This is a genomic window from Sphingobacterium sp. UBA6317 (assembly GCF_002440385.1).
In the GTDB taxonomy this organism is placed as follows: Bacteria; Bacteroidota; Bacteroidia; order Sphingobacteriales; family Sphingobacteriaceae; genus Sphingobacterium; species Sphingobacterium multivorum.
On record NZ_DJTD01000067.1, the window covers coordinates 57,672 to 115,342 of the forward strand.

A 57,671-nucleotide genomic window follows, 5' to 3' on the forward strand; every position below is an offset into this window, starting at 1 on the left:
CGATCTTGTTTCTGGGGCTGCAGTATCCTGCGTGATAATATCGTCGATTTCAGAAACGGTATAATCATAAACGTTAGGCTGCATATCGCCTGCCCCGGCCTGTTTCCTTAACGGTAGTGAAATGGTAAATGAAATTTTATCGGTCTTATTGACCATCCATATTTTACCCTCCAGCACATCTACCAGTTCTTTCACAATGGCAAGTCCAAGTCCTGAACTTTCTTCAAAAGTTGGCCGATGAGAAGATAAGCGGTTGAAAGAAGTGTAAAGCGTCGCAATCTGTTCTTCAGAAAAACAATCACCGGTATTTATAACTTCAATGGAGATGTATTCGACTTCCTTCGGATCTAACGAAGGAAACCGTTCTTTTTCTTCTGCTGTTGCACTATAGATACGTACGCCCACATACCCATTATCTGGAGTATATTTTAGGGCATTGGAGAACAGATTAGTCAATATTTTTTCGATAACATCGTAATCAAAGGCAACATATAAATTGTCCTTGTACGCGGAAATATTGGTTTCAACACCTTTTTTATTGGCATAGAGCTCAAATAAGCTAAATAGATCCCTTACAAAATTGATAAAATCACCAACCTGCGGATTGAGCGTAATTTTTTGGCTTTCTATTTCGCGAAAGCGCAGTAATTGGCTAATCATCCGCTGTATTCTGGATACATTTTTCTCTATTAAATCCATGTAGACCAAAGCGGTATCATTGGCCACAATAGTGTCTTTGAGTTGTTTAAGCGGCTGTAAAACCAAGGTTAGCGGTGTTTTTAAATCGTGTGAGATATTGGTAAAGAAGTCGGTACGCGCCTGGTTCAGCTCTTGCATATTCTGTTCTTTTAAACGCTCGAGTGCTAATCGCTCTTTAAACACTCTTTTATTGCTGTAATATCTCATAATGAAAAAGAGCAGAGCAGAAACAAGTGCTGCATAGAAGCAATAAGCCCACCACGACAAGAAAAATGGTGGATCGACATGAATATATAATCGTGAAATTTGATCGCCCCATAGCCCATCATTGTTGGAAGCCTTGATTTCAAAGGTATAATCTCCGCCTGGAAGATTGAGAAACTGTACAGATTTCTGATTGGCATGACTGATTTGCCAGTCTTCACCAAGCCCCAACATCCGGTAAGCGAACTGGTTTTTCTCTGCGGATAGATAACTATTTGCCGAAAACTTAATTTCTACATTAGACTGGCTACTGGAGAGTCTTATCTTGTCTTCTTTTCGATTGGAAAGACTACCAATGTCTTTCGTTAAAACTGATGAGCCATCCGCTGGTTTCACGAGTTTATTGTTAACCAGAAATCCTGTAAAAAACACTTTCGGTTTTTGAAGATTTTTATTGAGGTACGCCGGATCGAAAAATAGAAATCCATTGGTACCACCAAACAGCATTTCACCCCTGGAAGTTTTGTAAGCGGCATGAATATAAAATGAACCAATGTTATTTTCCTGATAAAATCTCGCTTTCTCAAATTTACTGGACTTCCAGTTGAAACAAAAAAGACCATCACTGGTACTTAACCAGATATTTTTCGTGGCAACATCTTCTAATATGCCAAATACCATTTTCGCCGGAAATCCGTTATTTACACTATAGTTGACATATGTCCCATCTCTTCTGAGTACATTTACGCCTTTACCCAATGTTCCCAACCACACTTCGCCATTTGAAGTCGCTGTATAACTACACAGGTAATTTGCTGAATAGGAAGCATCTTTGAGCACGTAGTGCTTCAATACCTTTAAGGTATGGGGATTTACAACAAAAAATCCTTGATGGCTAATTAAACAGAGCTGATCTTGGTTATTCACATATAATGCTTCGACTTCGAGTTCCATTTTTTTGCCCTGCGCATTAAGGACGCTCACCATCTCTATAGAACCCAGAGGCTTCCTTCGATATAAAAATGATTTATCGGGATCTGTCATCCACCAGGTGCCTTCCTTATCGTTTACAAAATCATAAACGGTGAGTGGTTGCTGGCTTTCCGGAGAGCGGAAATTGAAACTGCTGAAATGCTGATTGTCTACATCATAACTGCCAATACCGCCGTTATAGGCTGAAATCAACAGTTTTTTGCTCATTCGGTCAAATTTCAGGCGTTTAATCATATGGGGACTTGACGAACTACCCTGCGATTTTTCTAGGGGGGTAAACTGATCCTTTTTTCTATTCCAGTAATTCAGGCTTCCCCCCTCGGTACCGATCCATATATTTCCCAGATGATCTTCCTGAAAACTACTGACTATGGGGTGATTGAGTCCCCCTGGGCTGGGCTTGAAGTAACGCACTCGGGAATCGTAAAGCGAGCAATAAGCTATTTTACCACCGTAAGTACCTATCCAGGCCCCTTGGTCCGGGTCTGGATAAATCGTCCATATCGAGTTATTAGGTAATGAATAGGCATCGTTCAGGTTCATCCGTAAGGCACTGCTACTTTCAGTCGCGGGATCATAAAAAAATAATCCGGCCTGTGTAGCCACCCAGATTATGCCGGTTTGGTCCAGATAAAGTTTTTTGGTTAAAACAGATGAATTTCCCGCTACGCTTACCGGGATCTTCTGTTTTAAGGTACCTGTCAAATCCGTTACATGGATTCCCCCTCGTTGTGTTAAAAAGTAATATAAGCCCCCATACGCAACCGCATCGTTCACATGATTTGTCGTACTACCAAAATCCGCAAACTGGATTAAGCGTTTTTTCGTCATTTCAACTTGATACACAACAGCGCCTTGGCTTAGAAACACGTGATCTTTAGCACTCAATATATTTTGGAAAGACTTGTTTTTGGGCAATAAAAAGCTTTCTGTCAGTTTATTTTGCGGATTATAGCGTAGTATGCTATTGTCTGACAGCATGTAAACCTGACCATCGCTATGTACACAAAGCGAACGGATCATTCCGGGAACCACGACATGAAAAGAAAACCGTTCGTAATCGAATTTTAATAAGCCTTGCCCAGAAGCTAGAAACAGATTTCCCTTTTTATCCCGAATTAAAGAACCATAACCCCATTTTTGTGCTGGTTTGATCGCAGAGACGATATCATTTAACTGATAAAAACTGTTGCCATCGTACATGAAGAGCGCATCGGGTCCCGTGTACCAAATACGTCCTAAACTATCTTTTGCGATGCTCTGTATACCGCCATAATAGGAAGTTTCGGGCATCAAATGAAATCTATACCTCGAAAGATCGATACCGAGAGCACATTGCCCCCAAAAAATGACGAAACAAATTATCAGACTGTATTTATTCATTTACCGATGCTATTAAAGCTGTTTAAATTTCAATCCAAGATTTACGCGTGCCAGTTCCAATCAAAATACCTGAAGCTAATTGTTGATCAGTGGTTCTATAAACTTCGATTATCATACTATTAGGCAAAGAGCTTCGTCGAAATTCTGGCCTTAGCTCTTTTTCAGCTGTTCAGCTCCATGCGAAGCCAACAGTACCAATTTACTTAAAAACAGGCGTTGGGGACAAACTTATCTTCTTTTGCTGATTATTTTTGAGTTCGAAGATTACAAGTTCATTTTTTCCGGGTATTAAATCCGCCGAAGGAATTAATATCGACTGCTGTTTTTCTTCCTCCCAGTAAGATCCCAAATATTTTTGATTTAACCAGACCTCGCCCATTCCCCATCCTGTCATATTAAGATACTTGTTTCCGGACAGATTGTGTTCGAACTGACCTTTGTAAAAACCGGGGCTGTCATTAGCTGGTCTTTGTTCAAAAACCAAATCCCTCAGTGGATAATTACGAACCGTCAAGGGGATCATTTTCCAGTCTTGAAGGTCGTTTTCATCTAAAGTAATGGTGCCAAATAGCCCTTTTGAATTATCTGTAATTTCTGGACCGTAAGTGATCCGACCAATATTCTCGACATAAAGTTGAAGCAAGTGTTTGCCTGGATTTGCTTTGATGGCTAGTTTTTTACTCTTATTTGTCAGGCTACCCTGTATCTTACCGTCGACATAGACCACGGCATAATCGCGTACGTTTTCCAATTCCAGCTCTTCGCTTTCGGCATCAGTGTTTATCTCGATCTGATAAAGTACATAGCCCGATTCGATGTCCAAATCGTTAAAAGATAATGCCCTTTCTGCCTCGACAGTCTTATTATAGACCTGGTTTACGGATGCTTTCTCTTCTAACATAATTTCCTGTGCTATGAGGATCTGACCCCAAAGAAAAGTCATCATAGACAATATCATTGTTCTTATCATCGTTTAATCCTTTTTATTTCTCTAAAAATGACTGAATAAAGGTCTCTTCTAAGGCCACTTGCGGCGAGAATTTCTCACTTTTTACATAATTATCGATACTGTACAACAATTGTTGGGTAGCGGGACGGTTATCCATATCATTTTTGGTATCCAATGCCAATACTAGCAGTTTCCCGCCGTTCATTTTGGCTTCGAAACCAATGCCCAATTTCTGGTTGTTGTCGTAACTGTCGATGACCTGTATAAAGGGACGCAGTTGTTGTGGTGCATGTTGCATTTCGATTACTTTTGCATGGTTTAGGATATCCCACCATTGCCAATCGGTATGGTATGAAGTAAGAAAATCCTTAAACATGGCCTGTTTATGATGGACCAGGTTGCCGATGGTCATCGGTGCCCATGCAAACATAATGGGATTCCAAAAATGATTGTGAAACAGTGATTTTCGACCTTTTACCTGGTCTGGCGAAGGATAAAGAACCACGGTTTTGCCCTGGGCCAACTGCCTTTTTGCAACATCATCGTAGACATCGGTGTACAACACATTTGCTGTAGATTGCATCAGATGTTGATGTTTTGGATATACCCAAATGTCCCAGCTATTCTTAATGCTATCGTTCACGGCAAGATGAACCGTAACTTTTTGGGTGCCGATGTTTTTCAGGGAAATCTCAAATTCACCTACCGGCGATACATTTTCGTTGGCAATGGTTTGCTTTTTCAGTGTTCCCTTTTTCAATACGTTACCAGCGGTATCAGTTAACCACCATTTAATTTTCGCATTTTCAAGTGCAGAATTGCTAAAGTTATATACCTCGGCTTTACCCTTAAATGTTTCTGTGTTGAAAAAACTGCTTTTGTTATAGCGTAGTAGAGCGACTGTTGGCGCGCAAAACTCCCTGAATTTTTCTGCCGTAACCAATCCTTTCGAATCCCAAAAAGGATCGAATATCCCCACGGGTGCGTAACCTTGTCCCGGAAAGTCGTTCATCGACAAAAGCTGAAATCCGGCAGATTTACCCGATCGTAACAGGGCTTCAATCACGGCTTTGTACTCCAGCACGGTCAGCGCACCAGATGCTCTGAAGAAATCCTTTGCCTGGTCCAGCATGCCATTTTTTTGCAATAAATCGCTAAATACTTCAAAATTACGGGCCTCTACGGGGCTGTTGGCATATTTCTTTATTTCATCAAAATTTGGATAGATACAACGTTGTCCCGACTCATGTGAAATGACGGGCACATCTACATCAGACTCCGCATTCTTGTCCCAATCAGTACCCGGTTGACCTTCGTAAACCTTTACAGCCCCTTTGTTGGTTTGCTGGGACACGTAATATTGATCTGATTTAACTCTTGTCCGTGCAGTAGAACCGCTATAAAGATGACGAGGATCAGCTTTTCTGCCTTCGGCGGTAAGTTCCTCAATAAAGTCGAAGTTCCCTGTAATTTCATTGCCGTTGCAGTACAGAACAAACGAAGGATGGTTGCCATATTCTTTCAAAATAGCTTTAATTTCACGGCGGAAGAAGTTATATCTGGCCTCATCGGGTTCGGCGTCTTTGCCCCACATAGGCATTTCCACCTCAAAATATATCCCATGTTTGTCTGCCATGCGAAAGGCCGCCGCCGGGGGGCACCAAGAATGGAAACGTAAATGGTTCATGCCGTAGTCCTTCATCAGTATCATAATGCGTTCCCAAGAGGCATCATCGAGCGGAGCATGCCCTGTTTTTGGGAACACTGCATTTTCAACATTGCCTCTTAAATGGATCGGATGATTATTGAGCAGGACATGGTTTTTTCCTTGTTTTACTTCACGCATACCAAAGGTGGTCGCTTTTTCATGCTGGTAGCTATTTTTACCGTCGGAAGTATTCAGCTGGCAGTTAATCCGATAAATATTTGGGTTAAACTCATCCCACAGTTTAATCTGTTTACCTAAGGGAATTTTTGTCTCTATATACGTGACCGAATCGGTACTTAACAAAGCAATTTCATTTTTAAGACTGTAGTTTGTTCCGTCGATAGCAAAGGAAACCTTTCCCTTTACCTTTTTTTTTGTTACATTATTGATCCGTAATTTTACTTTTATGGACTGATCGGTGATATTTGGGTATACCTGAAGGTCTTCCACATAAACCGGATCTATGGCCAGCAGTTTCATTTCTCCCAAGATACCGTTCCAGTTAATCTGCGTAAATTCAGTATGTGCATGGTTCCATTTATGTGTATTGTACTGAAATCGGTTATCGATACAAATGGTAATACGATGCTTTTTTCCGGGTTTTAAGGAAGTACTCAGATCGTGATTGTGAGGCACACTCACATAATCTATGCTGCTAACTTCCTTGGTATCTACGAAAATTGAACTTAACCAGTGGGTGCGCTCAAAATATAGGAATATTTTTTTTCCCTTCCAGTCAGCAGGAATATCGATATCGCGTTGGTACCATGCCGGCCCCATGTATTCGTATTTTCGGGTCAGACGGTCAATATATTTATAAGGATTTTGATATCCTATCTGATAATCGTCGGTAATACCCGGAAGTTTAATTGTTCCTTGTAAACCGTGATTATAGCGGGGAGACAGGGAGCCCATTCGAAAATCCATCACGTCAGTTTGGAAGCCCCAAGTACCCGATAAATCGATGACATCTTGCGCCTTTAAAAAGGTTGCTTGCACTAGAAGCCCCAGTAGGCATATTATTTTAACGTATTTGTATATACTTATCTTGTATTCGTCCATTTTGTATTTCGATTATTTATGTACTTTCATTCTCTTCACAAACCTATTCTTTGCGCGCCAGGCCGAATAGCCTTTGTCAGTGTGAAATTGTCTTTAAGGGCTGTTTTCGAAGCGCTAAGATTGAAGTTCTATTTATTCTCATAATAATTCTTCATTAGAAACCAGGCTTTCTTTCGGTAGCCTTGGTCTGAGATCAATCCTTTGCGGTTCCAGCCATCTTGGTTGGTCGGATGAAAACGGAACGGCGAAAGGAAATCAAATAGCAGCCAAGGTGAAGTTCCGCGCAGGTTTGGAATATGCTTAAACATTTCGAGGTTGTTTTTGTACAAAGTCGCTTGGTAATCTTCACTCCAAGAACTGACGACATCCTTTTCGCCCGTTTTGCCATACAGCGCCTCGCCTCCAAATTCAGAAATAATTAAAGGCTGGCCTTTTGCCACATCCCATACTGCTTTATCAGGAGAAACTGGCCAGGAGTGGTACCAACCTAAATATTTGTTAACAGCTACGACGTCCAATTCTTTCGTAAAAGGATCATCCATAACAAAGGTTTCCTTCTCCTTATTGAAACGAACAAGATCAAAAGCAGCGGTTATAAGCCTGGTCGTGTCAATGGCTCTGCATGTAGCAATCAAATGCCTGATAAAAGCATTTCTAGGCTCGGATGGTTGGGTTTCATTGGCTACTCCCCAAAAAGCTAGTGCGCAACGATTTTTGTCTCGAGCAACCATTTCCCGCATCATTTTACCGGCTTTCTCTTTGGTCGATTCATTTTCAAAATCGATGCCTTGCCAAATGGGAATTTCTTCCCACAACAAGAAACCCATTTTTTCGGCCATTCTCACGATATATTCATTTTGTGGATAATGCGCCAAACGAATCATATTACAGCCCAAAGCTTTCGCTTCTGAAAGCAGCATCACTGCATCTGCCTGTGAAAAAGCACGACCTTTGCGCTGAGGTATTTCCTCATGAAATGAAATGGACTTGAGAAAAATAGCTTCGCCATTCAGGAAGATATCTTCCCCTTTTACCCAAATATTGCGAAAACCTATTTCCTCTTCTATTTGATCGTCGCGCGTTGAAATCTTCACGTTATACAGTTTGGGTGCAGTAGGCGACCAACGTTTGATTTTTCTCGATAGGAATGAAGTTTTTACTTCCCCCTGAGCATCTGTTTTAAGCGTTTGTTTTAGTTGTAGTTCCGGTATTTCGATAGTTACCGAGGAATTGGCCATCGTTTCCGAAAGTTTGACCTTCGCATTGATTTTATCGGCTTTGGTTTTGTCCAATTGCACAAAATAATCATCGATAAAAACTTTTGGCGTGCTTACCAAAAAGACATCTCGGGTAATACCGCCATAGTTCCACCAATCAAAGGCCATTGCCGGAATGGCATCAACCTGCCGGCTATTATTTACCTCAACTGCCAAAAAATTATCGTTTTCTTTAGCTGCATCTGTTATTTCAATCTGAAAGGGGGTAAAACCACCTTCATGTTGTGCAATCTCTTGTCCATTGAGATATATGCGACAACGGTAACTTACCGCAGCGAAATACAAGAACAAACTTTCGTTATTTTCTTTCACTACATCGAACTTACGGCCATACCAGATGGTACCTTCGTAATATTTAAGTTCAGGCATTTGACTGTTCCAATCTGAAGGTACATTTAAACGGAGACCATTCTCGAAAGCGTATTCATAAAAATCAGTCTTGCTTTCGGCTTTTTTATTCAGATAGATTTGGTTTTTTCTTCCCTGGTCGTATAAGTCTACAATAGCGTCCCACTTTCCATTTAAGGATTGAGCTCGCCTACCATACACATTGGCCATATTTTGCTGTGCAACAAGGTTGGAGGTTATCAGGCTAAAAAAAAGGGACAATATCAAAGATAGATTGATCAGCTTTATCATAATAGGTGTTAGTTGTTAATAAAATTTTCTATTTTACCTGCAATGCCGAAAGCTTTATCCAACCCTGAGCCGTCAAATCTCCATCAAGGGCAAGTTGAATAGCCGGCTTATTTTCCTTGGTCGTATCAACAATGGCGACTGCCCAGCTATAAATTCCTGCAGGTACATCTACTTTTGCATTTATTTTATAACTCGCAGCAGCACCTTTCAACCAAGCATACGGTTCACTCTGACGATCTACAAAAATCTTTTTAACATTCCCTTTGGCATCTAACAGTGCAAAAGCAACTTTATATTTGTAATTCCATTGTGGAATATTATTAGGTAAATAGCCCCAGCCCATATTCTGCCAACGATGGGAGATTTGCGCTATCTTTCCCGACTTGATATCTTGAGGGAGGTTGATTTGGTCTGGATATACACGGTACCCCCCTTCTGTAATAAACCGTTGAACCAAATCAAAGGATTTAAACCAGGATTCAGTTTCTCCCCCCGCTCTAAAGTCCATCATATTGACATGGGCTTCGGCCGACAGGTCGAACTCACCTTTCCTCACATCCTCGTCATGACCTTCTCTATATTTTCCACTGGGGTCTGTCCAATAACGGTGCTTACCTGGGGCAATAATCCAGCCTCCTTCCATAATGATAGGACGCTTAAAATTCCATTTCTTGGCAAAATCCTTTTCCCAATTCTGGTAATAGCCAGTCATGCCAAAAGCATCTTGGCGAAGGCTATACCCCTTATCAATAGCTTTATCCAATAAGCGTTCACTATTCGGGTTGACTGCGCCCCAACTTTCGGGATGACCGACCAGACGATGGTAGTTGATAACCAAAGGAACTTTTGTAAATGTGTTAGCATATAAGCTGGTCACCCAGTCCAGGGTTTCTTCCTTTATTTTTTCAGTACTTTCGGGCGTTGCCATTTTGGGGTCTTCATAGACAACATAATGTGCTTCGCCCCATTTCCCCAAGCCATAGGCATCAATAAAAGAGGTCTTTTCAGGATCATTAAATTCCTTGGCCAAAGCTGTGATAAATTTGGTATAGTATTTTCTAAATACCGCATCCTGAGGATAAGGTGTTTGCCTATCGGGATGATTTTCATTTTCCAAATAATATTTGGCTCCGAGGTCGAACACAAATTTGGGTGTATTTTGACCTTGGTCGCGACCATCTACCACAATACGGAGCGCTATGGGCAACCCTCTCGTTTGTGCGCCTTTAAGGAGCTTTCCTATTTTAGAGTTTGGATCATCCCAGGCATAAACACCGTCACTGGGATTCAGCGAAGACCAGCTCGTGCGTACATAACATGCCGAAGCATAATCAATGACCTTTACCTTTTTACCCAATGCTGGCACAAAATATTCGATATCCCAATACGTATCATCGGCATTACGGGGAGCATACATTACCCAACCATTTAAAGGATTGCGCAAGACTGAATGACCATCGTATTTTGGCTTTAATAAAATATACCCGGTGTTGCCCGAACCGCTTTTCCCTTTATTTTTTTGAGAAAAACCAAGCAATCCAGAAGTGCACAATAAAAGCGTTAAAAAAAAATTTATTATCCAATTTGAGAATAGCTGTTTGTTTATCATTTCGTTTTTGAACATATTTTCAAGTCTATTGGTTATTTTATTCCTGTTGTGCCAGCGACTTCTATAGTTTATCATTTAGTGTGCTGATTCAACAAAACTGATTTATTGGGATACGGTACAAAATTAGCCACGACAGGCTACCGCTATGGTATTGATTTGTTCAGAAATGGTTCGTTTTTGTACAAAAATTAGGATTTAATCCGCTATGAAGGACGATGTGAATAAAATCATTCACTTATGGAGACTAAGTGATAAAGAAATAGCTCTTCTTCTTGGATTTTATACCGTTTATAACTATTAGGGAGGTTTCTTATCAGATTTATAGCAGTCTATTTAATGTAAAAAGCCCGATTGTTCTCGGGCTTTTTAGGTTCATGTTCCATACGATTCTCTTCATTCGAAAGAAATGAAAAATTCTATCACATCTGGCGTATGCCAAATTTTCAGAAGTATTACTTCAACTTCTGTAAGCGTTCTTTCGCTGCAGGCACGATATCATCGTTTTTGTCATAATTGTCAATCACACTTTTCAAGGTACTCTTCGCCTGGAAAGCATTGCCTTTGCGCGCATAGGCATCAGCAAGTACCAGGAAGCTCTTGGCAACCCAGTATTCTTGCGCTTCCCTATTGTTAATCACATCAAAGGCTGTTTCCAGCGCCTTATCATATTCCTTGTTATCGTACTGCAAAAGCGCTACGCGATACCGTGCTTCTGCGCCGATAGCCGATTGACTCTTCAGCGCAGCCAGGTTGAATTCTTTCATGGCAGACGCTACATTTTTCTCTTTCAACAAAGCTTTTCCACTGTACAAATGCGCTTTCGCTATTTCCTCCTCGGTTGCCCCGTTGTAATTTTTGACCAGACTCACATACTTAGCCATTTGCTCCATATCGCCGAGTTCGAAGTAACACACCATCAGGTTCGTTACCGCATAGCCATAGTTCTTTTTATATTCTTCGTTGAGCTCCAATTTTTTGAGGTGCACAATGGCTTCATTGTATTCTTTAAGATCCAAATATAGCGCAGCAACCGTCAGCAAGGTATTCTCTGAATATTTACTCGTCCAGTCGTTCAGGATGATATTCAGATCATGCAGTGCTTCCTGTGGATGCCCGGTGCGGTACGAACTCACTCCACGGATATAACGGGCGAATTTTTCTTGTCTGGGTTTTGGAAATTTATCAAAATAGGCGTTGATCGCTTCTACAGCCGCCCCATATTCTCCCCTGGCGAATAGCGACTGCGCCGCCTGGAAAGCCATGTTATCTAGCTCTGCGGGACTCAGATTACTGACATTGGTACCGACAGCGTAACGAATATAGCTCGAAGCATCCCCTTGATCGAGGTAGATGTTTTCAATGAAACGCATCGCCTGCTCCGCCTCGGCAGTTCGGGTGTATTTCTCCACCACCTTCTGGAAAGTCGCTTTCGCCGCTTCGGGCTCATCATTGTTGTACTGCACGAGTCCTATGGTCATTAAGGCGCGGGGAATATAACTACTGCGAGGGTACTTTTCGACCATTGCCTGTAACCCTTCGATCGCACGGCTATAATCACCCATCGTGAAATAAGTATAGGGAATTTCAAAGGCCGCATCATCTGCATAGTTCGAAGATGGAAATTGTTTCAACACCGACCGCAGCGTACTGAGCTTGGTTTCATTGTCGCCTTGCAGACCAAATAAAACACCGCGCTGGAATAAGGCATAATCCTGATTGGGCGCTTTGCTGTTGATCAGCTGATCGTAGTATTTGTTGGCCCGGCTGTAGTCGCGCAGACACAGGTAGGAATCGCCCAGACGTGCAATGACATCATAGCGTATATTTTGATCCACCGCATTTCCTCCAGCAGTCAGAAAGCGTTCAAAATAATTGGCTGCCAACTCAAAACGGTTGTTTCGGTAGGCCGCATAGGCCAGCCCATAATTTGCATAATTAAACAGGTCGCTATTCCGAGCGACGGGCAGGCTTAGAAATTGGGAGAAGTTTTCTACGGCTTCACCAAATTTGCGCACTTCATACATGGCCTCTGCTTTCCAATAGGTCGCAAGAGCGGCCATTTCAGCATTGACCGGAAACTTTTCAGATCGCATAAACATGGATATGCTATTTTCGAAAGCACGCTCGTTATAAAACTCCAATCCGCGGTAGTAGGTGACCTTTTGATAGATCGCATTGACTTCCCGACCGCGCTCTTTTAACGATTCCAGCATACTAACACCGGCATGGAAGTTGGTCGTCCCACGTAGGATTTCAGCGGATAGTGTTTCGGCACTTTCCTTTCTTTTTGAACCCGGATCGACAGGTTTCACTTCCTGCTCGATATATTTCTCGAGGACTTTTTGCGCAGCCTGGGTGGAGTCCATTGCAAACAAGATTTTAGCATAGTTAAATAGCGCATCGGCCTTCACTTGCCGGTCCAAATCCAGCTTTGTAGCTTTGACAAAAGCATTTCGTGCAGCTTGCTTGTCGCCCGTCTCCAATGCGATATGACCTAAGGTCATGATCGCCCCCTGATAAAAGGCATCCGAAGGTTTTATGGCCTCCAACATACCGCTCGCCCTTTTGTATTCGCCGGCACCGTAAGCTAGGTAGCTGATGCGATAATTATCGACATTGCTTTGTGAAGCGTCTGGATGCCGTTGCATCAATTCGTGGTAATAGGCCTGTTTATATTTTTGCTGTGCTAAATAAGTGGCAGTGGCAATCTGGCGCAGTTCGGTCTCAATAGCATCACGGTTGATAAGCGTCATATCCGGGCTGCGGCGCACCTTAACGGCATCAGCCAGCATGGGCCGGTAATCACGTACGACATCAATGGAATCCATGGTTTGAACCTCACCGGCGCCACTTCGCACACTTTGCTGTTGTGGTTTCTCTTTCTTATCTTTCTGCTGTTTCCCCACTTCCTGCGCATAGCCTGTAAGCAGTAAAGCCGAAAGCGTTCCTGTAAAAAGGTATTTAAGATAGTTGTAGCTCATTCTTTCTTTCAATATCATTGTTCGTCCGTATTTCTGAGTTTTTCCAAACGTTCTTACGCCAAGGAGGCTGTAGTGCAATATTTATCTAAACAAATAGCCAAAACTAAAGAATTCTAGCCACATTCAGTAAATTATCAGCCTGAAAACAGCCGCATTAGCTAATTTTTACCTTACCGTTGTTTGATTTTTACGATTTAGAATAACATAAGCTATTCCCAATGCGTCCTCGGCAACCGAGTTGATTACAATAATGAAGCCACTTTCTATAAATCCAAGAGATAATCGCATGGGCGACCTCAACGGCCAATAATGCCCGCATCTTGGCCTAGATGTACATTTTTTCTACTTCTAAAAAATAGTTCTTTGATCGGAATAAAGTTCTGAGGCAGGGAAAAAATCAGTAAAAAAGCGAGTGTTTAATAGGGCCATTTCAATAGGTGCTTATTTTTCCAATAGGATAAATAAAAAAACATATTCTTATTATTAATGACAATATAATATATTTAGGTATATAAATATAAACATATGTTTAAGCCATTTCTTATTCTCTTCCTAATTTTCATTTCCTGCCACGTGAAAGCTCAAAAAAGCAGTTCTTATTTTTATTTAAAGAATACCGCAGATAGTTTAATTTTTGAAAAGAAGACACCTGAAGCTTATTTGTTATATCGAAAAATGGTCAAGATTAGTGATATAGATCCGTTTATTGATATAGAATTGGTAAAATTAGCACTAAAAGTAAAAGACAGTAAAACAGCGGAAAAATATTTAAAGCAATCTATTTTAAACGGTGCTTCTTTAGGGATGTTAGAGGTTGACAGTAATGTAAATAGTTTTTTAAAACATCATACCAATTGGAGAAAAACCTACGATTCACTTCGTCAAAAACATCTAAGCAAAATAGCTCATTTGGAGGACCGCACAACTTTACTTAATATGTTGGAAAAGGATCAGGCATTGCGTTCCTTATTGGGAGTTATTGAATACAAAAAAGCTGATTCTCTTATTTTCGCTAGTGACACGGCTAATATGGCCGTGATAAAGGAGATTATAGCGAGAACAGAGTTTCCGAATCTTGAAACTGTTGGCATGGATGGCGTAAACGCTATCTTTATATTATTGTTACATACTTTAAATAATGGGATTGAGGATGCCAAAAATATTGAAATTTTGACACCATTGATGAAAAAAGCGGTTATAGATCTCAAGTATCCACCTTTCAACATGGCTTTAGTTATCGATAGACACCGGGCCATAATCCGTCAAAAACAGATTTATGGATCATACTGGGAAATGGGTAAACAAAACAAAAGAATTGTTACACCGATTGAGAACATTGATGAGGTAGATGTACGAAGAAAAGAAATTGGGCTACCACCGCTAAGTCTTTTAAGGAACCAAAGAGGGTATGAATTACCTGTGGATTATAAAAACTAAGTGATAATTTCAATTCAGCCAAAAAAAACATCACCTTGATTTAATCTGCCTTTTCATAAAAAAAATCGCAGGTATCATCTACAACAATGACAATACTATTTCCCCGTTTTTTTATGACTAATTCACACGAAGCAGTACCTCCAGAATAACGCAAAACCAATCGCGTATCAAATACGCCGTATGCTACATGGTATTCTCCATTGCCAAAAAAAGAACTTCGATATTTATTGTTATCCAACAAGGTTAGCTCATCATCTCTATCCGGCAGCTCTGCACCTGCAAAGCATTCGTGATATTTGAAGTCATATTTCCCTAATACCATCGAATGCGTAATCAATCTTGAATAAATAATAGCTGTAGCGATTAAAAACAAGATAAGTAAGAATGGCCAACTTCTAGTTTTCTTCATTCCTTTAAATAAAGATATTATTGTTCTTTGGATTTACGATTAAATTTAGAGTTAAAACTTAAAAGAACAAATTTACAATCATAAAAATCTGTGATCATACAAAAAGCCACATCGCAGGATGTGGCTTCTAAACTAAATTTATAAACATGTGATTCACTAGAGCTCGGCTTTTGCTATGACTGAGCTGGCCTCAAATTATGAGCTACTATTTATACGAATTGATCGATTTGGACACTTTCCAGTCATTTCCTTCACGGACAAAGGTTACTAGATCGGTCTTGGTGAAATTTTCAAATTTCAAGGTCATCCTGGCCACCATATAATCGGCTGATGTTTCAAGTATCTCCGTACTTACCCTACAGTTTAGTTTCTCACCTTTTTGTTTTTTCAATGATTTTACCACTTCACTACGGCTATTTGACTTCAACTTTGCTGTTTGAACCTTTTGATTAAAATCTTCAGCAAACAATTGTTCTACACCAGCCGATTCTCCTTCAGCCATGACAGCAACATAGTGCTCTAAAGCAAAGTCTGCGGTTGACAAGTTAACAGTTGTTTTTGCTGTTTTTGATCCTGGGCCCTCAGCTGCCATTGCACATGTTGAAATTGCGATTAAGGCTGCTGCTGCGATTGTTTTTACTAGCGTTTTCATAATATCTTTATTTTGTCTTGTAAGTTTTTCTGTTCTTATTTCTTAATTCAAAACTACGGTTCACTAGAGCTCTAACCGACAGATTTTAGACTAGTTCCCCACAAAACTCGGTGAATGACTGAGATCAAAAGGTGAACGTCAAAATACATTAAGAACATAAGATCCATTTTATTAACTCCGTGCCAAATACTATACCAGCTGTCCCTGTGCGTTCAATAACGCCCCCATGACCTATTAAAGCACATTTCGTATCTTTTTTCAAAAAAAGTAGATGTACGGATGCGAACAGTTTAAAACAATATCGTTCACATGCGTACACTATATTAAATGCTGGCAAAAAGATGAACTGAAGCCATAAGAGATAGATAAAAGCTACGAGCATCGATACAATAAAGCAAGGTCAAATGCTCTTAATTTTTGCCTTGTTGTCTATCGTTATTGCCTGTTTAGGGCTATTCGGTGTAATCACATTCGCTATTCAATTGCGGATAAAGGAAATTGGTATACGTAAAACATTAGGCGCAACATTAAGCAACCTCGTTTATCTACTATGCTCTGATATGGTTAAACTGGTCGGTATAGCACTGTTGATTGCACTGCCGCTCGGATGGTTATTGATGAATCAGTGGCTGCAAGAGTTCGCTTATCGCATTTCGGTCAGCTGGTGGATACTTGCTCTCGCAGGGATTATTGCACTGGTAATTGCTATTCTAACCCTATGTACCAGAGCAATAGCCGCTGCAAAAGCTAATCCGGTCGACAGCTTAAAAGCGGAGTAAAAATTTGAAAACAACCTCATTCTCAATCACGCCATTCTACTACCCGTACGGCTGTCGCGGGAGCATCAGCTAGACCCTCAGCATCCTTTTGCACTGTAGGCTGCACAAATAAAGCAATTTTACGTTTCTTTTGCCACAACTGGGTATCATATGTAGGTTCCCAGGCTCCTACAGACTGATCACAAAGATCAATAATATTATTAGCCTCTTGCTGCATCCCATTCAACCTCAGTATCGAAGGTCGGTAACCGCGCTCTTGATCCCGAAAGACCAGCGTCAACATTGTTTTATGACCTTTTCCGCGAACCAATAGCTGCGGCCTGGCAATTGGAATATCCTTTGTTCCACCACCACTCAGCGTAAAGGGTGTTTTTCTAAAATCAAAAGACCGGATCTTCCATTCACCCTCTTGTAAATAGATGACCTTGTATTGTGGGATCTCTGATCCTGCGTCACGCCAGTAACTGGCGATAAAAGGATTCCCTTTTTCATCCGCAGCGATAGAGGTTTGATTAATCAATTCGTGCTGTTGTGGGATACGGGCTGCGTATTCAACGGTAGATTCTTTCATAGGCAAATCGTACCGCATTCCATTACTCTTTTGCCAGGTTAATCCGCCATCGTTTGAACATGCATAAGCCATATCATGATTGCTTTCCACATTGGTACTTTCCCGCCACACCCAAGAAAGATGTATCGTCCCCCGACGATCCACATAACTTTGCCAATAGGCATTTCTCCGCCCCTCGCCATCAATCAGATTGCTATGCATCCGCTCCCACTTCTGTTGTTTACTGTCGTACCTATTAACCACAAGATTACCATGACCGGATCCGCCATCACGATATAAAAACAGCAACTCACCACTGGGCAACTTTAAGAATTCAGGATAGGTCACCTTTGATTCATTTTGTCCCAGCATGGCTTGCTCATAACCTAGCACAAGACTATTGGGGTGAAGGGTACGTGCATATCTCAACTTGCTGTCATGCTGATCCCAGCAAACGTGGAGATATCCTGCCTTATCCACCATAATACTGATCACATTATGGGCATCCTTCACATGCCCAGTATAACCCGAACGTCGCAACTTCCAGACCTTGCCAGAAAGTAACCGCTGACCTAGAACTACATATCCAGCTTCGTCATAATAAGCGATATATTGGTATTTACCATTGCTGGTTAATGAATTTTTACGAAATACGGTTGTGTTGACCGTGTTCTTTGCCCAACCATTTCCGACAAGCGTATTCTTAATTTTCTGCCCTTGTGCATTGTAAATAAACAAGAGGCACGCGCAAGCGAGCATCCCTACTCTTATTAGTTGATTTAGATATTGCTTCATTGAATTTTTTATACATTTGCTGATTCCGCCAAGTCCTTTTGAAAGGAGTCTTATCACCGGAATTTGGGGTTATTGAATGGCTTTGCTCTGATCTTTATGCCAGTCCTGTCCTGACCAGATACGCCGTGCACTCCAGTCGCTTGCTTCACTTGTCCAAAAAGAATCTCCGTCGGGTAATCCTAAAGGCAAAAAAATTACTGAACATAAATAGGGGCTCCCCTGATTATTGTACGGATCGCCCAAGCCCGGCTGATTACCATACATACCCAGTGTCAACCAGCCATTTTCATACGTATTAGGATTTTCAGTCGATTTTCTCAGTACCGCAGACAGTGCTGCCTTCACCTGTCCTTCGCTAAGCTCCACAGGGAGCCGTTTCTTGAAAGCCATATCGGCGAGATGATGGAAAGCTGCCGCACGATAGATTACAGACCTTCCCGTCGGTGGGAAGCTGCCATCGGCATTGATCATCCGCTCCTGAATTAGGGCATAGCGCGCATTGCGGAGCTTGATTTTTGCAAACATCCCATCATAGTTTTTAGTTTTCAGCTGTATGAAATCCATAATTCCGGCCAGGAAGGGATGGATAACATAACTATTATAGTAATCAAACGCATAATGCGGACCATCCATGTACATTCCATCGCCAACATACCACTGTTCCAATTGCTGCAGCGCATAATCAACGCGCATCACGTCCCAATCATCCGAATACTTCGCTAAAAAAACTTCATTCATCGCTGAAAAGAGCAACCAGTTTGAATAAGCCGGCCGAAATTGGCGGGTAATTTTTATGGATGCTACCAAATTCTTTTTTGTCTGTTTGTCGATATGATCCCACAGCCAAGGACTTCGCATAAATCCCAAAGCGATAAATGAGGCATCAACAAGTTGTTGACCACCGAGATCAAAACGCATAAAATCCCGCGCATTGCTGTCCAAAGCATTTTTAAGTGCTTGAACAGTCCATGCTCTATACTGATCGCGTAACTTTATCTCTTCAGCCGAACCGCCATCCAAAGAAAGCCAGGGCGCTATGCCTGACAATACCCTTCCCAAGACTTCAACATATTGTACTTTGATGCGCTGTTCCTTATTATCCACGTGTATAGAAGTCATTTGTGGCATAGTTAACCGTAGGCTATCATGGGCCAGACTGCGGAGGACAGGACGCAACATCTGATCCATTTCTTTAAGCCAAAAAGCTCTATCCGTCTCCTTTGCTGATACAGGTTTCTCCTTCAAGCCCTGTCCAAGGGCAGTATGGCCTGTCAGAAAAATGACCAAGAACAATAAAATCTTATTTTTCATTTTCAAATCCAATCTATTTTTGAGCTAAATAACGATACATTTCCGAGCCGGCTAATAAAAACGCACCTACACCAAAAGGAGCTGTAGAGTTGGTACCCACCACCTGTCCGGGGATAGCTTTTTCACCGATCGGTTGTACATACCCAACTCTGCCATCGGGTTGTAAAGCGATCTCACTAAGATATTTCCAGCCTTTAACCGCAGCATCTTTAAATTTAAAATCGCTTAGCAATCCATTATTTATTCCCCAGAGCAGTCCATAAGTAAAAAAAGCGGTTCCGCTTGTTTCCCTGCCGGGTGCATGTTCGGAATCTAACATGCTTCGAGTCCAGAATCCCTCCTGCTGTTGACAACTCATGATAGCGGCTGCCATTTCCTTAAAACGCTCCTGATAGTAGGTATAATGTTTATCCTCCTCAGGTAGATCTTGAAGAACCTTCGCAAATGCCGCGAAAACCCAGCCATCGCCCCGGGCCCAAAAATCCTTTTTGCCGTGTAAGCTCTGGTGTTTGGGGAAAACATATTTTGCATCACGGTAATACAATTTCGCTTCCTGATCAAACATGATACTATCGGCATATTGCAAATAAGTATACATCTTATCCAGATAAAGTGAATTCCCTGTCAATTTGTACATTTTAGTCATCACCGGCATCACCATATACAAACCATCGGCCCACCACCAATAGTCCTGTTTATTGGAGTGGATCTGATATTCCATGACTTCTTGAGCACGTGCAATCTTTTCAGGGCTTGGCGATAAATGATAGAGATCGATATAGGTTTGGAAACAGATTTGCCAATCACCAAAAAGAACGTGTTCGTCTGTTTCCCCATAGTTGTATTTCCACAGTTGCGTATCGGTAGACTTGGCTCCTTTCCAATCATTGTATATCGCCCAATCCGTAGAATATTTTAAGTCTCCTGCTGATTTTGAAATCTTATAGAATTCCATATTTCCGGTATGATAAGCTGCCTGATCCCAAAACGCCCAAACTTCGGGCTTATGATGAGACTGCCAGTATTGGTTTGCCTTACTTAGCTGAGCTAGTACGGTCTTTTTGTTCAATTGCTGTCCAAATGAAAAATGTCCTACAAACAATAGACATAAGATTAAATTGATCCGCATATATTTAGATGTATCGTATTTTTTGATAAACTAGCGCATAAGCTGCTTAAATTGGTTTGTACACTATTTTAATAGAGACACTTATTACTTTCATCCCGTCCTCTTTTTGCTTTATGAAGCAAAATCTTACTCGTAAAAACTGTTCGTCTTAAATAAACGTACAATATACACTTATTTTAAAAAACAATCGTATCTTTAACCATATAATCTTCAAATTGACTTTTTCTGATCACAAAAGTTGTTTTCAAGATAATAACCTATGATAAGGAAGAATCGATAAATTATCTGATATCGGAAATACCATACTAACATCGCTGCTAACATGCCTAGTTTGAACAGACTCCTACATTCACGTCAGGCCTTGATCCTGATATTCGTTCTCATCCTTGTTCACACAAGCACGCTGACCCACGCGCAATTCCCCAAGGAGATGAATAAAGATTTATCCAATAGTTCGGTGAAATCTATATTTCAGGATAGCCATGGCTTCATGTGGTTTGGTACCTACGACGGGCTAAACAGATTCGACGGTTATGATATAAAAACCTACAGAAATCAGCTAAATAACGAAAATAGCATTCCGCATAATTATATCTATTGTATAGCAGAAGACCATAATAAAAAATTATGGATAGGAACTGGTCAAGGAATTGGAGTCTACGACCGAAATTTTGATACTTTCACGCGTTTAAATTATATAGACCAAAAATCAAAACGGTCATATCATCTCAATGCCGATACGAAATCCATTCAAATCGATAGTGATAATAATATTTATATCGGCACAAACGGCTGGGGGCTATTTTACAAAAGTCATCAAGAAGCATATGCCATACAAATTGCTTTTAAAGATTATAAATCGAACCTATCCACCTTATACTACCACGTATCGGCCACGCATATTGACGCGACCGGCATGGTATGGGTTTTTATAGAGGGACGCGGTTTATACGCTTTCGACAAAAAAACTCAGCAGTTGAATCTTGTATCGAAGGCTATTACGAGTGCAACCTGTATGGCTAGCACAAACAGCGGTGAACTCTTTATTGGTAATTACGAGGGGCTATTTGTTTGGAAAATCAAAGACCATATGCTTTCGTCCTTGTATCCACAGGAGCTTAAATCGAGCCAGATCAACATGCTGACGCTGGAGGGGCAAAACAAACTTTGGTTAGCCACCCAAAACAATGGCATTTTTATACTTAACCTATCTCATGGAAAAGCAGCAAATAAAAATGTTCTACAGCCCGTACAATTTTCACTGAATAGCAAAACCATTTATACGGTTTACATAGACTCCCAGCGTAAAATATGGATTGGCACCGGAAAGGGCGGCATTGAGACCATTGATAACAATGGCTATAAATTTAATTATTTACAGCAGAAACATTATGCGGGATTTAACTTAGCGCACAAATTTGTACGTTCTTTCGTTGAGTATGATAACAAGATCTGGATTGGTACCGAAGGTGATGGCCTTTATGTATGGGATAACAAGACCAATCAGGTTCAATCTTTTCAAAAAGGGCCACAGCAATTGCCAGACAATACGATAAACCATCTTTTGACCGGAACTAACGGAGATCTATGGATCGCAACCGAAAGGGGCATTGCGCGTTATGCAAAAGGTTCGGGTTTAAAATATTATGTTTGCAGGACGCCAAATGGGGTCGTAAATAACAGTGTACAATTACTTTTTAAGGATCAGGATGAGAAGATCTGGGCAGCGACATTTTCTGAGGGAAGAGTGTATACATATAATCCGACAAGCGACCAATTTGAAGTCTTCAGCGAAGACATCTATGATATCAATTGCATGATTGACGATAAACAAGGTAATATCTGGATGGGGAATTACAATGAGATCATACAGCTAAACAAGAAGACACGAAAAAGCGCCAGGTATTTAATCGGAAAACCTGTTCGTGCCATTCGGCTCGGAAAAAATAACAGACTTTGGTTAGGAACAGAAGGTAAAGGGCTCTTGGCATTTGATAGCAAATCAAAAAAGATTGTCGAAAATTATTCCACAAATGAAGGTTTGAGTAACAATGCCGTACTTAATATTTTGGAAGATAAAACCGGGAAACTATGGTTAAGTACCTTTAATGGCCTCTCGAAGTTCGATCCTTCCACTAAAAAAATTGTACGATACGAAGAAACGGATGGGCTTCAAAGCAACGAGTTTTCTTATGGAGCAGCATTTAAGCTCAAAGATGGCCATCTTCTTTTCGGAGGAAACAACGGTTTTAACATCTTTGATGCAGATAGTATCAAACTGAAAATTTATGAACCTGCCTTAGCAATCACAAGTCTTAAAATTAACAATAAAAAGATTGCCGAACTGAGCGACCGGGTCGATATTGGAAAAGATAATACTATTCACAAATTGACCCTTCCCTACAATCAATCTACTTTTTCGCTGGAGTTTGCCGCCTTGGAGTTTGATTCGCCACAAAAGATAAAATATAGATACCGCTTGGAAGGTTTAGACAAGCAATGGAACGATGCCGGGTCTACCCGATCTATCAATTACAACGGCCTGCATGAAGGAAATTATACCCTGCTTATTCAATCGACCGACTCGGAAGGCAATTGGACAAATAAGCAGATTAAGCTCGAGATTCAAATTCTCCCGCCTTGGTATAGAAGCTGGTGGGCTTACCTGCTTTACACGCTGGCTATGATCTATACGGGGCTATGGTATCTGCGCTATCGGAGGAGGCAAATCGCTTTAAATTATGAAATACAGCTTTCAAAATTCACCATCCAAAAGGAAAGAGAACTCAATGAAAAGAGGCACGCATTTTTTACCAATATATCGCATGAATTTAGAACACCGCTGACCCTAATTATTAATCCGATTAAAGATCTGCTGAAGACCAATAAAGAGTCTGAAGACAGGGCTTCCCTTCAGGTAGTACATAGGAACGCCAAAAGGCTTTTGAGCTTGGTGGACCAACTGCTTGTATTTAGAAAAACAGAGGACGGTGCCGAACAGCTCAAAACCAGCATTTTCGACTGTCAAAGCTTTATGAAAGAAATATTTCTATATTTCGCTGCCCAGGCAAAATTACAAAAGATAAATTATCAGTTCCAGGAAAATTCCGATCCGGTGTTTGTCAATGCCGACAAAGAAAAAATTGAGATCATCTTATGCAATCTCATATCAAATGCCTTTAAATTTACGCCTTCCGATGGCGCTATTCATATTGCTCTATCGCAACAGGGTAGGGAATTAACCATTCAGATCAAGGATTCGGGAAAAGGTATCCCCGAACATCTTGGCGATAGAATATTCGACAAATATTTTTCGGATCCACTGACTGGCCCCAAAAAACAAACGGGATTCGGGATCGGCATGTATCTGGTCAAAACTTTTGTTGAAATGCACGCCGGAAAAATAAGTTATACGAGTTCAGCAACAGCGGGAACAACATTCGACCTCGTTTTGCCGATCGTGGCACAACAAATGCCGGCCGAAGAACCATTGGCAGATGTAGCGCACCGCAACGAGTCGGGGATTCAAATGCTATACGATGCACAAGTGGTGACAGAAACAGCTCCCACATTTCCAACGGCCATATCAAGCAAAAAATTCAGTATCTTATTGGTTGACGACGACGATGCGATCCGCAGCTACCTTACCGACATTTTTAAGGTAGAATACTCGGTCTATAATGCCCATAATGGTGTTCAGGCACTCGATATGATCAAGCAAAAACAACCTGATCTGGTCATAAGTGATATTATCATGGAAGAGATGGATGGATTGTCACTCTGCAAAGCCGTAAAATCTAATGCTACGCTCAACCATATTCAAATCATCCTGCTTACTTCAAGTACTTCCGACGGCACGAAGTTAGCCGGAATTCAATATGGTGCCGATGATTATATCCACAAGCCATTTGATTCGGAAATATTGTTGCTTCGGGTCAAGACATTACTGCAGAACAAAAAGAACCTTCAGGACTTTTTCCTTAACGCTATCACATTACAGTCGAATGAGCTAAAGATATCGATCACAGACAAGCTATTCATAGAACGGTGCATTGAGATTATTGAAGAGAACCTACTGGAAGAATTGACTGTAATAAGCCTTGCCGAAAAAACGGGGATGAGTCATTCGTCACTTTATAAAAAAATTAAAACAATTTCAGGCAAATCGATCAATGAATTTATCAGGTCGGTACGACTCAAAAAAGCAGCAGAAATGCTTATTTTGACAGATTCGAAAATTAATGAAGTAGCTAACTTAACAGGTTTTTACGATCAGCGCTACTTTAGACAACAATTCAACAAATTGTTTGGCGATACACCATCCGACTATGTCAAAAAGTACCGAAAAGCATTTCAGAATGAATTCCATGTAGACCGGCCTTAGTCTGAATTGTTAAAAAGTAAAATAAGTCCTGTACAACAATCACGAGCTCTTTCTGCTGTACAGGACGCTATAATTATTCGACTGGTTTTATAACGAAGGAGAATGAATAATCTTTGTACGGCAATGTATATTCGTGAAGCGGCCATGCTCCCCAGCTATTGATTCCGCCTACGCCCATTTGTCTGAGGTCAATATTAACTTGCGTTTGTTTCCTTTTGACAAGGTCAGCGGCATGGCGTTGTTGTCGCTTGGGACCGTCGTCCAAATCCTTATCAAAATAATGCAAGGCACTCATACTGAAAGTAGAATCTGCCGTAAAAAACAATCCCTCACCTTGCTTATTTCTTATTTCCATCCACCTGACATCGGTCTTATTACCTGTCTCCTGTGGCATTACATAAGGAAAATACTGTTGATCGACGGTCTGTTTATAAATTCCGACATGCGATGCAAAATTACGGTCGATGTAGTTCTCCTGTGGTCCCCTACCGTAGTAATTAATGGCCTCAAATCCAGCAGGCATGATCCATTGCATGCCGAAACGTGGCAGAACAGCAACCTTTTTTGTGGTGTCAGCTGTGAATGATTGAGAAACGCGCATTTCACCCCGTTGATTAATGCAGTATTTCATTGCTAACTGTCCATATACCTGAGGCATTTTGTAGGCCGCATAGACATAGACCAGGCTATCGATTAATTCGGATCTAATTTCAAGTAATTCAATAGAATCCGTAACCTGTTTCCAAGATTTCAGTTTTTCAGGTGTATTTGCACCGAAATCGTTATCATTCGGTGCACGCCAATAATTAGTCTTAAATAAAGCATGCTCATCCATTAAATCCCGTCCTTTGTAATGATATCTGGTCAGCCATCCTGATTTAAGGTCAAACTCCATCTGCAGCTGTTTTGCCGAGATAATCATATTTCCATCTTTTCGCTCAGTCTTAATTTTCCCCTGTGCCACAATGGTTGTCTTAGGTTGAAAAACACCACCTAAAGACAACTGTTCGGTTGCAATAATATGCCCCATAGGAAGTAAGGGTTCGGCTTTTTTCAATCGATAAGTCAGATTCAGAAATTTCTCCCCACGTGCATCTGTTTGATAAGGGATAAACAGCACACCAGATTGTTGCGGCAACACATTCAAGTGACTGATTAAACCAGATTGGGCTTTCTTTCCATCAACAATAAGCTCCCATTGAAGTTCAACATTGTCAAGTCCGGTAAAAAAACGTTCATTGTAAACCTGTATCTTTTTCTCCTTCATTAGGCTGCTATGGATATCTTGATATACTTTCTTCATTTCCCAGGCATGCGGATAGGGTGTCCTATTAGCATAAAAAATGCCTTTGGAAGCATAATTCCAGTCCGTTATGGCTTCCTTAGGCTCATAGTCTCCACCATAGGTATAAACCGTATCGCCTTTAGCGTTGATTTTAATAAAACATTGGTCCACAAAATCCCAAATATATCCGCCTTGGAATATTCCTTTATTTGCCCGAATGATGTCCCAATAATCCTTAAAGTTTCCTAATGAATTTCCCATGGCATGGGCATACTCACATTGAATAAAGGGCCTTTGGGGCTTAGGGTTGCGCGCTGCATAATTTTTCATCGCCGATGGGCTTGCATACATGGGAACAATCAGATCGGTATTCCAATCAAATCTTAATTCCCCATAATTATTCACAGCCCTTTCGTATTGTACAGGGCGACTTTTATCGAGCTCTTTCATCCGGAGGTAGGCCCGATAGAAATTGTAGCCATTTCCAGCTTCGTTGCCCATGCTCCAAATAATTACGCTGGGATGATTCCGGTCGCGCTGAATAAGACGTTCAACACGGGCAACATGTGCCTTTTCCCAGGTCGGCCTATTGGCCATCGTATAAGACAGATCATAGCCCATGCCATGAGATTCGATATTAGCCTCATCAATCACATACAATCCATATTGATCACAGAGTTGCAACCAATATTCGGCATTGGGATAGTGGCTGGTACGGACAGCATTGATATTGAACTTTTTCATGAGCTGTACATCACGCAACATATTTTCTTTGGAGATCACATGCCCTGTTACAGGATCTGTTTCGTGCCTGTTTATTCCCTTGATAAGTATAGGCTGTCCATTCACGTGCAACTGACCTTCTTTGATCTCAACCCGACGGAAGCCCACTTGCTGGGGAACGACCTCGCTGAGTTTACCCTCGTGGTCTATTAGCTTAACAGTCACCTGGTATAAATTTGGCATTTCGGCCGACCATAGTGCAGGACGCTCTATGGTCTGTGCAATATCCATCTCTTGTCCCGAGACTTTAACAGTTTTAACTGACACAAGACGACCATTTCTATGTAATGAAACCTCTGCTCTTAACTCATCTTGACTGCTCTGGTTAAAAATCAGCTTAGTATTTAGCTGTCCTTCATCAAAAGAATCGTTGAGGGTCGGTGCCAACTGAATATCACGTAGATATATCGGTTGCCGTGCCAGCAGATAACAGTCTCGTGTGATTCCACTGAGGCGCCACATGTCCTGATCCTCCAAATAATTTGCAACTCCCCAACGCATGACGCGCATTGTGATTAGATTTTTTCCTTTTCTCAAATATCTTGTTACATCAAACTCGGAAGGTAATTTGCTATCCTCCCCATACCCCACATATTGACCATTTACCCAAACAGATAGATTTGATTTGGCAGCCCCAATATGGAGGATAATAGGTTTGCCCTGCCAATCCTCAGGAATGACTACCTCTCGGCGGTACACAGCCGTGGGGTTGAAATCCATCGGCACAATTGGTGGATTTGGTTTTCCGATCAAATAAGTGAATTCAAAACCGGAGGTCGTATACATCGGGAAACCGTATCCATTGAGTTCCCAGTTTGCAGGCACCTGAAAATTAGCCCAAAGATGATCATCATAAGTCAACGATTCAAAATTGGCCGGTAATTTTGACGGACTATCTGCCCATTTAAATTTCCAGGGACCATTCAAACTTAAATAAGCGGAAGATTCACGCCAATCGCTATTGACGATCTGAGACGTATTCGGAAAGGTCACAAAATCGGTATGCATGGGCAGCCGGTTTTCTTCGGTTATCGTTTCATCCAACCAAGGGATTCCTTTTCGGACAAGAGTATCTAGCTGTTGCATTTTACGCGATCCATGTGTCAAGGTAACACTGGACTGCGCATGTCCAAAATTGAATATCAAACTATAGAGTAGAATAAGCACCAATTTATTCACAAACTGCATGTTTTATTATTTAGCGATTAAGAAATCAATTCAAAAAAGAGTGGTTTGTTTCACAGAATGTAGGTTAAATACGGCCATACGGCAGGCCTAGTGAAATACACTTAAATCCCATTGATCCTTCCAATTTATCTGTACTTTTTCATTCTGGAGATCTACCGGTAGCCAGATATATCTGCTATCCATAAGATCTTTGGGGTTCCAGCGGTCGGCCATAAAGATAAAGGCATCTGTTTTTCCTGCGACAGGAAGAATAAATGTGGATTGACCGCCATAAGTCAAAGCCGAATTTGGCCCTTGCATTGGATCCCCTAGGGATTTCCAGGGGCCAAAAAGACTCTTAGCGACATGGAGCTCTGCACGATTTGGAGCCCAGCCGGTGCATCCGCTGGTGATCAGATAATACTGATCTTTATGCTTGAATAAAGCTGGGGCTTCCCGATGATTCCGGAAGAGTAAGGAATCTTTTGCTGTCACATGCAGGTAATCATCGGTTAATTGAACCAGGCGTAAGGCATAGTTTTCGTCCGATGAATAGATTTGGTAAGCCCTGCCATCGATGTCTACAAATAAACCCATATCACGTGACATATTGTTATTTGGCCGGAAGCTGTGGACAAACTGAAACGGCCCAAGCGGAGAGTCACTGGTAGCAACGGCGGCCCTGGCTGCTGCATAGCCTTGCCCTTTCAACTCAAGATGGAACCACATCACATATTTCTTCAGCTGCTCATGATAGATAACCTTTGGCCGTTCCATAATACAGCCCCAGGCAATATCGCTTGTAGAATCTGCGCTAGGTGTGAGAGCCAATCCTTCAAACTTCCAGTTATACAAATCATTGGATGAGTACACATTGACGCCCTGGGATGTCGTTCCGCCACGTTTCTCACCATACCAATAATATTTTCCATTTTGATGAAGTACGCCGCCGCCATGGGCATTGATCACATCACCGGATTGGTCTTTCCATATTTCCCCTGGCGTAAAGCTATTCATTTCAGCACGTTCTACTTTTTGATAGACGCGGATATAATCAATTTCATATTTAGCGGGAAGTAATTTATCAGCTATCGTGCCACCGTTTATTCCACCGAGGGCCAAATTTAACAGGAGATAATGTGGTTGGGTAAATGGATTGAATCCTGTACCGTCCCGATTGACCAATTGATCCATAGGGACGTGAAGCATTTCCATATCATCCACATAAAGCGTAATGGAATCTTCATCCCAAACCATGCGCCAGATATGAAATTGATCTGCCCAAGCCTTTCCGCCAAGATCTTTGACTGCTTTTGTCTTACCGAACCAATGTGCTTTCCACCGTTGGTCAGTGCCAGTTGCGATATTGGCTAATATATTGCCGCGATAATATTCCATGATATCTATTTCACCATTGGATGGCCATTCCTTGCTCGTGCCTAAAGTCCAGAATGCGGGCCAAAGGCCCTCTCCAACAGGGATACGCGCGCGGATTTCAAAAATTCCGTATTTCCAGTGCTGCTTTCCTAAAGTATTTACCGAAGCCGAAGTATAGGTTATCTTTTTACGGCTGGCAATCCAATCAGAGCTGCCCTGAATAAAACCCGGATGATTACGTTGTTCTTTTTTTGCTTCAATAACCAACAGGCCATTACGACAGGAAGCGTTTTCCTTTTGATACCACTGCTCTTCCCGGTTGCGTTTGAAACCTTCTTCGTAACTCCATTTAGTCGTGTCGGGTGCACCATTATAATCAAATTCATCCGACCAGACCAATTTATACTGCGGTAGGATGGGCTGTTGACTATAGACGATAAAACAACTTGACAGCAAACTAAGACAGACAGATAAAAGTTTTTTCATGATTTAGTTTAAGTTTCTTTGAGTTAACTGCTCGTGATGATCAGTAAACAAAAATATCCCCCTTTTCCTACGTAGTCAAGGGGGATATTGAGTCAAAAAGAGGGATATATTCGTATTTGTGTAATAATGAGATGACACATATCCCTTTTTATATTTCTACAAGCCGGTTGGGGCAGTTCCACTGATCAGTGACCATCCTGGATTCTGATAAATAACGGAATTTTCTGCTGTTCCATCATCCGAAGCCAACTGGAAATGCTCGACGGCAATAGGTGCAAGATAATGCGCCATGGCAAATTTCACCCCAGTATAAGACAGGGCATTGCTTCGGACCTCCAATGGTCTGAGGTATTCACTCCGTGCAGGATCTGAAACGACAGATTTATCATTGGTAGCGCCATAAATCAGCTGTTCGGGTTTGTACCAATCTTTCATCGGCCCCCAGAGTTTAAAGCCTTCAAAATGGTCTGCTGTTGTAATCAGCTGGTCCATCGCACGCCAGCGCTTGAGATCCATCCAACGTAGACCTTCCGCCATGAGTTCGCTTCTGCGTTCGCGACGTATATTGTACAATGTAGGTGACACAAACTGTCCTGCAGAATACGCGCCCCAATCTTTCTTCTCTTTCTCCATTTGTGTTGCAGCAATGGTTGCATTGAAATCTTGGTCGACCTTAGCACGTGTACGCAATGAGCGCCAATAGGCCTGCGCCTTCGTATCTAAATTTTGATTCTTTTCGAAACAGGCCTCCATATAATTGAGGTAAGCTTCGGTAGCTCGGAAGGTAATACTACCCGTAAATCCCTGTCCGTTTAGCGTTTGTAAACCGTCGTATGAAATACCTTTACGTATAGTATACCCCGTTGTATAACGTCTTTCCCAATCGGTATCGTAAACAGTCGGTGTGGGTTCAATAAGGGTATAGTGCGTACCTTGTCCAATATTGACCAATACATTCTTTTGGCCGGGCTCTTTTAAAAACAATTGTAAACGACCATCGCGATTTTTCCGAACATCTGCGATGTAATCATCGCCCGCATAACCACTGCCGGAAGCGTAAATAGGCAGTCCATTGGACATCAGGAAGCTTTCAACAAGGCCGCGTGTCAAACCAACCGCATAATTGCCACGCTGTGCATATACCGGTACATTGTGTGTCACCAAACTCTGGTTGTATTGTCGCCACAAAAGTACTTCGCCATAGCTGGACATATCCACGGCACCAAACATACTGAAGTAAGGATTCTCATTGTTGGCAGATTCTATTATTCCGGTGTTGCTCACCAGCGGCACATTGTCAGCAACCGCAGCTGCCGATTCCATGGCCTGCGTTAAAAAGTAGTCGATCTCTCCGGCAATACTTCCCGTCGGAAATGCATAATTGCTATTGTATGATTTTGCCGCACCAGGCCATCCTGGTCCTTTAGGGACGAATGCGGTTCCGCTAAAGTATTTGAGCCAGGTACCTTCGTACAAAGCTACTCGGGACTTGAACAGCTGGGCTACATTTTTTGAGATCCGCTGTTTCTTGCCATCGGGAGAACTTTGGTTCAGCAAGGTAATGGCCGAATCCAAGTCTGAAAGTATAAAACGCGCGACTTCATTTCTTGGTGAACGCTTGCTCGCTTCCACTAAAATACTCTTATCCTTATCCGACATCACATTGCGAATAATCGGAAAATCGCCCAAGGCCTGCAATTTCCCAAAGTAAACATAAGCCCGTAAAAAATAGGCTTCACCGATATAATGTGCTATGTTACTGGAATTTCCGAGAATACGATTTTCCTTCCATTTGGGAACCACCGTATTGATAAAATAATTCATCTGATAAATACTTGAAAAATCCCAGTCACCGCCGTTCGATCCAACGCGCCATTGGCCTGGAATAAACTTATTATCGAGTGTTGGAGTAGCCATATTGTCTGTATTTCCGTCGATGCCGAACGTGCCAAAGGACCAGTTGCCATGCGAAGGAAACAGTCCAGCATATTGATTTACGGTATAAGCAGCAAGTTGTGATTCCTCATCCAGATACGCTTCAGGTATGATGGACGAAGGGGGTGCAATATCCAAATATTTATTGCAGGAAGCTAGGCCTACCAAAGCGACAAGGCCCAATTGCATCAATCTAAAAATAGTACTATTGAATTTCATAATGAATCGACTTAAAATGTAACACTTAAACCTGCAGACCATACTTTTGTCAATGGATAAACCGTTCCGTTGCTTCCGCCATCAATAGTTTCGGGATCAAACATTCCCGCTACACTTGAGCCGGTCCAGATATTTTCTCCGGAAACGTATACGCGTAGACGCTCCACACCAAAACGTTTGGTTGTTTCTTTCGGTAAGGTATAGCCTAGCTGAATATTTTTTATGCGGATATAGGCTGCATTTTGCAAAAAGCGCGTCTGCGTCTGTTGATTTTTGGAGGTTCCAAAAACAGGACGTGCGTAATACGCATCAAGATTTTCGCCCAATGGATTGTCTGCGGTACGGAAATAATCAAGATGATCGACCAAGCCCGTTGACCACCATTTTGAAGTTGCTCCCCAAAAATAATAGCCACCTTGCCAATAGTCGCGTTTCATGACACCTTGCATGAAAACACTAAAATCAAAATTTTTGTAATCCGCATTCAGATTCAATCCAAAGGAGTAACGCGGCGTGCTGTTTCCAATCACACGACGATCACCAGGATCGGCCTCTGTATTGCTTCCACCATCTATTTTTCCGTCGCCATTCAAATCCGCATACATGATATCGCCTGCCCCCCATTGTGTTCCTAATGCATTTTGTCCACCATTGGGCAAGCTCGCCAGATGTTGACTCATCTGTTCCTCTGTCTTTGCGATACCAAGGGTTTGATATCCCCATATTTCACCTAACTTTTGGCCTTCCCGATAGTTTGATAATGACCCTATTGCGTTTGGATAGCGTGTTACTGTTGTGGTATAATCCGACAGGAGAAACTTTGCTCCATATGCGAAACCACTGGCTGTACGGTCATTCCAGCCCAGTGTAGCTTCAAACCCTCTTGTTTTTAAGTCGGTATTATTTGTTTGAGGAACCTGGGTTCCTAATGTATTAGGCAACTGTGGAGCTGGGCCGACCATATTAAATGTTTTCCGTTCGAAGACCTCAAAAGACCCAGAAAGACGGCTATTTAAAAAAGCAAAATCGACGCCTAAGTTTTTGGTATTGATGGATTCCCAGGTCAATAAGGCACTTACCAAGCCTGGAGCCGAAGCAGAATTTGGTCGAGCATTATTAATTAGCCAAGCGCCATTGGCTGTACCCGTTGGTTGCGTGACATAAGTCGGATACCAGACATCGGTATTTTGATTACCCAGTTCTCCGTAGGAAGCTCTTAATTTCAGCATATTAATAAATGGTGCCGACTCTGCAATAAAGTTTTCTTTGGCGATGTTCCATCCTGCAGAAACTGAAGGAAACCAGCCCCAGCGGCTATCGCTGCGGAAGCGTGATGAACCGTCATAACGCAAATTAGCTTCCAATAGGTATTTTTCTGCATAATTGTAATTCAATCGGCCGAAGAAACCCGCTGTTGCCCATTTTTGATATTCGCCAGATACAGAAGGCACTACTGCTTTTCCATTGATGTCTGTGCCGGAGGTCAGATTCAATACCGGTTGATCCGGGATAATGATTCCGTCGCGTTGCACACCGAGATTGCGATAGGCCGTGTGTTCAATCTGACCACCGACCATAACTTTAACATGATGGTCGCCCCAGCTCTTATCGTAATCAGAAAAGATATTAATGTTATAGTAGTTTTCCTTTAAACCAAATTCGTACACATTGGATGAGTTTTTATACAGATACGGATCACCATTCACGTCATGGTTGTAAAGACGCTGCGAGTCCCAATGACGAAATTGAGTTGTGGTTCTATAGTTAAAATTACCAGTTGTACGCCATCCTTTAATAGGTTCGAGGATGAGTTGTAACTGTTGGTAAATGTAATCCTTACTTGATTTATCCTGTCCGCCTTCTTTCATGGCAAGTGCAGGTGAGGGAGAACTGAACAAGTATCCATTTGGATCATACAGAGGCAGCGTTGGCCAGCCCTGTCTGCCTAAATCATCATAAAAACTATTGGTCAATGCAGCCGGACGGTCGTAGTCTTCACGCACCAATCGCGCGTTGTAATTTACCTGAAAGATGTCAGATACTTTAGAATTGATTTTAGCAGCAACAGCGTAACGGTCGTAATGATCCGTATTGAAGGCCATCAACCCTTGTTGTTTCATAATATTACCTGAAAGGTAATAAGTTGTTTTTTCGGTTCCACCATTGAGGCTTAGGTTGTGCTCCTGAGCAAAAGCCTGATCCCGATACATGACATCGAACCAATCGTTGTTGTCGTTACCATAGGCATATCCTTCAGCCCAATACAATTTATTGTTTGGATCGACTATCGTCGAATTTTTCAGGCTTCCGTTTTGATAATCCAGGATGCGCTGCAGATGCTCCGCGGAGAAATGTGGTGAACCACCTGCGTTGACTTCGGCCTGATTAAAGTATTGCGCAAATGTATAAGAATCCATCATCTTCGGCATTAATGTTGGGGCATTCATACGAAAGCTATTATTATAATTTACCGATGTACGTCCAGCCTTTCCAGATTTTGTAGTAACTAAAATAACCCCAAAGGCAGCTCTAGAGCCGTAAATTGAAGCCGCTCCAGCATCTTTTAATACAGATACGCTTTCAATATCCTGTGGATTTAGTGCCGCCAAAGACCCTTCAGAACCATCGATTAAAATCAGTGGTGCCGAAGAAGAGGTTCCGATGGTGCCAGTCCCCCGGATATTAATGGATGGATTGGTTTCCATCGTTCCCGAGTTTTGGGAAATATTTAGTCCTGGTGCCAGTCCTTGCAGTGCCTGGATCGCATTTCTTACCGGCCTATTTTCTAGTTGCTTGGCATCCACCACCGCAACCGAACCGGTCAGGTTTGTTTTTTTCTGCGAACCGAAACCGACCACCACCACTTCATCCAAAACATCTCCTTCGGAAGCATCAAGTTGCACGTTAAGCTCGTAGTTCCCTTGGCTGATCTGTTTGAGCTGACTGAATTCAAAGCGCTGTTTCGCATAACCTAGAAAGGTAAATTCTAATGCCGTGACTGTGGCAGCACTGATAGTATATTTTCCCTGTGTATCTGTTTGTGCTTGCACTGTGGAACCGATATTTTTGACGGTCACTCCGGCCAGTGGCCTATTATTTTCGGTAACCTGGCCCCGTACAGTTATTGACTGCGCATAAGTCTGCTGTAAGCTTAAAAGTAAAAAGCAGATACAACAAAGCCAGCACGGTGTGAATACTATTTTTCTTTTCATAAGTAAAACTGTTTAGTAATTAAAATATTTTGATGAAGCGTAGTACGGCAATATGAGGTAGCATTATTGCGTTTCATTGGGAATTCAAGGATCAAACAATCCACTTTTGATTGGTAAATTCATCATAATTAAACTTGGTTATTTAGCTGTTTTTGAGTTTTAGCCAGCTTACTTTTCCTACACCTATTTTTTATATGATTTGGAGCGGGTATTCAGCTAATCAGGCAAACACTCTTGGTTATTTAATATTGCCAACACCATAAAATGTCGTATTGACACTTGCAATATTATCAAAAACGTTACATCGGAAGGGGGGTAAAATCTTCTTATTTTAAGGGGCAAATTCGTCAAATCAGGCTTTTTGCCCTCAAAAAAAGCCGCATCTCCCGACGCGGCTAAACAACCTATATATTTATTTATAGTGAATGACTAAAATGAAAATTGAACTTCAAAATGCATAAAGAACATAAGATCAATTTTGTTAGCTCCGTGCCAAATACCATACCATAGGGTCCTCTAGTTCATTTATACCTTCTGAAGCGCATTATTGCCTAATTTAGGATCTGCTTCAAAAAATGAAATGTACGTATGCGAACAGTTATTATTCGAATTGTTCACATACGAACAGCACATTAGAAATGAAATAGAAGATTAGTACGCCCAGAGGCGCTCCCTGATGCGAAGCTGTACCGAAAATGCCCCAAACGAAAGCCGAGCGATTCCGCATTACAAACTCATTCCCAAGGTAAACGCAACGCCTTTAGATTCCAGATCTACATTTCCGTAACCTATCCCTGTCAAAGGCATTTTAACAAAAGGTTTTACGCCAATATTAATTTTATCGTTAATTTTCTTCTCAATGGAGATCGAGAAATCGGCAACACCAAAGATATGCTGGTTCTCTCCATTCACTTCATAGACGGCACTTTTCTGAGATCCGCCATAGCTACCTCCACCTTCGTAGTCGAAGGTATATTTTTCCTTTAGCATAAAATAGCTCGAAAGTCCTGCACTGACATTGAACTTCACTTTTTTACCTTTCAAAACCGTATAACTCGCTGTGAGTGGTACATCAAGAACATCACATACAGCGCTCACATTACTCGGCAATTGCGTCATTTCCGGTGGATTTGATGGCGCATAAAATTTATACGCTGACGTATAATTCTTTTTAGCGTAGGTAGCACCCACAGACACACGCAGTGCTTTTGTGAGGGGATAGGAATAGGCCAAACCGATATTTTCACTAAGGGAGGATTTACCTGCCCCCCGCACGCTTGTCAGATCTGGCCCGGCCAAGAAACTAACAACCGACCGCTCTCTTTCCTGCGCATTGGATCCCACACTTTCTTTAGGCTGATAAATGGCTGCCAGACGCTCCCCTGTCCCTTCAACCGGTTCTTCTCTTAAGTTGAAATGAGGCAATCTTTGATTGTTATATTCCATGCTTGGAATTGTGAATACAGTATTTAGTTTTCTTTCTTGCCCGATTATCGGATTTGCATCGGCTATCTTCTCCAAACGGATATCTTGCAGTACGATGGTTTCATTTGAAATCTGGAACACATTATTCGCACGTTTGTTCGGCTGAAATGCAATCCAATCTTGATCCCGTTTGGTTTCGTCTGGCGAATACTCCTTAGGTTGAACAGTATTGTTCTCCGGAACCTCCTTTTCAGGCGAAATACCGGCTGTATTTATTTCACCTGGTAAATTATTGGTTTTAAATAACGCGCTATTCCAAACAAAAAAGATCGTTAAAACTGCTGCAAGTGTAGCTGCCAAGCTCGTTAAGACGACGATCTTTCGTCTCTTTACACGCCTTTCATTGTCCAATCGCGATTCTATATCTTGCCAATGTGATTCATCAAAGTCAAAGTTAGCATCACTTAAGCCCGACTTAAATAGCTCATCAATCTTATTCTTATCCTTTTCCATCATCTTTTCTCCTCCGTTTTACCAAATTTTACCCCTTGAACTTCCACCATTTCCGCCAGTCTACCACGTGCTTTATGCAGATTAGATTTTGATGTTCCAATGGCAATTCCCAGCATGCCACTAATTTCTTCGTGTCCATAACCATCGATCGCATAGAGATTGAACACTGTCCTGTAGGCAGGTGGAAGCTGCTGTACCATCGCCAATAAATCTTCATAGTTTAACTTTTGACTGATGCTATCATCCTCAATAATGGTATGCTCATACATGGATACATCTACCAAGATGCCCTGTTTAATCTTTGCCCGATAAAAATCAATTGCAGTATTTGTCATGATTTTTTTGATCCATATGGAAAAAGGCTTCTGAAAATCATATTTGTTGATGTTTTTAAAAACCTTGAAAAAGCCTTCATTTAAAATACTGATAGCATCTTCCCTGTTATTAGCGTAGCGCAGACATATCCCTAAAGACATAGCGTAGTAGATGGTGTAAAGATCTTTCTGGGCCCTGCGGTCCTCATCAATACATCCTTTAATAATATGGATAGATTTTTCGTCAACTTCTGTTATCGCCACTCGATATTGCTTCTTTCTTTTGATAAATATAGTATTAAGTCTTATACGAAAGGATAATCGAAAAGGTTGCCTCCAAAAAATATTTTTTTTCGACTCAATTTCCAAGCAACCTTTTCGCTGACCTGATCGTAATATCAAGACATTATTTTAAAACATACCATTATGAAATCAAACCAAAAACAAGTCAAATTAACTTTTATAGGTGGTCTATTGACCTTAACATTGTTTTCTGCATGTTCAAAAAGCGATGGTGAACCTGGCAATGTCGAAAATAAAAACAAGGGCGTGCAAATGTCTGCCAATACCCAATTTGGTAATATTCTGATCGATGCCGACGGTAAAACACTCTATTTCTTTTCGAATGATACAAAAGGAGCTTCGACCTGCAGCGGTAATTGTTTGGCCACTTGGCCGGTTTATTACAGCAGTGAAACAAGCACAGACCTAAAAATTGACAAAAGCCTGATCGGTGAAATAACACGTGAAGATGGCTCGAAACAAAACACATTTAAGGGCTGGCCGCTTTACTATTATGCAGGCGATAGTCAATCCGGTCAGGTGAAAGGAGATGCTGTCAATAAAATATGGTACGTGGCCAAACCTGATTATTTACTCATGGTTGCGAATGCGCAACTTATCGGACACGATACTAAAAACTATTTAGGCGACTATACCGAAGGAACCGGAAAAACAATTTACCTGACCGATGATAAGGGCAGAACGTTGTATGCCTTTAAACCCGACAAATTCAACAAAAACAATTATACTGCTGCAGATTTCAGTAATGATGCGATCTGGCCTATCTTTCAAAAAGAGACTGGAGCTCTGCCTTCGCTTGTTCGTACGGCTGACATCGCTGTCATTACCGTCTATGGAAAGAAACAATTAACGTTCAAAGGATGGCCCTTATATTACTTCGGCCAGGATACACAGCGTGGAGATAATAAAGGGATAAGTTTCCCACGCGTTGGCGTTTGGCCAATCGTAAACGACAACTCTGCCGTTGCCCCTGCTAACTAAGCCAAAAATAACTATTCAAACTTATGGCACAAAATCTAAAAACCGTAAATCCTTGCCTCAGAGCACATCATTACCTAGTCATTTTTTTCTTTACCTTAACAGTTCTCTCCTTCTCCGCCTGTACCAAAAAGCAGGCGCAAGAACTTACGAACAATCCGGATAACGGCACTGAAACTGTGACGGTACTAAATGTGTCTTACACGAATTTTTCTAAAGCACTCTTTGAAACGAAATGTAGTTCGTGCCACGCGACAGGACGTTCGGCAAGTGGACGATGGACGTTCAGTGGTTATATCTCCGTCAAAGACAATATTGCAAAGATTAATAATGCGGTACTGGTGACCAAATCCATGCCACTAGGCAGCTCACTCTCCGCAAAAGAAATAGAACTGCTGGATGCATGGATCAAAAGGAATTCACCTGAAAACTAATGTTAGGCATATGAAAAAAATCAACATGTACATAGCGGTCTTCATGATGCTCATCGCTATGACGACCTTTGCGCAGCAAAAGGCTTCTTTTGTTTCAAAAGAGACCAGCATCACCTTTTTTAGTAATGCGCCATTGGAAGACATCGAAGCCAAAAGTACCTTAGGCGCTTCGGCGATGAACCTTCAAACCGGAGATATCATCTTTCGGGTAAAAAATACATCTTTTCAATTTGACAAAAAGCTCATGCAGGAGCATTTCAATGAAAATTACATGGAAAGTGATCAATACCCCCTATCAGAATTTAAAGGCAAAGTCGACAACGCGGACAAATTAACAAAGGATGGCAGCTATACGCTGAACGTAAGAGGTACACTTCTAATCCATGGGGTTACTAAACCTTACAGTACAAAGGCAACATTTACTGTTACAGATGGCACGATAAAGGCGGTAGCAAATTTTCAGGTCAAACTTGCAGATCATAAAATTTCTATTCCTTCCATCGTTGGAAAAAAAATTGCTGAAGTAGTCAAAATCACCGTTGATGCGACCTACAAACCATAATACGAATTCATTACAAATGAGAAAAATACTACTTATACTCCTTTGCTTTCCTTTCGCAAAGTCATTTGCGCAGGAAGATCTCGATAAATTAATCCATATCGATGCACCCAAAAATGAAAAAGTCACGGCGACCTTTAAATCCGGCAATTTGATCAATCTCAAGACCACAGAAACAATTCATCGTAATGAAATGGACTTTAGAGTAGATCACCGCTTTGGCGATATCGCGGGCAGCGCGGGTGGAGGTAAAAATTTCTTTGGCCTCGATAATTCGACCGACATCCGAATAGGTTTTGATTATGGTTTATTCGATAACCTGAACATTGGAATCGCCCGCGCGAAGGGCGCAACGGCTGCTCGGCAGCTATTTGAGGGTAATGTGAAATACCGATTTATCGAACAAACGGTCGACAATAGCATACCTGTTTCCGTAGCTTTTTTTGGAAGCACTACCCTATCCGCGATGGAAGCTAGTACGGATAAGTCTTCAGCAGCAAGCTTTGAGAACTTCAATGACCGATTGAGTTATGTAACGCAGCTCATCATCGCCCGAAAATTCAGCTCAAATCTTTCGCTCGTTGTAGTTCCTTCTTATCTTCACCGAAATTATACGGCTTTTAATGATCAAAATGATGTATTCGCTATCGGTATCGGTGGGCGGGCTAAGGTTAGTAATCGAATTGCGCTAGTCGCAGACTATACATTGCCTTTCCGAAAAGCATCGAACAAGAAGTACCGTGAAGAAGTGGGTGGTCAACGTTACTATAATGCTTTGGGTGTCGGTCTAGAAATGGATACCGGAGGCCATATCTTCCACCTCAATTTTACCAATGCGACCGCAATACAAGAATCTCAGTTTATCAGCGAAACAAATAGCTCATGGGGCAAAGGGCAATTTCGCTGGGGATTTAGTATTGCGCGACGATTCAATTTTAACAAAAAATAAAAGGTATTGCGCTGTTGATGATTTGTAACGAAAACAATCCGTACAAGGCAATAGGAATTCAACAAGCATAAAAGTTCATTGAGGAAATTGTTATCAAATTAAAAAAGCGGATAACAGCATTGTTATCCGCTTTTTATCACACAATACTAAACCTACAAATCGTTCAACCACTTATTTACCTCATCCTGTGTTTTACCGGTCTTCTTTTGAAGCTTACCTACCAATTCGTCTTCTTTGCCCTCAGCATACAATAGATCATCGTCGGTAAGGTCTGCATATTGTTGTTTTACCTTGCCTTTGATTTCGTTCCAACGGCCTTTCCATGTTAATTCGCTCATAATTACTTTCGTTTTATTGTTTGTTAATAGAACAGTATCGCTCCGCAAATCGTTTAGAAAATAATGTTATAAAATGTTAAACTCACAACATTCACCTGGCAAACAGGCGCTTTCTATTTTTCGCAAGACTATTTCCGATTACAATTGGCCGTCCATGCCTTGCCGTCTTTTGTATAACCAATTGTCAATTTACCGGCATCAATACGGATAAATCCCGTACCTGCTGAGCCGATATTAACTAAGACGTTATCCTTTTTTTCAAAATCTACTCCATTGAGATTAGGAATGCCATTTCCAAAAGCAAAATTATAGGTATCGCCAACTTTTGTTACAGTAACCGTTCCTTCTCCCGAGGCAACATCGTTATCATTGTTGTTCATGTCATCAAAGCCAATAGTGCCTTCATATTTTCCAACAAAAAGATCGTTATCAGCCGGATCATCATCTTTGCTACATGATGTAAAGCCTACTAATACTGTTAAAATAAGCATACCTAGTCCCAGTGTTTGAATTAATTTTTTCATACGTCGATGTGTTATTGTGAATAATTTATGTATTACAGCAGGGTAAAATTCAAACTTTGTGCCAGTCCAAATACAAGATTCGAAACATACGTATCAAAACGCCCAAGAAGAGGTATAAATACAGTCTAAGGGTATTAATACAATCCGACCAAGACGAAACGCCCAATTGAGAGTCTATAACCGTACATCGAAGATCATTCAGAAAACAAATCTCATCCACTAAGAAAAGAGGCAAAATATTTTTTAAAAAACTTGGAGCGAAAGCGCATTATCGCTAAATTCATTTATTCCAAGCCTACACTATGGAAATCAATTATGCGTCTATTGTCCGAAGATTTGAGGAATACTTTGACGTATGGAGTTCCAAAGTATACCAATATGCGCTCAACAAAACCAAATCTTCTTATCTAGCCGAAGAAACTGTGCAGCGTGTATTTATCAAACTCTGGAAAAATATGCGTGACAAAAATATTGATTCCAGCATAGAATCCCAGATATTCTGTATCACCCGAACAGTAGTGATTGATTTGGTCAAAGCAGAGTATAATCGAAAGAAACTTTTGGATCACGATCAGACAGTTGTCTTGCGGCATAGTCCTCATGATGATTTTTATGCCAAACAACTTTCATCCACACTCCATGAAATTGTCGATAAATTACCAAAGAAACGCAGCTGTCCTTTACCTGTTTCAATATATGCTTCTAAACTTTTCACAAATTGTCGCCATCCATCTGTACAAATATCATAGCATTCGATTTCAGGGGATAAGCCAATATGTTCAAGTTGCAACACAATCCCTTTTTCTTTTTCTGTGATGTCCCAAACGATCGTTGTGCCAATCCATTCTTTTTGATTATTCAATCCGGGAAGGGCTATCAATGAATCTTCGACATGCCAAACAACTTTTGCATTTTCACGTAAGTCTTCCACTTGCATTACTTTGTAAATAAGATCTCCAAAGCGAATTGTAAATCTATCGTCCTTCTTATTGGAAGAGCCCTCAAACATGATTGTCCACCAAAATGGTATTTCATCGGTTAGTGCTTTAAAGACCCGATCCTTTGTTACACCCAACTGGATAGTTTGACTATAATTTTCCATTGCCAATTTTTATTTTTTGAATATTAAATACGGCCTCGATTTTCCGTTATTATTAACGAATTTATAGATAGATTTTCCAATCGACCTTAGCATAAGACAAGTTTTTCTTTAGTTTTAGGGTAGTACATGACGCTTTCATAAAATTTATAGCGGATAATAGCTATATTACTTTTATACTCCAAACAACACGTTACTAATCAAATATAAAACCATCTATGAAGACTATGCTTCGAAAATTAGGAATATTAGGATTTCTGATCGTACTAAATCTCTCCACATAAAAGCCACGTCTCACGACGTGGCCTTAAACTAAACATATGAAACAATTGTATTTTCTGTATAGCGCTGATCATAGCGCAAAATATACTCTTTCGGTGTGCAGCCGATAATCTGTTTAAATACGCGGTTAAAATTTGTAATGCTATTGAAGCCGCAGTTGTAAGCAATAAATGAGATATTTTCCAAATGTAAATGATCTTTTCCCAATTGACTACAAACTTCATTAATTCGTATCCGGTTTAGATAACCAACTAAGGTGATTCCACAGTGTTTTTTGAAATAACGGCAGAATGCCTGTGGCGACAAATGTGCTCTTTCTGCTACATTTTCTAAAGTAAGCCCATGTTTAAAATGTGTATTGATATAATGACAAACCTTCTCTATGCGGTTATTTTTTCCAGTGGAACCGACTACAGTCTCCATCGGTTCGGGACAGAGCGCATCTGTTCTCTTTGAAATTTGGGCTAGTGTCCGGAGCAAATAGAAGAAATGCATCATTTTATCGATCTTTTCCGATTGTTTTAATAACAGCATACGCTTAGATACCATGTCGAAATCCACCTCCGGAATCTTAAATCCCCTGGAATCCTGACTTAAAAATTGCTCCAAGGATTCAAATTCACCCAACATAAAAAGTTGTTTCAACCTCCCTTCCGGATCAAAAAAGATCGAAATGGATCTAGCGGCATCACCAGCCTTATCCTCGGATACAGATTTAAATACATGTGCTTGGTGAGCAGCGATGAAAAATATATCGTTTTCCTTAAAGGGATGGAGGGTTTCATCCACAAGCAACACACCTTTTCCTTTCGTAATCCACATTAACTGGGCTTCTTGATGACGATGCAAATGTGGATAGAACGATTCCGAGATATCCTCCTGGACAGTGATGCTTTGTCCTTTAATTACAGGAATATTAAATTGTAACGTTTTCATAGCATGTTAGTATTAGGTTACTCAACATTGGTTTTACTAAATATAGACAACAAGCGTAACATATTGAGAAATGTCAATCGCACATCTAATAAAATGTCAAAATTTGCTCATAATTGGTTAATTTTCGCACTGTGGGCATCTAAGTTTAATATAGATCTGGGTTTAATAAAGTGTGGGGAACTTACTATGCTCCCCTAATCTTTATTGTGTAATACGCGTTACCGTTGGCAGTTTTACCTGAACCTCATAAGTACCTTCCATCAATAGCTGGAATCCAAAAACAGGGTTGACATTATTAGCACTTAAGCCGTCGATTTGGGCATACTTCATGGGGATGCGATAGTAATTGAGAAAACCCCAATCGGTTCCATCTTTTCCAATTAATTTAGCAAGCGGAAAAGGTGCAACCTCAAAATCACAGATCAACGAATTATCTGTCACTTGGACTGGATTAAACTTCACATGAGATTCAAACATCGGTCGATCCCCCCGTTTGATAACTTCTCCATTTTTAGGATTGAATGCATTTCCATTTTTATCGACGATCTTTAGGATAACACGGGCGCCATCGTTTGAAATTTTTGTACAAGTCACCTTTGGGGCTGTAATTCCGGTAAAAACTTCTGCAGCGCTCGATCCACTTGCCGCTTGATAGGTTACTTTAAACATATCATCAATCGTAGGTTCTACAATCTCGATAGTTGCCAATTTAGGGAATACACGCTCTCCTCTAGGGTTGGTCATTTTGACATCAAAATTAAAACGCCCTAAAGGTAGATTGGCAGAAGCTCGATTAAAAACCAGCTGTCCACTGACTGTATTAAATTCCATCGGGGCTTTCTTTACTGTTTCTCTCTTTTTATTGAGTAGTTCGACCGTGGTATCTGTCTCGGCATTGAACACTAAACCAGGCTTAAAGGTTAGAATGTCAAATTCTTTAAAAAAGACATCCGGTGCGGGCTGACCTGTTGCTTCATCGTTTAAGTTTAACAATTCGAATGTATAGGGGGGCGTAGAACCATCTGTATTAATACGGTCAGACATCGTTAGGGACATTCCACGTTTGCAAAAGATGGTATTATCTTTATATCGTATACCTTCGCTCAAAAAGCCGTTTTCAATTTTCTTGCAGCCAGAAGTCAGCGCAAAAGCAAATAGCAAGCTATATAAAATTTTTAAATTCGTTTTCATATCAGTTTCTAATCAGCCATTTTTCCGGCGTTAAAAAATAAACGATGTGTGTTTTGCAATACATGCAATACACCTGTCGTCGTCCTAATTCCCGAGGTTTGACAATCATAGGATTTATCAAGTTGATCTTTTGGAATCGCATTATAATCGGGTTCCTCAGCATCAAGAGTACCGATCACCTTTGTGAAATTGAGATAATCTACATAATCCAGATAATCGCTGTAGTCACGTGTTCTGCGCAATTTGATATTGAACCTGACATTGGGAATTGCACCAAGCTTGCTTACAAAATATTTGTTGTCAGGGCTGAGATTTACTCGTGTGATCTTTCCATCGAATAGGTAGATCATCATCGAATCACGTAATTCTTTGACTGGGATGTTATTGATCCCGAACTGAATATTTTCGTTTCCCACCTCAATGATCCTTTGTTGTTTTTTGGCGGCTACATAATCCCGTACGCCATAATCGCTCGTTGCAAAGAACGTGACATCTGAATTCACAATATCTTTAATACCGGCACGGTCTATAATCTTAACCAACGAATCAAAGCTACCATGCTGCTTCAAAAAATCATAAGTTGTCTGGTTCACGTTGGCATCGCTCTTTCCACCATCGACTTTATAATTATCCTTCTTACATGCGAAAAGAAAAATTAATATTGACGCAAACAATCCTGTTATCTTTTTCATAATTCTTTTTTTAGTGCTTAAACCTTTCCTCTCCAGTATGAGGTCTGTGTCAACTTGTTATTATTTTTGAATAGGGCTGGATTAATTGGCCAATAGAATCCTTCCTGACGGAAGCGGGACTCCGAGAGCCATGGAACAAAATTGCTGTATTGCCTTGTTCGCAATAGATCATAAAAAATATGCCCTTCGAGATAAAGTTCTTTTCCTCTTTCAATAATATATTCGTACATGACATCGTCTTTACTCAATGTATTATCCACGAATGAAGATTCATCGGCGCCATTCCTTTTTCTAAATTCATTGATGATGTCTATTGCTTTGGAAACTTGATTTCTATAAAGTGCAATTTCGGCTTTCAACAAGCGCATATCCGCTAACCTAAAGACAATCAGATTATTGCTAACATAAGCATCTTGCTTTTGTGAGGGATTACGGTAGACAACACTTTGATATTTTACGCAAGTAGGTTTATCACTGTTTAGATCGGTAAAATTACGTCTACAACGAATATCACTATCGTCGAAGACCTGTGAAGGCATCGCCTTCCACTCCCACTGCTGCAAACTTGTATTCCAATACCAGTCCCAAACCTGGTCTATTTTATAAAAATGATTTGTCAGATAATCTGCATTGACATAACACCTTGAATTTGTTCCAGAAGTTGCCAGCTGCGCAGTTCTCAAAAACATATTGGCAATATGTTGATTGGTTCCTTCGCGTGTATTTTCACTCATTGCAATTTCAAAAATACCTTCACTCGAAAGTCCTTCGAAAGTCTTATAATAATTAGATGTGTCGGTCAATGAATACATACCATTATTTAAGATTTCATCGATGGCTTTATCTGCTTTGTCTACCGTCTCGAGATCAGGCTGGTTTGAATTGACATCACTCATTGTTGCCTTCCAAAGGTAGAAATGAGCTAACAATGCATTCACCGCGCCTTTATTGGCTGTGACTTTGGCGTTCCCAACAAGTGAATATTGCCAAGGCAACAATTCATGTGCCTGCAGTGCATCCTTCTCGATCTGCGCCATAACCTCTTTTTTGGTACTTCGTGCTAATTCTGGAGCAGAAATAGGGTCGTCGTATTCTTCCGTTACCACGGGCACGTCTCCCCACACGCGTAGCATCATAAAATAAGTGAACGCCCGTAAAAAATAAGCCTCTCCAAGCATCTCATTTTTGAATTTCGTTGGATTGGTCACATCGGTCAGTAAATCGTCCGCCACCTTGGGAACTCGATTAATAATGATATTGCTCATCGTAATCGCTTTATAGTACTTGGTCCAATCTCCAAAATTCTCTACATTGTATTGAAATGTAAAATCTCCATTTTGGATCCCTTCGAGTCCATCACCATTATATTGGATTGTAAAATAATTCTTGGCAATTGCATCGCCATACATAAAGTATCGTGGACTCGGATTCCAGTTACCCGAATTCATCACATCCCGTACCAAAGCATAGTTACCTGCCATAGCACTCCGTAAATCCCCTGAGCTTTTCCAATATGCGCCCGCGAAAGTCGAATTGACGGGTTCTTCCACCAAAAACTTTTTACATGACCCTAGCAAGAAAACCAGCATCAATAGCACCGCTAGTCTATAGTTTAAAAAAAATCTTTTCATCGTCTTAAAAAGTTAGTTCAAATCCTAATGTATATTTTCTTGGAATCGGATAACCACCACCGTTATACTCTCCATATGGGTTTACAGCCTCGGCATCAGGTAATTTTTTTGATTTTTGCCAACGGGCTACATTGTCAACTATACCAAAGAATCTCACTTTGGAAATACTCCATTTCTTGCTGATCCGTTCAGGGAGGTTGTAAGAAAAAATCAGGTTCTTAAATCGCATATAGGAACCATTTTCTAAAAAGAAAGTCTGCGCAGAGGTGTAATAGTAACGATAGGTGCCAATATCATATTTTGCGTATTCGGCCTTGTCGCCGGGCTGTTTCCAGATATTGAGTTTGTCCAGATCCCGTATCGAATAGTAAGCAAAATTTGAAGTCGCATCGCCCGAAGTGGAGTTACTGAATTGATCTGATTCAAAAAGATTCAGTACATCCCTTCCAAAACCGTAGGTAAAAAACAAGGTAAGCGAAAAGTCTTTATAACTAAGGACGTTATTCCAGCCTCCAGTCCACTTAAAATTAGGATCTCCAATCGCCCTTTTATCTGGATTAATACCACTATTAAATACGTCTACAAAATAATCGCCATCTATATCTTCAAAATAAAAATCTCCGGGATTGAATGTCCCATTGGAATTTCGATAGCGTTCGCCTGTATATGGATTGACCGGAATATCGTCCAGGGTCGAGAAAACCCCCAGAGTTTTATAGAGATAAAATGCATTGATCGGGCTGCCCACCGAGAGGATATGAGATTTATCAAATCGATCGCCATCCATGACCATATCGCGGCCGCCATTTGGCAGATTCATGATCCGATTCTTGACATAGGAAATATTTAAATTGGACCGCCAGCTCAATGTGGAGCTACGTGGGAACACATCAGCAGACAATTGAATATCGACACCTGAATTGCGGATTCCTACCGAATTTGTTTTGGCGTAATCGTATCCGGACGTGACGGGAAGCATGACGTCAAATAGCCCATCATAGTTTTCCTTATTAAATACATCTACCATAGCTGTAAAACGTCCCTTGTACAATTCCATATCGACACCTAAATTCCATTGCCTATTGCGCTCCCAGCTGAGATTTTTTTGGGCAACGCCATTATTAAAGTTTGGTGTAATAGCCACTTGGCCATTATAGGAAGTTGCTCCGGAATTACCCTGATACCCCCCATTATTGACATTATAGAGATTATACTGCAAATAGTTACTTTTAGGGAGAGATCCGGTCAATCCATAACTTCCTCTAATTTTAAGTAAGGTGAATATAGGATTGTTTTTCAGAAAATCTTCTTCAGTTAAAATCCAGCCGACAGATGCGGACGGAAAATATCCCCATTTGTTGTTTTCTCCAAATCGGGACGATCCATCCGCACGGACAGCCCCTGAAAACAGGTATTTACTATCAAAATCATAGGAAAAGCGACCGAGATAGGACAGCTGTGACCACTTTTGCAAATCGGAGTTGGCACCGATGTTATTTTGCAGAAATCCAGTAACCACTTGGATCTGATCCGATACCCCCTGACTACCCCATGCGGATACATTTTGCATTTTATTTTTTTCCGCTTCCTGGCCCAGTAGTACATTTAAAGAGTGTTTTCCAAACTGTTTGATATAAGTTAAAAAGTTCGATATCCTGACTTGGCTATTCTCATAAGAATAAGCTGACGAATAATTACCGGCACCGCTCATCAAAGCTGATGGCCTATTATAAGCCCTATTGGCCATATCTTTGATATAGGCGGATTGGGAAGTAAAAGTTAATCCTGGTGCAATATTGAAAATCAGATTTAGATTGGTATTCAGATTAGAAGATTCATTGTTATCAAGACTACTATTATAGGTACCCAAAAGGTAAGTTTTTTTTGCATCTGAAAGATTAAAAAGTGATGATGGCATACTACCGGCACTCAAGGCAATTGGGCTCACGTCACTCCCGCTTCCTCGCGCTCGCTTATTATACGAATAGGCCACAATGGGATTGATCGTTAAACGTTCATTGATTGCCTTACTGGACAAATTGAGCCTTCCAGTATAGCGTTTAAATCCGGTTGCTTTAATGATTCCCGCCTCATCGTAATAGTTCCCACTAAAACGATATGAACTAATCGCTGACCCGCCGCTAACAGAAAGATCTGCACTCTTAATCTTTCCTTTTTGGTAGAATAGATCCTGCCAATCTGTATTCCCATTGAATGCAGGGTTCAACGAATCGGTAAGCATAAAGGGCAGATTTCTGAAATCGTTGGAAGAAAGCTGATTCTTTAGTATCCTCATCTTCTGCTCACGCTCGGTTCTTCCGAGTGTCACTTCACGGAGTTCGGGCCGTTGCGTTAGACCACCATATCCGGTTAACATAAAACGCGGATCTCCGTTACGCCCTTTTTTCGTCGTGATCATGATCACCCCATTTGCTGCCCTAGAACCATAAATTGCGGCGGCAGAAGCATCTCGGAGCACATCCACAGATTCGATATCATTCGGATTCAGACCTGCTAGATAATTTGTTCCTGTTCCTGTATTCGGGCCTACAAATTGTTCCGTTGGCTGCGGAACTCCGTCAATAACATAGAGTGGATTACTAATGACATTGTAATAATCGTCATTGGAGTAATTCAGGCTAACGGCCGATGTACCACGAACAGCCAATGTCGGCGAAGCACCTGGAGCGCCAGAAAAATTCTGAACGTTGACGCCGGCCAATCTTCCCTGAAGCAACATATCAAAACTGGCTGCCGGAAGATTTTCCAGATCTTTACCCGAAATACTTGAAATCGCAGCGGTCGCTTTTTTGCGGGAGGTACTCTGGTAACCGATCACTACGGCTTCATCTAGAATACTCAATGTTTCGACCAGGGTAAAGGTCATTTTGCCTGCCTCGGGAATGGGTTGACGAGCCCGCTCGTATCCGATAAAACTTGTCTCTAAGATATCTCCGGATTTACCTGAAATCTTAAAATTCCCCTGATCATCGGTCTGTGTACTGTTGGAAGTACTCGTGTTTCTCAAAGTTACTCCGGCCAATTGTTTACCATTTTTATCACGTACGGTTCCCGTGATCTGCTGGCCCAGTGCAATTAGTGAAGTTAGAAACACAGATAAAAATAAAACTATCTTTTTCATTTGTGTTTGATTAGGTGCTCTTACTTAGGTTATTCCAAATATAAGTGCCAAACACAGGTCACATTTTCTTAATTATTACCTGTTTACAGCACTTTTTTAGCAAAAAACAAAACGAGACATCTTTTAGTCTAGCAAGACTTTTACATTTCAATCCATAGCTTGTTCACACAATTTTATATCTTTAGCGCAAGAAAAAACCGATTTAGGTTCCAAAATCAATTATAGACCCAGGTAATACAATGACTAAACTAAAATGCATCATCCTATTGTTGTTCTTCAATTGTTTTATGGCAGTTGGTCAGGATGCGATCAGAATAAATCACTTACCTTTCATTCAAGGATTAACAGAGCAATCTGTTTCCATTATTTGGACGACAGACAAGCCTGCTACTGGCTGGGTTGAGCTGGCCCCAGATGACTCCAGTCACTTTTACTTTAAGGAAAGACCAAAATATTATGCGGCTGCCTATGGCTTCAAAAAAGTAGGTACGTTGCATAAAGTTACATTGAACAACCTAAAACCTGGAACACGCTATAGATATCGTGTGTATAGTCAAGAAGTCCTCAAACATGTTGGCGTCAATGTACAATATGGAAAAGTAGTAGCCAGTGATGTTTATCAAAAGGCTCCCTTATTTTTCCAAACCTTTGGCCATGCCAGCTCCACCCATTTTACAGTTGTCAATGATATTCATGAGCGCAATGAGGTACTCGATAAGCTACTGGATATCGGCAATCTAAAGACAAGTGACTTTGTGGTATTCAACGGTGATATGGTTAGTAATCTACTCAGTGAAACACAACTGTATGAGGGGTTCATGGATACCGCCATTAAAAAGTTCGCCAGTGAAAAACCAATGTTTTATGCAAGAGGCAATCATGAAACACGTGGACCTTTTGCCATTGAATATCCCAAATATTTCCCAACACCAACAGGTAAACTATATTACCAATTTAAGCATGGGAATACCGGTTTTATCGTCTTAGATTGCGGTGAAGACAAGCCCGATACCGACATTGAATATAGCGGTATTGTAGACATGGATAACTATAGAAGCGAACAAGCGGCCTGGTTAGCTCAAGCAGTTGAGAACCCGTCATTTAAAGATGCTAAATATAAGATCGTAATCTGCCATATGCCCCCTTTTGGTGGCTGGCACGGGGAACAGGAGATTTTGGAGAAATTTGTTCCTATCCTCAACAAAGCAGGAACACAGATCATGTTATCAGGACATTTACATAGACACATTATCAAAAATGCGACAAATACAGTACAATTTCCGATCATTGTAAATTCCAACAACAATGTGCTCCGCGTAGATTTAGACGACGAAAAAGGAATCTTCAAAATTCTCGATCAGCAGGGGAAAATGGTCGATCAAGTAATCATTAAGCCGTTAAAATAAAGCGGTAAATTCGCGTATGAAATAACGAACACCATTTTTATGAAACGATGATCGATTTAAAGCCGCTCTCACTCGAAGATGTCTCTCCATTTTATGAATGGATCAATGATGAGATGTCTATAAAGTACTCCCTTTCTCTTTTTCAGTCGCTAAACACAAGGGATCAAATCGACAATTGGTTTCTCTCCGTTGTCAACGATTCTAAAAATTTTAATCGTGGAATTTTCCTAAACGACTCTAATAAACTGATTGGTTATACAGGCATTTGTAATATTTCCAAAGCAAACAGATCCGGAGAGTATTTTATTTTTATAGGTGATCGCGAAGAATGGGGGAAGGGAATAGGCACTCAAGTTACCAAATTAATCTTAGCTATCGGATTTGGAAAACTAGAGCTCAACAGAATTATGCTGACGGTATCTGAGCCAAACTATACAGCCATAAAAGCATATGAAAACGCCGGTTTTAAATTGGAGGGAAGAATGCGTGAAGCCTGTTTTAGAGACAATCAATTTCACGATAAACTATTCATGTCAGTTTTGGAAGAAGAGTGGAACAACGAAGTACAGCTAAGTGTAAAATGAAATTAAACACCGTATAGCCAGACTACTCCTTTGAATAGACAGTTTTTGGATACAGTTTCTTAAAAGCATTGTAGACAGCTTGATGTATTACTGTTGAATGCAATTCATCAGGTATGTAATCAAATACAAAATGAGTCTTATTATTTCGTTTAAGAATCTCAGATAACGCTATAGCCTCATCATACATTCTTATGTCTTCTTCCTTGTTGGGGATACCGAGGTAAACCTTTATATTTTTTTTCAAATTAGTTTGCAGAAACTTCTCCGCATTCTTCGATAAAGACACTTCTCCCCACCACAAACTTGGACTGATAATAATATAATCATCAAATAGTTCAGGTTGTTTCAGTAATATTTCTACGGAAAAAAGTCCAGCTAGTGATTCTCCGATTAACGTCTGTTTTCCGTTCGATTTATAATTGCCACTTAGGTAAGGAATCAATTCATTTTTTAAGAATGCCCTATATTTTTCAGAACCGCCATAAGAAGGAAAACTAGCTTTTTGAAAGCCTTCCTTTTCTATAAAATCTGTATTTTCAACAGGAAAGGTAAAATCTCTTCTTCGTGTGTTTCCTCCTATTCCAACAACAATGCTTTGAGGAAATCTGTCGATCCAGGGTTGTGTACTAAAACGTACAATACCTGCAATATGGAAGAAATCTTCATCCATACTACCATCAAGAACATATACCACTGGATAGCGAACAGAATCATTGGGGTTATAATTGTCGGGAAGATGAATGTTGATCATTCTGTCTTCAGCCAAAACTTTTGAATGCAATATCTCTGATGTGCCTATCGTTAACGGTGTTCCATTTTGTGCAAAACAGTCTGTATTAAGAATAAAGAGCATTAAAAAAATGAGCATGCTATTGCCTATCATATCCGATATATTACGCTTACCAACAATGTTTTTTTGAGTAATCTTATATTGAAATACTTGACTATTAGACATAACATCCTTAGGGACTGCCAACAGTTTTGTTCAACAAATTACCAGCGCAATTTACAACGAAAATTAATATAATAGTTAGCTTTTTATTTTTCATGAATGATTAAATGATTCTTTCGCAACGATAACCCCACTCAAACATCTTTCTAACAATGCTGTTGGTCTCAATTTCCAATTGCGAAGATTCAATTCTTAGAATACGTTCTTCATCTTCAAGATCGAAGTTAATTTTATAAGATGAAAACAGGCTGACAAGAGTTGCAACAATTTGCTGTGCATCTTTCATTCGATAAACATTGGTTTTAAATATTTCGACTCGTTTCATTAGATCTGATTAAGTTCCATTCAAGAAATACGGTATTAGTCCTATTCCGTTTACTCATTCTAAACTACAATACGGGGCGTGCAACAGCTACAAAATTTAGATAAAGACAGTAAAAAAATCGGTAAATATGGGAAATTAAACGGTGAACATCGAGTTGCTATTTAATAACTGAATTGTAACCGTTCATAAATCCCTGAATAAGTTCTGGTAGATTCAATAATAGAAATACGCAAATGACAATAGCAATAATGGCATAAAAAAAACACGACGAACTTTTCTTTTTCATAACAAGCTATTTAAGAATAATCAATTTAAAAATATAGGCTTCCCAAAGCTAGAAATTACGCTAGAGCTCTACACAAATGAACAGATGCCGTAACATACCCTTTGGATTTTTCACTATAACTCAATATACGAAATTAATCTATATAACAAAAAAGTAATTTAAAAATTATATTTTTCAAAAATAAAAACAGCAGCTTCAAATAAGAAAGTTCATGTTATAAAATGGAATCTTTGCAGTCGGTATATAAATGAATCTTATCTTGCCGCATACTGTGTAAGGTATTAGGCTTTACAGTGCCATTGATTGAAGATTTATATTCTACCATCGTGTCTCCAATATTGGCCTGGGAATCTTTAGTTTTCACATTGGTAGAGAGGCTTACTAATCCTACTATAGTTAAAATTGCTAATGAATTAAAGAAGTGTATCATAAATAAAGATTGAATAGTTTATCCGCCCAATTTCAAAAAACAAACTGTAAAACACCATAATTTTTCGGTGAAAAAACAATTTTCATCGGTAAACAACAGAGTTTTACCTATTAACCGATCACCCCTTGTTATAAACGATTACAAAGAGTATTCCGTGCAAAATTTTCTGATCAGTCCTGTATTACAGATTTTCAGAGGCCCTTGACCATACTAAAAAACAGCGCGTCATCACCTACACTAAGTTCGCGGTCCAATATTAAGTTTTCTTTAATTTTGAAGCTTCCTATTTAGTCTGACTACTCAATTTCGTAAATATGTCCCATGAAAAGAATAGGAACATTTATTTTGACAACGTGTATGTTTGCAACCTCACAACTCACATTCAGTCAAAACAATATACAAAATAGGATTAGTTCAATTTTGGAAAGCAATAAAGTTGGACTACCAAATGGCTGGACACTAACCCCTGTTGGGAAACAGATAGAGCTCGGAGATTTACCGCTGAACTTAGTTATCAGTCATCATAAAAAGCTTGCAGCTGTCAGCAACAATGGACAAAGTACACAAACAATAGATCTTATCGATCTCGCTTCACAACGAAAAATCGATAGTATTGCTATACCAAAATCTTGGTATGGATTGGCTTTTTCGAGCGATGATAATACACTGTATACTTCTGGGGGACATGATAACATGATCAGGATCTATAAAATCAACGGTGGAAAAATTGCATCCAAAGATTCTATTGTTCTTGGCAAGCCATGGCCCAATAAAATAGGAATAGCCGGATTGGCTGTAGATGATAAAAACAAACAACAATTATATACTGTCACCAGAGAAGATAAAAAACTATATGTCATCGACTTAAAAACCAAAGCAACGAAAGCAACTTATGATTTGGGAGCTGAGGGGTATACCTGCCAGCTAACACCTGATGCAAAACAACTCTATATCAGCGTCTGGGGCGGAGAAAAGATTTTAGTATGGGATGTTACACAAAATAAGATAACCAAAGAGATCCCTGTGGGTAGCCACCCAAATGAAATTACGTTTAGTAAAAATGGTAAATGGCTTTTTGTCGCCAACGCAAATGACAACTCGGTATCCATAATCGATACTAAAACAGGAGCAGTCGTAGAAACATTGAATGCAGCATTGTATCCTAATGCTCCAAGTGGATCGACCAGCAATGGTGTTGCTTTGTCCACAGATGGTAAAACCCTTTACATAGCCAATGCAGACAACAATTGTTTAGCAGTATTCGACGTAAGCAAGCCTGGGAGATCTATTTCGAAAGGATTTATTCCAGTGGGCTGGTATCCAACGAATGTAAAAGTAGTCGATAAAACAATTCTGGTTACAAATGGTAAAGGCTTATCATCCAAAGCTAATCCAAAAGGTCCCAATCCGACAGACCAAAAGGAAAAAGTCGATCGTCATGCAGGCGACCTCAACAAACCAAAAGAGATACAATATATTGCTGGTCTTTTTAGGGGAACGTTAAGCTTTATACCTGATCCTAAACCAGAAGAACTCGCCCTATATTCTCGTGCGGTATACCGGAATACGCCCTATTCGAAAGAAAAAGAGCTGCAAACAGAGGGTGAAGCCGGCAACCCTATTCCAATGAAAGTTGGAGCCCCCTCTCCGATCAAATACGTATTTTATGTCATCAAAGAAAATCGTACCTACGATCAAGTTCTAGGTGATGTTAAACAAGGAAATGGAGACGCTTCACTTTGTTTATTCGGCGAAAAAATCACGCCTAATCAACACAAAATTGTCAATGAATTTGCACTTCTAGACAATTTCTATGTCGATGCGGAAGTTAGTGCGGATGGGCACAATTGGAGTATGGGTGCTTATGCCACCGACTATCTGGAGAAAACCTGGCCATCAAGCTATGGCGGTCGCGGCGGCACTTATGGAGGAGAAGGGGAACGAGAAATAGCCAACAATAAAGGCGGATTTATTTGGGATAATGCCAAGCGACATCAGGTATCTTATCGCACCTATGGTGAATTCGCAGATAAAGGAAAACCCAACGTAAAATCTTTGGAAGGGCATGTTGCCACTGGATATACAAGTTATGACCTGAGTGTTGCCGACACCACACGTATAAGACAATGGAAAGCTGATTTTGATCAACTCATCCAAAAAGGAGAAATGCCCCAATTGACAACCATTCGAATCAGCAACGACCATACGGAAGGGATGCGTGCCGGCAAAAAGTCCCCTTATGCTCATGTAGCGGACAATGACCTCGCTGTTGGGATGTTTGTTGACCATATCAGCAAGAGTCCAATCTGGAAAGAATCTGCGATCTTTATACTGGAAGATGATGCCCAGAATGGTCCTGACCATGTGGATGCACACCGTAGTCCTGCCTATTTGATTAGCCCTTATGTAAAAAGAAGATCTGTAGATCACACCATGTATTCAACCTCAGGGATGATTAGAACGATAGAGCTGATTTTAGGGATGAAACCAATGACGCAATACGACGCTGCTGCAACACCCATGTGGCGATCGTTTAGCAATAACCCCGATTATACTCCATTTGATCATGTCGACGCAAATGTAGATCTCAATGAGCGCAATCCAAGTAAAGGGAAACTAGCTGTATGGAGTGACAAATATGATTGGTCGAAAGAAGACGCGGTACCTGATTTGGTATTCAATGAAATTCTATGGCAGGGACTTAAAGGTGAATCTGCTCCAGCTCCAAAAAGAGCCGCCTTCCTAAAGGTAAGCGAACAAAAAGAGGATGATGACGATTAATGTATATTTATAAAACCACAATGGTCAGCAATAGTATCGGGATTACTGCTGGCCATTGATGAGTACCCTACCTACTCTCCTTTTTTCAGAATCCCCCGAGCAACTCCAGCATCAATCAATTTTTCTGCATATTCCCACAATACTGCTGAGCCATCCTTAATGACAGATTTTTTTTCATAAACC

General features: G+C 40.7%; 39 protein-coding genes and 1 pseudogene (2 of these 40 cut by a window edge). 11 read left to right on the forward strand and 29 right to left on the reverse strand.

Annotation, left to right across the window (positions count from 1 at the left end; all coding sequences use genetic code 11):
* The 6 genes from B3E92_RS21875 to B3E92_RS21900 all read right to left on the reverse strand — a co-directional run.
* Nucleotides 1-3,279, reverse strand: the 5' portion of a protein-coding gene (locus B3E92_RS21875; RefSeq protein ID WP_286898343.1) for a hybrid sensor histidine kinase/response regulator transcription factor. 786 nt of this gene lie to the left of the window's left edge; the window shows 3,279 of its 4,065 coding nt (coding positions 1-3,279); the start codon lies at nucleotides 3,277-3,279; its stop codon lies beyond the left edge, outside the window.
* A gap of 199 nt (nucleotides 3,280-3,478) precedes the next feature.
* The gene (locus B3E92_RS21880) at nucleotides 3,479-4,249 is read right to left on the reverse strand and encodes a hypothetical protein (protein ID WP_286898345.1); all 771 of its coding nucleotides are present in this window, start codon (nucleotides 4,247-4,249) and stop codon (nucleotides 3,479-3,481) included.
* 13 nt (nucleotides 4,250-4,262) lie between these two features.
* The gene (locus B3E92_RS21885; RefSeq protein ID WP_286898346.1) at nucleotides 4,263-6,998 is read right to left on the reverse strand and encodes a sugar-binding domain-containing protein; all 2,736 of its coding nucleotides are present in this window, start codon (nucleotides 6,996-6,998) and stop codon (nucleotides 4,263-4,265) included.
* A 128-nt stretch (nucleotides 6,999-7,126) separates the two neighbouring features.
* Nucleotides 7,127-8,914, reverse strand: a complete 1,788-nt coding sequence (locus B3E92_RS21890) for a glycoside hydrolase family 2 protein (protein WP_286898349.1) — start codon at nucleotides 8,912-8,914, stop codon at nucleotides 7,127-7,129.
* A gap of 28 nt (nucleotides 8,915-8,942) precedes the next feature.
* Nucleotides 8,943-10,331: a DUF4832 domain-containing protein gene (locus tag B3E92_RS21895; RefSeq protein WP_286898352.1), complete on the reverse strand. Its 1,389-nt coding sequence runs from the start codon at nucleotides 10,329-10,331 to the stop codon at nucleotides 8,943-8,945.
* A gap of 644 nt (nucleotides 10,332-10,975) precedes the next feature.
* On the reverse strand, nucleotides 10,976-13,522 hold the full coding sequence (locus tag B3E92_RS21900) for a tetratricopeptide repeat protein (RefSeq protein WP_286898354.1): 2,547 nt from the start codon (nucleotides 13,520-13,522) through the stop codon (nucleotides 10,976-10,978).
* Between the two features lie 555 nt (nucleotides 13,523-14,077).
* Here B3E92_RS21900 and B3E92_RS21905 point away from each other — a divergent pair.
* Complete coding sequence (locus B3E92_RS21905) at nucleotides 14,078-14,941, forward strand: DUF6624 domain-containing protein (RefSeq protein WP_201639639.1); 864 nt, start codon at nucleotides 14,078-14,080, stop codon at nucleotides 14,939-14,941.
* 40 nt (nucleotides 14,942-14,981) lie between these two features.
* Here B3E92_RS21905 and B3E92_RS21910 read toward each other — a convergent pair whose 3' ends face one another.
* The gene (locus B3E92_RS21910; protein ID WP_146752988.1) at nucleotides 14,982-15,350 is read right to left on the reverse strand and encodes a hypothetical protein; all 369 of its coding nucleotides are present in this window, start codon (nucleotides 15,348-15,350) and stop codon (nucleotides 14,982-14,984) included.
* 205 nt (nucleotides 15,351-15,555) lie between these two features.
* The gene (locus B3E92_RS21915) at nucleotides 15,556-16,002 is read right to left on the reverse strand and encodes a nuclear transport factor 2 family protein (RefSeq protein ID WP_286898357.1); all 447 of its coding nucleotides are present in this window, start codon (nucleotides 16,000-16,002) and stop codon (nucleotides 15,556-15,558) included.
* 404 nt (nucleotides 16,003-16,406) lie between these two features.
* Here B3E92_RS21915 and B3E92_RS21920 point away from each other — a divergent pair, with 404 nt between their 5' ends.
* Complete coding sequence (locus tag B3E92_RS21920; RefSeq protein WP_286898359.1) at nucleotides 16,407-16,781, forward strand: ABC transporter permease; 375 nt, start codon at nucleotides 16,407-16,409, stop codon at nucleotides 16,779-16,781.
* A 22-nt stretch (nucleotides 16,782-16,803) separates the two neighbouring features.
* On the opposite strand, the gene B3E92_RS21925 is transcribed toward B3E92_RS21920, so the two are convergent.
* The 3 genes from B3E92_RS21925 to B3E92_RS21935 form a co-directional block, all read right to left on the reverse strand.
* A complete protein-coding gene (locus tag B3E92_RS21925) occupies nucleotides 16,804-18,126 on the reverse strand; it encodes a BNR repeat-containing protein (protein ID WP_286898360.1) in 1,323 nt (440 codons plus the stop codon).
* A 69-nt stretch (nucleotides 18,127-18,195) separates the two neighbouring features.
* Nucleotides 18,196-19,437, reverse strand: a complete 1,242-nt coding sequence (locus tag B3E92_RS21930; RefSeq protein WP_286898361.1) for a DUF2264 domain-containing protein — start codon at nucleotides 19,435-19,437, stop codon at nucleotides 18,196-18,198.
* A 13-nt stretch (nucleotides 19,438-19,450) separates the two neighbouring features.
* Nucleotides 19,451-20,566 carry a glycoside hydrolase family 88 protein gene (locus B3E92_RS21935; RefSeq protein WP_286898362.1) on the reverse strand — a complete coding sequence of 372 codons (1,116 nt, stop codon included), beginning with the start codon at nucleotides 20,564-20,566 and terminating at the stop codon, nucleotides 19,451-19,453.
* A gap of 331 nt (nucleotides 20,567-20,897) precedes the next feature.
* Here B3E92_RS21935 and B3E92_RS21940 point away from each other — a divergent pair, with 331 nt between their 5' ends.
* Nucleotides 20,898-24,950, forward strand: a complete 4,053-nt coding sequence (locus B3E92_RS21940; protein WP_286898364.1) for a hybrid sensor histidine kinase/response regulator transcription factor — start codon at nucleotides 20,898-20,900, stop codon at nucleotides 24,948-24,950.
* Between the two features lie 73 nt (nucleotides 24,951-25,023).
* On the opposite strand, the gene B3E92_RS21945 is transcribed toward B3E92_RS21940, so the two are convergent.
* The 6 genes from B3E92_RS21945 to B3E92_RS21970 all read right to left on the reverse strand — a co-directional run bounded on the left by B3E92_RS21945 (nucleotide 25,024) and on the right by B3E92_RS21970 (nucleotide 37,930).
* Nucleotides 25,024-28,206: a glycoside hydrolase family 2 TIM barrel-domain containing protein gene (locus B3E92_RS21945; RefSeq protein ID WP_286898366.1), complete on the reverse strand. Its 3,183-nt coding sequence runs from the start codon at nucleotides 28,204-28,206 to the stop codon at nucleotides 25,024-25,026.
* Nucleotides 28,207-28,293: 87 nt separating this feature from the next.
* On the reverse strand, nucleotides 28,294-30,048 hold the full coding sequence (locus tag B3E92_RS21950) for a family 43 glycosylhydrolase (RefSeq protein ID WP_286898368.1): 1,755 nt from the start codon (nucleotides 30,046-30,048) through the stop codon (nucleotides 28,294-28,296).
* Nucleotides 30,049-30,204: 156 nt separating this feature from the next.
* Entirely contained in the window at nucleotides 30,205-32,202 is a 1,998-nt protein-coding gene (locus tag B3E92_RS21955; protein WP_070565245.1) for a RagB/SusD family nutrient uptake outer membrane protein, read from the reverse strand.
* 11 nt (nucleotides 32,203-32,213) lie between these two features.
* Nucleotides 32,214-35,414, reverse strand: a complete 3,201-nt coding sequence (locus tag B3E92_RS21960) for a SusC/RagA family TonB-linked outer membrane protein (RefSeq protein WP_083295897.1) — start codon at nucleotides 35,412-35,414, stop codon at nucleotides 32,214-32,216.
* Between the two features lie 726 nt (nucleotides 35,415-36,140).
* Entirely contained in the window at nucleotides 36,141-37,355 is a 1,215-nt protein-coding gene (locus B3E92_RS21965; RefSeq protein WP_286898369.1) for a hypothetical protein, read from the reverse strand.
* Complete coding sequence (locus tag B3E92_RS21970) at nucleotides 37,352-37,930, reverse strand: RNA polymerase sigma factor (protein WP_236586116.1); 579 nt, start codon at nucleotides 37,928-37,930, stop codon at nucleotides 37,352-37,354. The genes B3E92_RS21965 and B3E92_RS21970 overlap by 4 nt, the downstream gene beginning before the upstream one ends.
* A 162-nt stretch (nucleotides 37,931-38,092) precedes the next feature.
* Between B3E92_RS21970 and B3E92_RS21975 the strand changes: the two genes are divergently transcribed.
* From B3E92_RS21975 to B3E92_RS21990, 4 genes are all read left to right on the forward strand, one after another.
* Nucleotides 38,093-38,950: a hypothetical protein gene (locus B3E92_RS21975; RefSeq protein ID WP_286898371.1), complete on the forward strand. Its 858-nt coding sequence runs from the start codon at nucleotides 38,093-38,095 to the stop codon at nucleotides 38,948-38,950.
* A 176-nt stretch (nucleotides 38,951-39,126) separates the two neighbouring features.
* Nucleotides 39,127-39,381, forward strand: a complete 255-nt coding sequence (locus tag B3E92_RS21980) for a c-type cytochrome (protein WP_286775420.1) — start codon at nucleotides 39,127-39,129, stop codon at nucleotides 39,379-39,381.
* Nucleotides 39,382-39,391: 10 nt separating this feature from the next.
* The gene (locus B3E92_RS21985) at nucleotides 39,392-39,943 is read left to right on the forward strand and encodes a YceI family protein (protein ID WP_286898374.1); all 552 of its coding nucleotides are present in this window, start codon (nucleotides 39,392-39,394) and stop codon (nucleotides 39,941-39,943) included.
* Nucleotides 39,944-39,959: 16 nt separating this feature from the next.
* A complete protein-coding gene (locus B3E92_RS21990; RefSeq protein ID WP_286898375.1) occupies nucleotides 39,960-40,889 on the forward strand; it encodes a DUF5777 family beta-barrel protein in 930 nt (309 codons plus the stop codon).
* 152 nt (nucleotides 40,890-41,041) lie between these two features.
* Here the strand turns inward: B3E92_RS21990 and B3E92_RS21995 are convergent, their stop codons facing one another.
* Nucleotides 41,042-41,227, reverse strand: a complete 186-nt coding sequence (locus B3E92_RS21995; protein WP_046672091.1) for a CsbD family protein — start codon at nucleotides 41,225-41,227, stop codon at nucleotides 41,042-41,044.
* Between the two features lie 128 nt (nucleotides 41,228-41,355).
* On the reverse strand, nucleotides 41,356-41,751 hold the full coding sequence (locus tag B3E92_RS22000; protein ID WP_070565238.1) for a hypothetical protein: 396 nt from the start codon (nucleotides 41,749-41,751) through the stop codon (nucleotides 41,356-41,358).
* 302 nt (nucleotides 41,752-42,053) lie between these two features.
* On the opposite strand from B3E92_RS22000, the pseudogene B3E92_RS24420 reads away from it, so the two are divergent.
* Nucleotides 42,054-42,230: pseudogene (locus tag B3E92_RS24420) on the forward strand (RNA polymerase sigma factor); the annotation flags it as partial.
* On the opposite strand, the gene B3E92_RS22005 reads toward B3E92_RS24420, so the two are convergent.
* From B3E92_RS22005 to B3E92_RS22035, 7 genes are all read right to left on the reverse strand, one after another.
* Nucleotides 42,159-42,344: a hypothetical protein gene (locus B3E92_RS22005; RefSeq protein ID WP_070565235.1), complete on the reverse strand. Its 186-nt coding sequence runs from the start codon at nucleotides 42,342-42,344 to the stop codon at nucleotides 42,159-42,161. The pseudogene B3E92_RS24420 and the gene B3E92_RS22005 sit on opposite strands and share 72 nt — an antisense overlap.
* A gap of 17 nt (nucleotides 42,345-42,361) precedes the next feature.
* On the reverse strand, nucleotides 42,362-42,853 hold the full coding sequence (locus tag B3E92_RS22010) for an SRPBCC family protein (protein WP_286898377.1): 492 nt from the start codon (nucleotides 42,851-42,853) through the stop codon (nucleotides 42,362-42,364).
* Nucleotides 42,854-43,162: 309 nt separating this feature from the next.
* On the reverse strand, nucleotides 43,163-44,068 hold the full coding sequence (locus tag B3E92_RS22015; protein WP_286898378.1) for an AraC family transcriptional regulator: 906 nt from the start codon (nucleotides 44,066-44,068) through the stop codon (nucleotides 43,163-43,165).
* 201 nt (nucleotides 44,069-44,269) lie between these two features.
* Nucleotides 44,270-45,259, reverse strand: a complete 990-nt coding sequence (locus B3E92_RS22020; protein ID WP_070565228.1) for a DUF5007 domain-containing protein — start codon at nucleotides 45,257-45,259, stop codon at nucleotides 44,270-44,272.
* A gap of 8 nt (nucleotides 45,260-45,267) precedes the next feature.
* Nucleotides 45,268-45,951, reverse strand: a complete 684-nt coding sequence (locus B3E92_RS22025) for a hypothetical protein (protein ID WP_286898381.1) — start codon at nucleotides 45,949-45,951, stop codon at nucleotides 45,268-45,270.
* Between the two features lie 17 nt (nucleotides 45,952-45,968).
* Complete coding sequence (locus tag B3E92_RS22030; RefSeq protein ID WP_286898383.1) at nucleotides 45,969-47,582, reverse strand: RagB/SusD family nutrient uptake outer membrane protein; 1,614 nt, start codon at nucleotides 47,580-47,582, stop codon at nucleotides 45,969-45,971.
* A 4-nt stretch (nucleotides 47,583-47,586) separates the two neighbouring features.
* Nucleotides 47,587-50,724: a SusC/RagA family TonB-linked outer membrane protein gene (locus B3E92_RS22035; RefSeq protein WP_286898385.1), complete on the reverse strand. Its 3,138-nt coding sequence runs from the start codon at nucleotides 50,722-50,724 to the stop codon at nucleotides 47,587-47,589.
* Between the two features lie 239 nt (nucleotides 50,725-50,963).
* Between B3E92_RS22035 and B3E92_RS22040 the strand changes: the two genes are divergently transcribed.
* Together B3E92_RS22040 and B3E92_RS22045 are read left to right on the forward strand one after the other, a co-directional pair.
* Complete coding sequence (locus B3E92_RS22040; protein WP_286898386.1) at nucleotides 50,964-52,130, forward strand: FN3 domain-containing metallophosphoesterase family protein; 1,167 nt, start codon at nucleotides 50,964-50,966, stop codon at nucleotides 52,128-52,130.
* Nucleotides 52,131-52,177: 47 nt separating this feature from the next.
* Nucleotides 52,178-52,714, forward strand: a complete 537-nt coding sequence (locus B3E92_RS22045; protein ID WP_286898387.1) for a GNAT family N-acetyltransferase — start codon at nucleotides 52,178-52,180, stop codon at nucleotides 52,712-52,714.
* A 22-nt stretch (nucleotides 52,715-52,736) separates the two neighbouring features.
* On the opposite strand, the gene B3E92_RS22050 is transcribed toward B3E92_RS22045, so the two are convergent.
* Both B3E92_RS22050 and B3E92_RS22055 read right to left on the reverse strand, forming a co-directional pair.
* A complete protein-coding gene (locus B3E92_RS22050; protein WP_286898388.1) occupies nucleotides 52,737-53,597 on the reverse strand; it encodes an alpha/beta hydrolase in 861 nt (286 codons plus the stop codon).
* A 172-nt stretch (nucleotides 53,598-53,769) separates the two neighbouring features.
* Nucleotides 53,770-53,991, reverse strand: a complete 222-nt coding sequence (locus B3E92_RS22055; RefSeq protein ID WP_070565219.1) for a methyltransferase type 11 — start codon at nucleotides 53,989-53,991, stop codon at nucleotides 53,770-53,772.
* A gap of 1,037 nt (nucleotides 53,992-55,028) precedes the next feature.
* On the opposite strand from B3E92_RS22055, the gene B3E92_RS22060 reads away from it, so the two are divergent.
* Nucleotides 55,029-57,488, forward strand: a complete 2,460-nt coding sequence (locus B3E92_RS22060) for a bifunctional YncE family protein/alkaline phosphatase family protein (RefSeq protein WP_286752512.1) — start codon at nucleotides 55,029-55,031, stop codon at nucleotides 57,486-57,488.
* Between the two features lie 71 nt (nucleotides 57,489-57,559).
* Here the strand turns inward: B3E92_RS22060 and B3E92_RS22065 are convergent, their stop codons facing one another.
* Nucleotides 57,560-57,671: the end of an HD domain-containing protein gene (locus B3E92_RS22065; RefSeq protein ID WP_286752511.1), read on the reverse strand. It continues 485 nt past the right edge of the window; 112 of the gene's 597 nt are visible here — the last part of the coding sequence; the start codon falls outside the window, past its right edge; the stop codon is at nucleotides 57,560-57,562.

Bases quoted from the DNA above. Each gene is read 5' to 3' on its own strand.
- B3E92_RS22000 (WP_070565238.1), bottom strand. From the start codon at position 41,751: ATGAAAAAATTAATTCAAACACTGGGACTAGGTATGCTTATTTTAACA.
- B3E92_RS21990 (WP_286898375.1), top strand. From the start codon at position 39,960: ATGAGAAAAATACTACTTATACTCCTTTGCTTTCCTTTCGCAAAGTCA.
- B3E92_RS22045 (WP_286898387.1), top strand. From the start codon at position 52,178: ATGATCGATTTAAAGCCGCTCTCACTCGAAGATGTCTCTCCATTTTAT.
- B3E92_RS21945 (WP_286898366.1), bottom strand. From the start codon at position 28,206: ATGCAGTTTGTGAATAAATTGGTGCTTATTCTACTCTATAGTTTGATA.
- B3E92_RS21920 (WP_286898359.1), top strand. From the start codon at position 16,407: ATGCTCTTAATTTTTGCCTTGTTGTCTATCGTTATTGCCTGTTTAGGG.
- B3E92_RS21960 (WP_083295897.1), bottom strand. From the start codon at position 35,414: ATGAAAAGAAAAATAGTATTCACACCGTGCTGGCTTTGTTGTATCTGC.
- B3E92_RS22020 (WP_070565228.1), bottom strand. From the start codon at position 45,259: ATGAAAACGAATTTAAAAATTTTATATAGCTTGCTATTTGCTTTTGCG.
- B3E92_RS22015 (WP_286898378.1), bottom strand. From the start codon at position 44,068: ATGAAAACGTTACAATTTAATATTCCTGTAATTAAAGGACAAAGCATC.
- B3E92_RS22050 (WP_286898388.1), bottom strand. From the start codon at position 53,597: ATGATAGGCAATAGCATGCTCATTTTTTTAATGCTCTTTATTCTTAAT.
- B3E92_RS22060 (WP_286752512.1), top strand. From the start codon at position 55,029: ATGAAAAGAATAGGAACATTTATTTTGACAACGTGTATGTTTGCAACC.
- B3E92_RS22055 (WP_070565219.1), bottom strand. From the start codon at position 53,991: ATGAAACGAGTCGAAATATTTAAAACCAATGTTTATCGAATGAAAGAT.
- B3E92_RS21885 (WP_286898346.1), bottom strand. From the start codon at position 6,998: ATGGACGAATACAAGATAAGTATATACAAATACGTTAAAATAATATGC.
- B3E92_RS21985 (WP_286898374.1), top strand. From the start codon at position 39,392: ATGAAAAAAATCAACATGTACATAGCGGTCTTCATGATGCTCATCGCT.
- B3E92_RS21900 (WP_286898354.1), bottom strand. From the start codon at position 13,522: ATGATATTGAAAGAAAGAATGAGCTACAACTATCTTAAATACCTTTTT.
- B3E92_RS22030 (WP_286898383.1), bottom strand. From the start codon at position 47,582: ATGAAAAGATTTTTTTTAAACTATAGACTAGCGGTGCTATTGATGCTG.
- B3E92_RS21955 (WP_070565245.1), bottom strand. From the start codon at position 32,202: ATGAAATTCAATAGTACTATTTTTAGATTGATGCAATTGGGCCTTGTC.
- B3E92_RS21975 (WP_286898371.1), top strand. From the start codon at position 38,093: ATGAAATCAAACCAAAAACAAGTCAAATTAACTTTTATAGGTGGTCTA.
- B3E92_RS21995 (WP_046672091.1), bottom strand. From the start codon at position 41,227: ATGAGCGAATTAACATGGAAAGGCCGTTGGAACGAAATCAAAGGCAAG.
- B3E92_RS22010 (WP_286898377.1), bottom strand. From the start codon at position 42,853: ATGGAAAATTATAGTCAAACTATCCAGTTGGGTGTAACAAAGGATCGG.
- B3E92_RS21935 (WP_286898362.1), bottom strand. From the start codon at position 20,566: ATGCGGATCAATTTAATCTTATGTCTATTGTTTGTAGGACATTTTTCA.
- B3E92_RS21950 (WP_286898368.1), bottom strand. From the start codon at position 30,048: ATGAAAAAACTTTTATCTGTCTGTCTTAGTTTGCTGTCAAGTTGTTTT.
- B3E92_RS21895 (WP_286898352.1), bottom strand. From the start codon at position 10,331: ATGTATGCTCCCCGTAATGCCGATGATACGTATTGGGATATCGAATAT.
- B3E92_RS21930 (WP_286898361.1), bottom strand. From the start codon at position 19,437: ATGAAAAATAAGATTTTATTGTTCTTGGTCATTTTTCTGACAGGCCAT.
- B3E92_RS22040 (WP_286898386.1), top strand. From the start codon at position 50,964: ATGACTAAACTAAAATGCATCATCCTATTGTTGTTCTTCAATTGTTTT.
- B3E92_RS21910 (WP_146752988.1), bottom strand. From the start codon at position 15,350: ATGAAGAAAACTAGAAGTTGGCCATTCTTACTTATCTTGTTTTTAATC.
- B3E92_RS21890 (WP_286898349.1), bottom strand. From the start codon at position 8,914: ATGATAAAGCTGATCAATCTATCTTTGATATTGTCCCTTTTTTTTAGC.
- B3E92_RS22005 (WP_070565235.1), bottom strand. From the start codon at position 42,344: ATGCCGCAAGACAACTGTCTGATCGTGATCCAAAAGTTTCTTTCGATT.
- B3E92_RS21915 (WP_286898357.1), bottom strand. From the start codon at position 16,002: ATGAAAACGCTAGTAAAAACAATCGCAGCAGCAGCCTTAATCGCAATT.
- B3E92_RS21965 (WP_286898369.1), bottom strand. From the start codon at position 37,355: ATGATGGAAAAGGATAAGAATAAGATTGATGAGCTATTTAAGTCGGGC.
- B3E92_RS22035 (WP_286898385.1), bottom strand. From the start codon at position 50,724: ATGAAAAAGATAGTTTTATTTTTATCTGTGTTTCTAACTTCACTAATT.
- B3E92_RS22025 (WP_286898381.1), bottom strand. From the start codon at position 45,951: ATGAAAAAGATAACAGGATTGTTTGCGTCAATATTAATTTTTCTTTTC.
- B3E92_RS21880 (WP_286898345.1), bottom strand. From the start codon at position 4,249: ATGATAAGAACAATGATATTGTCTATGATGACTTTTCTTTGGGGTCAG.
- B3E92_RS21925 (WP_286898360.1), bottom strand. From the start codon at position 18,126: ATGAAGCAATATCTAAATCAACTAATAAGAGTAGGGATGCTCGCTTGC.